Origin of the sequence: Nocardioides sp. (genome assembly GCF_041393715.1) — a bacterium.
In the GTDB taxonomy this organism is placed as follows: Bacteria; Actinomycetota; Actinomycetes; order Propionibacteriales; family Nocardioidaceae; genus Nocardioides.
Map to the genome: position 1 here is coordinate 1 of NZ_JAWKJQ010000015.1, position 45,029 is coordinate 45,029.

41 protein-coding genes, 1 tRNA gene and 2 pseudogenes are annotated in these 45,029 nt (G+C 73.5%); 19 read left to right on the forward strand and 25 right to left on the reverse strand.

All coding sequences use genetic code 11. The features are described 5' to 3' along the window. Positions 1–457, reverse strand: a 457-nt coding sequence (locus tag R2740_RS17765; RefSeq protein ID WP_371304031.1) for a hypothetical protein, incomplete at its 3' end; no start/stop codon positions are given. Between the two features lie 44 nt (positions 458–501). Between R2740_RS17765 and R2740_RS17770 the strand changes: the two genes are divergently transcribed. After that, complete coding sequence (locus R2740_RS17770; protein ID WP_371304032.1) at positions 502–1,971, forward strand: amidohydrolase; 1,470 nt, start codon at positions 502–504, stop codon at positions 1,969–1,971. A gap of 11 nt (positions 1,972–1,982) precedes the next feature. On the opposite strand, the gene R2740_RS17775 is transcribed toward R2740_RS17770, so the two are convergent. Further along, on the reverse strand, positions 1,983–3,176 hold the full coding sequence (locus R2740_RS17775) for a PucR family transcriptional regulator (RefSeq protein ID WP_371304033.1): 1,194 nt from the start codon (positions 3,174–3,176) through the stop codon (positions 1,983–1,985). A gap of 90 nt (positions 3,177–3,266) precedes the next feature. On the opposite strand from R2740_RS17775, the gene R2740_RS17780 reads away from it, so the two are divergent. The 7 genes and pseudogenes from R2740_RS17780 to R2740_RS17810 all read left to right on the forward strand — a co-directional run bounded on the left by R2740_RS17780 (position 3,267) and on the right by R2740_RS17810 (position 11,527). Continuing rightward, positions 3,267–4,391, forward strand: coding sequence for a flavin reductase family protein (locus tag R2740_RS17780; protein WP_371304034.1), 1,125 nt, complete (start codon positions 3,267–3,269; stop codon positions 4,389–4,391). Between the two features lie 60 nt (positions 4,392–4,451). Further along, a complete protein-coding gene (locus R2740_RS17785; protein ID WP_371304035.1) occupies positions 4,452–5,723 on the forward strand; it encodes a fatty acid desaturase in 1,272 nt (423 codons plus the stop codon). A 127-nt stretch (positions 5,724–5,850) separates the two neighbouring features. Continuing rightward, a pseudogene (locus R2740_RS17790) lies at positions 5,851–6,330 on the forward strand (aldehyde dehydrogenase family protein); the annotation flags it as partial. 158 nt (positions 6,331–6,488) lie between these two features. Next, on the forward strand, positions 6,489–7,361 hold the full coding sequence (locus tag R2740_RS17795; RefSeq protein ID WP_371304071.1) for an aldehyde dehydrogenase family protein: 873 nt from the start codon (positions 6,489–6,491) through the stop codon (positions 7,359–7,361). Between the two features lie 13 nt (positions 7,362–7,374). Next, positions 7,375–8,541 carry an NAD(P)/FAD-dependent oxidoreductase gene (locus tag R2740_RS17800; RefSeq protein ID WP_371304036.1) on the forward strand — a complete coding sequence of 389 codons (1,167 nt, stop codon included), beginning with the start codon at positions 7,375–7,377 and terminating at the stop codon, positions 8,539–8,541. 21 nt (positions 8,542–8,562) lie between these two features. Further along, entirely contained in the window at positions 8,563–9,999 is a 1,437-nt protein-coding gene (locus R2740_RS17805; RefSeq protein ID WP_371304037.1) for an aspartate aminotransferase family protein, read from the forward strand. 94 nt (positions 10,000–10,093) lie between these two features. Further along, complete coding sequence (locus R2740_RS17810; protein WP_371304038.1) at positions 10,094–11,527, forward strand: aspartate aminotransferase family protein; 1,434 nt, start codon at positions 10,094–10,096, stop codon at positions 11,525–11,527. Between the two features lie 31 nt (positions 11,528–11,558). Here the strand turns inward: R2740_RS17810 and R2740_RS17815 are convergent, their stop codons facing one another. Beyond that, positions 11,559–12,080 carry a hypothetical protein gene (locus tag R2740_RS17815; RefSeq protein WP_371304039.1) on the reverse strand — a complete coding sequence of 174 codons (522 nt, stop codon included), beginning with the start codon at positions 12,078–12,080 and terminating at the stop codon, positions 11,559–11,561. Here R2740_RS17815 and R2740_RS17820 point away from each other — a divergent pair. From R2740_RS17820 to R2740_RS17830, 3 genes and pseudogenes are all read left to right on the forward strand, one after another. Next, a pseudogene (locus R2740_RS17820) lies at positions 11,977–12,405 on the forward strand (putative T7SS-secreted protein); the annotation flags it as partial. The gene R2740_RS17815 and the pseudogene R2740_RS17820 sit on opposite strands and share 104 nt — an antisense overlap. Before the next feature lie 379 nt (positions 12,406–12,784). Next, positions 12,785–13,288, forward strand: a complete 504-nt coding sequence (locus R2740_RS17825; protein WP_371304040.1) for a hypothetical protein — start codon at positions 12,785–12,787, stop codon at positions 13,286–13,288. Between the two features lie 52 nt (positions 13,289–13,340). Then, a complete protein-coding gene (locus R2740_RS17830; protein ID WP_371304041.1) occupies positions 13,341–13,862 on the forward strand; it encodes a hypothetical protein in 522 nt (173 codons plus the stop codon). A gap of 7 nt (positions 13,863–13,869) precedes the next feature. Here R2740_RS17830 and R2740_RS17835 read toward each other — a convergent pair whose 3' ends face one another. The 3 genes from R2740_RS17835 to pgm all read right to left on the reverse strand — a co-directional run bounded on the left by R2740_RS17835 (position 13,870) and on the right by pgm (position 16,529). Then, positions 13,870–14,403: a hypothetical protein gene (locus tag R2740_RS17835; protein ID WP_371304042.1), complete on the reverse strand. Its 534-nt coding sequence runs from the start codon at positions 14,401–14,403 to the stop codon at positions 13,870–13,872. Then, positions 14,400–14,720 carry a DUF4333 domain-containing protein gene (locus R2740_RS17840; RefSeq protein WP_371304043.1) on the reverse strand — a complete coding sequence of 107 codons (321 nt, stop codon included), beginning with the start codon at positions 14,718–14,720 and terminating at the stop codon, positions 14,400–14,402. The genes R2740_RS17835 and R2740_RS17840 overlap by 4 nt, the downstream gene beginning before the upstream one ends. A 168-nt stretch (positions 14,721–14,888) precedes the next feature. Next, positions 14,889–16,529 carry a phosphoglucomutase (alpha-D-glucose-1,6-bisphosphate-dependent) gene (pgm, locus tag R2740_RS17845; protein ID WP_371304044.1) on the reverse strand — a complete coding sequence of 547 codons (1,641 nt, stop codon included), beginning with the start codon at positions 16,527–16,529 and terminating at the stop codon, positions 14,889–14,891. Between the two features lie 153 nt (positions 16,530–16,682). Here pgm and R2740_RS17850 point away from each other — a divergent pair, with 153 nt between their 5' ends. The 4 genes from R2740_RS17850 (at position 16,683) to R2740_RS17865 (ending at position 22,264) form a co-directional block, all read left to right on the forward strand. Next, complete coding sequence (locus tag R2740_RS17850; RefSeq protein ID WP_371304045.1) at positions 16,683–18,881, forward strand: MMPL family transporter; 2,199 nt, start codon at positions 16,683–16,685, stop codon at positions 18,879–18,881. A gap of 185 nt (positions 18,882–19,066) precedes the next feature. Beyond that, positions 19,067–20,866, forward strand: a complete 1,800-nt coding sequence (locus R2740_RS17855) for a hypothetical protein (protein WP_371304046.1) — start codon at positions 19,067–19,069, stop codon at positions 20,864–20,866. 42 nt (positions 20,867–20,908) lie between these two features. Then, positions 20,909–21,715 (forward strand): crotonase/enoyl-CoA hydratase family protein, encoded by an 807-nt coding sequence (locus tag R2740_RS17860; RefSeq protein ID WP_371304047.1) that lies wholly within the window; start codon positions 20,909–20,911, stop codon positions 21,713–21,715. Positions 21,716–21,757: 42 nt separating this feature from the next. Further along, a complete protein-coding gene (locus tag R2740_RS17865; protein WP_371304048.1) occupies positions 21,758–22,264 on the forward strand; it encodes an NUDIX domain-containing protein in 507 nt (168 codons plus the stop codon). Here the strand turns inward: R2740_RS17865 and R2740_RS17870 are convergent. Together R2740_RS17870 and R2740_RS17875 are read right to left on the reverse strand one after the other, a co-directional pair. Further along, on the reverse strand, positions 22,255–23,211 hold the full coding sequence (locus R2740_RS17870) for an oxidoreductase (protein WP_371304049.1): 957 nt from the start codon (positions 23,209–23,211) through the stop codon (positions 22,255–22,257). The two genes, R2740_RS17865 and R2740_RS17870, sit on opposite strands and share 10 nt — an antisense overlap. After that, entirely contained in the window at positions 23,208–24,050 is an 843-nt protein-coding gene (locus tag R2740_RS17875; RefSeq protein WP_371304050.1) for a maleylpyruvate isomerase family mycothiol-dependent enzyme, read from the reverse strand. The genes R2740_RS17870 and R2740_RS17875 overlap by 4 nt, the downstream gene beginning before the upstream one ends. A gap of 300 nt (positions 24,051–24,350) precedes the next feature. Here R2740_RS17875 and R2740_RS17880 point away from each other — a divergent pair, with 300 nt between their 5' ends. Then, complete coding sequence (locus tag R2740_RS17880; protein ID WP_371304051.1) at positions 24,351–25,820, forward strand: DEAD/DEAH box helicase; 1,470 nt, start codon at positions 24,351–24,353, stop codon at positions 25,818–25,820. A gap of 221 nt (positions 25,821–26,041) precedes the next feature. On the opposite strand, the gene R2740_RS17885 is transcribed toward R2740_RS17880, so the two are convergent. Then, positions 26,042–26,185: a hypothetical protein gene (locus tag R2740_RS17885; RefSeq protein ID WP_371304052.1), complete on the reverse strand. Its 144-nt coding sequence runs from the start codon at positions 26,183–26,185 to the stop codon at positions 26,042–26,044. Positions 26,186–26,377: 192 nt separating this feature from the next. Further along, positions 26,378–28,255, reverse strand: a complete 1,878-nt coding sequence (locus R2740_RS17890) for an acyl-CoA dehydrogenase (protein WP_371304053.1) — start codon at positions 28,253–28,255, stop codon at positions 26,378–26,380. A gap of 230 nt (positions 28,256–28,485) precedes the next feature. Between R2740_RS17890 and R2740_RS17895 the strand changes: the two genes are divergently transcribed. Beyond that, a complete protein-coding gene (locus R2740_RS17895; RefSeq protein WP_371304054.1) occupies positions 28,486–28,944 on the forward strand; it encodes an Rrf2 family transcriptional regulator in 459 nt (152 codons plus the stop codon). A 24-nt stretch (positions 28,945–28,968) separates the two neighbouring features. Here the strand turns inward: R2740_RS17895 and R2740_RS17900 are convergent, their stop codons facing one another. From R2740_RS17900 to R2740_RS17940, 9 genes are all read right to left on the reverse strand, one after another. Beyond that, positions 28,969–29,622, reverse strand: a complete 654-nt coding sequence (locus tag R2740_RS17900) for an N-acetyltransferase family protein (RefSeq protein ID WP_371304055.1) — start codon at positions 29,620–29,622, stop codon at positions 28,969–28,971. Positions 29,623–29,678: 56 nt separating this feature from the next. Continuing rightward, entirely contained in the window at positions 29,679–30,632 is a 954-nt protein-coding gene (locus R2740_RS17905) for a phosphatase PAP2 family protein (protein WP_371304056.1), read from the reverse strand. Between the two features lie 35 nt (positions 30,633–30,667). Continuing rightward, a complete protein-coding gene (locus R2740_RS17910; RefSeq protein WP_371304057.1) occupies positions 30,668–31,312 on the reverse strand; it encodes a DUF2461 domain-containing protein in 645 nt (214 codons plus the stop codon). A gap of 35 nt (positions 31,313–31,347) precedes the next feature. Then, positions 31,348–32,064 carry a methyltransferase domain-containing protein gene (locus R2740_RS17915; protein ID WP_371304058.1) on the reverse strand — a complete coding sequence of 239 codons (717 nt, stop codon included), beginning with the start codon at positions 32,062–32,064 and terminating at the stop codon, positions 31,348–31,350. 40 nt (positions 32,065–32,104) lie between these two features. Beyond that, entirely contained in the window at positions 32,105–33,214 is a 1,110-nt protein-coding gene (locus R2740_RS17920) for a glycoside hydrolase family 5 protein (protein ID WP_371304059.1), read from the reverse strand. A gap of 121 nt (positions 33,215–33,335) precedes the next feature. Continuing rightward, positions 33,336–34,487 carry a hypothetical protein gene (locus tag R2740_RS17925; protein ID WP_371304060.1) on the reverse strand — a complete coding sequence of 384 codons (1,152 nt, stop codon included), beginning with the start codon at positions 34,485–34,487 and terminating at the stop codon, positions 33,336–33,338. Then, on the reverse strand, positions 34,487–35,602 hold the full coding sequence (locus R2740_RS17930; RefSeq protein WP_371304061.1) for a C39 family peptidase: 1,116 nt from the start codon (positions 35,600–35,602) through the stop codon (positions 34,487–34,489). The genes R2740_RS17925 and R2740_RS17930 overlap by 1 nt, the downstream gene beginning before the upstream one ends. Before the next feature lie 540 nt (positions 35,603–36,142). Further along, a tRNA-Gly gene (locus R2740_RS17935) sits at positions 36,143–36,215 on the reverse strand. A 72-nt stretch (positions 36,216–36,287) separates the two neighbouring features. Beyond that, positions 36,288–37,055 carry an SGNH/GDSL hydrolase family protein gene (locus tag R2740_RS17940; RefSeq protein ID WP_371304062.1) on the reverse strand — a complete coding sequence of 256 codons (768 nt, stop codon included), beginning with the start codon at positions 37,053–37,055 and terminating at the stop codon, positions 36,288–36,290. Positions 37,056–37,074: 19 nt separating this feature from the next. On the opposite strand from R2740_RS17940, the gene dcd reads away from it, so the two are divergent. After that, positions 37,075–37,665 carry a dCTP deaminase gene (dcd, locus tag R2740_RS17945; protein WP_371304063.1) on the forward strand — a complete coding sequence of 197 codons (591 nt, stop codon included), beginning with the start codon at positions 37,075–37,077 and terminating at the stop codon, positions 37,663–37,665. A 4-nt stretch (positions 37,666–37,669) separates the two neighbouring features. On the opposite strand, the gene R2740_RS17950 is transcribed toward dcd, so the two are convergent. The 6 genes from R2740_RS17950 to R2740_RS17975 form a co-directional block, all read right to left on the reverse strand. Beyond that, positions 37,670–37,810, reverse strand: coding sequence for a hypothetical protein (locus R2740_RS17950; RefSeq protein ID WP_371304064.1), 141 nt, complete (start codon positions 37,808–37,810; stop codon positions 37,670–37,672). 32 nt (positions 37,811–37,842) lie between these two features. Beyond that, a complete protein-coding gene (locus R2740_RS17955; protein WP_371304065.1) occupies positions 37,843–38,667 on the reverse strand; it encodes a DUF4097 domain-containing protein in 825 nt (274 codons plus the stop codon). 75 nt (positions 38,668–38,742) lie between these two features. Further along, positions 38,743–39,285, reverse strand: a complete 543-nt coding sequence (locus R2740_RS17960; RefSeq protein WP_371304066.1) for a toxin-antitoxin system HicB family antitoxin — start codon at positions 39,283–39,285, stop codon at positions 38,743–38,745. Between the two features lie 83 nt (positions 39,286–39,368). Beyond that, positions 39,369–39,833: a (2Fe-2S)-binding protein gene (locus tag R2740_RS17965; RefSeq protein ID WP_371304067.1), complete on the reverse strand. Its 465-nt coding sequence runs from the start codon at positions 39,831–39,833 to the stop codon at positions 39,369–39,371. Then, on the reverse strand, positions 39,830–40,780 hold the full coding sequence (locus R2740_RS17970; RefSeq protein ID WP_371304068.1) for a xanthine dehydrogenase family protein subunit M: 951 nt from the start codon (positions 40,778–40,780) through the stop codon (positions 39,830–39,832). The genes R2740_RS17965 and R2740_RS17970 overlap by 4 nt, the downstream gene beginning before the upstream one ends. Next, positions 40,777–43,062 (reverse strand): xanthine dehydrogenase family protein molybdopterin-binding subunit, encoded by a 2,286-nt coding sequence (locus R2740_RS17975; protein ID WP_371304069.1) that lies wholly within the window; start codon positions 43,060–43,062, stop codon positions 40,777–40,779. Before R2740_RS17975 ends, R2740_RS17970 begins: the two co-directional genes overlap by 4 nt. A gap of 241 nt (positions 43,063–43,303) precedes the next feature. Here R2740_RS17975 and R2740_RS17980 point away from each other — a divergent pair, with 241 nt between their 5' ends. Continuing rightward, positions 43,304–44,872, forward strand: a complete 1,569-nt coding sequence (locus R2740_RS17980) for a sulfatase (protein ID WP_371304070.1) — start codon at positions 43,304–43,306, stop codon at positions 44,870–44,872. Positions 44,873–45,029 lie beyond the last annotated feature (157 nt).

The window sequence follows — 45,029 nt, forward strand, 5'->3', positions numbered from 1 at the left end:
TCTGGTCGACCACCCGGAAGTCGCTGATGCCGGTCGCGGACTGCAGGTCGCTGATCCGCAGTGAGATCTGCTGCTCGGGGGTCCGGGTCTGGCTGCCCACCAGCTCCACCCGCACCGAGTAGGTGTCGGGTGGGTTGCCGGGGAGCGTCCAGCGCGCCTCGCCCGGGTTGGTGTTGGTGCGCACCCAGCCGACCGGCACCGGGAAGGTGACCGCGAACGGCCCCCCGCCCAGGGTGTCCTTGTGGGTGTCGAATGGCGCCCGCAGCGGGCCCGGCTCCTCCGGGTCGTCGAGCACCTCGATCGGCGGGGTGTAGGGGTACGCCGGCCCGCTGGCCACCATCGGCTTGGGCGTCCCGGCCGCGGCGGGAGGCCGGTCGAGCAGGGTCCCCAGACCGAAGCCGGCTCCCGCGCCGACGACGATGAGCAGGAGCATCGCCCCGAGTCCCCGCCAGGTCACCAGGGCAGGATAGTCGCGCCGATGCCGGGGACTACCGTGTGCCCATGTCGAGCTTCCTGCTGCGCCGCGCGCGGGTGGTGGAGATCGACCCCGGGACCCGTCACGGCCCCGACCCGGTCGACGTGCGCGTCCAGGACGAGCGGATCATCGAGGTCGACCACGACCTGGACCGGCCGGCCGGCGTCCCGGAGTTCGACGCCGACGGGCGCTGGCTGATCCCGGGGCTCTGGGACCAGCACGTCCATCTGGCCCAGTGGGCCGCCACCGCCGAGCGGCTCGACCTCGGCGAGGCGTCCTCGGTCAGCGACGCGCTCGCCACCGTCGCGGCCGCGCTGCGCGGGGGCGCGCCTCGGTGGGTGGTCGGCTGGGGGCATCGCTCGGTCCCGTGGGAGCCGCAGCCGACCGTGGCCGTGCTGGATGCGGTCGCCGGTCCCCGGCCGGTCGTGCTGATCTCCGGCGACGGTCATCACGCCTGGCTCAGCACCGCCGCCCTCGACGCCCTCGGGCTCCCGCGGCGCGACGGCATGGTCGCCGAGAACGAGTGGTTCGACGCCTATCAGCGGCTCTCCGCCGTGGCCGCCCCCGAGCCGGACGGCCTGGTCCGCGCGCAGCGGGCGGCGGCGGCCCGCGGCGTGGTCGGCCTGGTCGACCTGGAGTTCGGGATGACGCCGGAGGACTGGGCGGCCCGGCTCCCCGGTCCGCTGCGGCTGCGCGCGTCGACGTACCCCGAGACGCTGGAGCAGTACGCCGGCCTGCGCACCGGCGACCCCATCCCGGGCGCGCCGGCGCGGATGACGATGGGTCCGCCCAAGATCATCTCCGACGGGTCGCTCAACACCAGGACCGCGTGGTGCTGCGACACCTACCTCGACGCACCGGTCCTCGGAGCGCCCAACTACGACCTCGCCGACCTTCGCTCGCTGATGACCCGAGCCGCCGAGCAGGGCCTCGAGGTGGCCACCCACGCCATCGGCGACCGCGCCGTCGCCGAGGTGCTGGCCGCCTATGCCGAGACCGGCGCGCAGGGCTCGATCGAGCACGCGCAGCTGGCGCGTCGCGAGGACCTGCCCGTGCTCGCCCGGCTCGGGCTGCGCGCCAGCGTGCAGCCCGCCCACCTCGTCGACGACCGCGACGTGACCGACCGCTGCTGGGGTGACCGGGCCGACCGGGCCTACATGTTCCGCTCCATGCTCGACGCGGGGATCGAGCTCGCGCTGGGCTCCGACGCCCCGGTCGCCCGCCTCGACCCGTGGCTGGCGATCGCAGTCGCGGTCCACCGCAGCGTCGACGACCGCGCCGCCTGGCAGCCCCAGGAGTCGATCGAGGTGCGTGAGGCGCTGGCCGCCTCCGTCGACGGCCGCGGGACGGTGCGCGCCGGCGAGCCGGCCGACCTGGCGCTGCTCGACGCCGACCCGCTGGCGCCCGGCGACTCGGTGGACCAGGCCGCCGCGTTGCGAGCCATGCGGGTGGCCGCGACCTGGGTGGCCGGTGAGCTGGTGCACGCGGCGTTCTGAGTCGCTCGGCCTCAGCCGCTCGTCGCGCCGAGCGCCACGGTGAGGTCGAGCACCGTCGCCGGGTCGTCGAGCCGGTCGCCGTAGAGCTCGCGCAGCTGGCCCATCCGGTAGCGCACCGTCTGCGGGTGCACGAACAGCTCCGCGGCGACCTCCTCCCGCCGGCCGTGGTGCAGCAGCCAGGAGCGCAGCGTGGCCTCGAGCTTCTCCCGGGCCGCGGGCTTGAGGTCGGCCAGCGGCGCGAGCGCCCGCTCGCGCAGGTCGGCGAGCGCCTCCGGGTCGGCGGTGAGCACCAGGACGGCGAGGTGACGGTCGGTGTCGACGGCCTCGGCGCCGCCGCCGAGGGACACCGCCCGCAGCGCTCGGCGATAGGACCGGTGCACCTCCAGCCACGGCGTGGCCGGACCGACGACGGCGTGCCGACCCGCGAGCTCGCGCACCAGCTTGGTACGCCGGCCGCCCGCCGCGTCCGGCACCAGCAGCACCGCCGTCCCGGAGTCGACCAGGTCGGGCGCCTCGCCCACGACCAGGGCGGAGGGCGTGGCCACGGCCAGCGCGGAGCGCACCTGGGCCTCGGGCAGCAGCACGACGGTCAGGCTGCGCGGGGGCGACCACTCCGCAGCCTCCGCCGCCACGGCGAGCGCCTCGGGGCCGTCGCCGCGCAGCAGCGCCAGCGCCAGCAGCTCCCGGGACCGCTCGCGCCGGCGTCCGGTCGACTCGACCTGGTCGGCGTGGCCGGCGACGCTGGCCGCGGACAGCTCGTCGATGTAGGCGAAGACCAGCTCGGCGAACGCGGCGACGGTGGCCGCCGGCACCCGGTGGGCCACCAGCGCGGCCGACAGCTCGCGCCACGAGACCCGGGCGCCGACCCGGTAGGCCGCGAGCAGCGCGTCGGCGCTGCGCCCCTGCCGGGCCTCGCCGCGGCCGAGCGCATAGGCGCCCTCGAGCGCGGGCGTGAGCGGCGTGCCGCCACGCCCCATCCGGCCGCTGGAGGCGAGCTTGAGGAAGCCGGCGAGGGCCACCTGCACCGCCTGGGCGATGGTCTTGCCCATCGGGCCGCCGAACGGGCCGGCGTAGGCGGGCACCTCCTCCATGATCGCCGCGATGGTGTGCGTCGCGACGTCGGGGAGCCGGGTCTGCAGGTCGGCGATCGCGGCGGCGTCGAGCGTGAGGGACGGTGCGGTGTCGGAAATCGCCACAGTTCCCATCTTCTTTGTTCGCTGCGAACAAATCAAGGGGGTCAGATTCACATGGAGCGGTCATGTCTTCACCCCCTTCAGCCAGGGACCATAGAGACCATGAGCGCCCCCGCCGCGACCGCCCCCCCGTCGCGACCCGAGCGCGCCTGGAGCCGCCGCGCGGTCAGGCTCGCCGAGGCAGCCACCACCCCCCTGCTGCCCGCCGACTACCTCGACCTCTTCGCCCCGCTCCGACCCGGCGCCGCCCTCCGCGGCCGCATCGTCGAGGTGATCCCCGAGACGGCCGATGCGGCGACCCTGGTCATCAAGCCGGGCAGCGACTGGGCCGGTCACCTGCCGGGACAGTACGTCCGCGTCGGCGTCGACGTCGACGGCGTGCGTCAGTGGCGGGCCTACTCCCTGACCCACGGGCCCCGCCGCGACGGCTTCCTCTCGATCACGGTCAAGGCCGTGCCCGACGGGGTGGTCAGCGGCTACCTCGTGCGCGAGGCCAAGCCGGGCACGCTGGTCCACCTCGAGCAGGCGGCCGGCGAGTTCGTGCTGCCCCCCGAGTGCGGCTCGTTCCTGATGGTGACCGCGGGCTCCGGCATCACCCCCGTGATCGGGATGCTCCGCAACCTCTTCCCCTCCACGGACCAGGGCGTGCTGCGGCCGGCCCGCTCCGCGGCCTTCGACATCGTCGTCCTCCACGTCGCGCCCAGCGAGCCCGACTCGATCTTCCTGCGCGACCTGCGGGCGCTCGACGCCGCCGGGGCGATCCGCCTGGTCGCGAGGTACGACGACGTGCACGGCGTGCTCGACGTCGACGCGCTGGCCGAGCTGGTGCCCGACCTGGCCGAGCGGACGACGTACGCCTGCGGGCCGGGCGGGCTCCTCGAGGCGCTCGAGGCCCACCACGACGCCGCCGGCCTGACCCTCCAGACCGAGCAGTTCCGGGTCTCCCGGGTCGCCGTCGGCGAGGGTGGCAGCGTCACCTTCGCGCAGGCCGGCACCACCGTGGAGGCCGACGGCGCCACCCCGATCCTCGACGCCGCCGAGGCTGCCGGCGTCCTGATGCCGAGCGGCTGCCGGATGGGCGTCTGCTTCGGCTGCGTCCTGCCGCTGACCGAGGGCGCGGTCCGCGACCTCCGCAACGGCGAGATCACCACCGCCGCTCCCGGCGACGACGTCACCGTCCAGACCTGCATCAACGCGGCCGCCGGGCCGTGCGAGTTCGACCACTAGCCCGACCCCGACGCGTCCCACCACAGACCTGACCACCCCGCCGCCAGCGAGGAGCCCCCCATGACCGTGATCCAGAAGAAGGCCGACAACCCGATCGCCCACCTCACCAAGGAGGACATCGAAGAGCTCGGCCGGGAGCTGGACGCCATCCGGCAGTCCGTGCTCGACACCCGCGGTGCCGACGACGCGGCCTACATCCGCAAGGTCATCGCCACCCAGCGCTACCTCGAGCTGGGCTCCCGCGCGGTGCTGCTGTTCTCGATCTTCCCGCCCGCCTGGATCGTGGGCACCGCCGGCCTCGGCATCGCCAAGATCCTCGAGAACATGGAGATCGGCCACAACGTCCTGCACGGCCAGTGGGACTGGATGCGCGACCCGAAGATCCACTCCACCACCTGGGAGTGGGACAACGCCACGCCGGCCGAGCAGTGGAAGCACAGCCACAACGAGCTGCACCACACCTACACCAACGTCATCGGCAAGGACAACGACCTCGGCTACGGCATCATGCGCGTCGACGAGGACCAGCCGTGGTCGCCGGCCAGCCTGGGTCAGCCGTTCTACAACTTCGTCAACATGATGTTCTTCGAGTACGGCATCGCGGCCTACGACCTCGAGCTGCGCGGCGCGATCAAGTCCGGCCGCACCAAGGACCCGGTGTTCAAGCGCAACGCGTCCAACGTGCTCAAGAAGATCCGCCGCCAGGCCACCAAGGACTACGTCGTCCACCCGCTGCTGTCGCTGCCGACCGGGTCGTTCTTCACCACCCTGGCCGCCAACGCCGTCGCCAACGTCATCCGCAACGTCTGGTCCCACTCGGTGATCATGTGCGGCCACTTCCCCGAGGGCGTCGAGACCTTCGAGAGGCGCTCGATCGAGGGCGAGACCAAGGCCGAGTGGTACGTCCGCCAGATGCTCGGCTCGGCCAACATCTCCGGCTCCAAGCTGATGCACATCATGACCGGCAACCTGTCGCACCAGATCGAGCACCACCTGTTCCCCGACCTGCCGTCCAACCGCTACGCCGAGGTGGCGCCGCAGGTCCAGGCGCTCTTCGAGAAGTACGGCCTCACCTACTGCGCCCGCCCGCTGGTGCCGCAGGTCTACTCCGCGTGGCACAAGGTCTTCCGGCTCTCGCTGCCCAACGGCTGGCTGGAGACCACCACGGTCAAGAACATCCCGTCGCAGATGAAGCTGCTCTACGGCATGGTCAAGGGCGGCCCCCGGGTCCGCCGCGCCGCCCAGGCCCGGATGGTCCAGCAGGCCCGCAAGGCGCGCCAGGCCAAGGCCGCTGCCGAGGCTCCCGTGGCCGAGGAGCGCGCCGCCGCCTGAGCGCGGGTTCTGCGCCTCCGAGGAGCAGAAACGCTGTTTTCCGCGCCGAAAACTGCACGTTCGCTCCTCGGAGGAGAAAACCCCACCCGGGTGGTGAGCCGGGGGCCCCAGCGTCGAGACTGACGCCATGGCTCTCCACGACACCCTCCTCTCCCGTGCCCGCGCCGCGCTGACCGCCTGTGGGGCGCGGGTCCCCGACGGTGACGGCTGGTCGGCGCGCTCGCCGATCGACGGGCTGCCGCTCTTCGACGTCGGAGCCGGCAAGCCCGCCGACGTCGACGCCGCGATCGAGGCCGCCCACACGGCGTACCTCTCCTGGCGGACCACCCCCGCGCCGCAGCGCGGGGCGCTGGTCAAGCGGTTCGGCCGGCTCTTGGAGGAGCACCACGAGCACCTCGCCGACCTGGTGACCATCGAGGTCGGCAAGATCCGCTCCGAGGCGTGGGGCGAGGTCCAGGAGATGGTCGACATCTGCGAGTTCGCCGTCGGCCTGTCCCGCCAGCTCGAGGGCCGGACGATGCCCAGCGAGCGGCCGGGCCACCGGCTGATGGAGACCTGGCACCCGGCCGGCGTCGTCGCGGTGATCTCGGCGTTCAACTTCCCGGCGGCCGTCTGGTCGTGGAACACCGCGCTCGCGCTGGTCTGCGGCGACAGCGTGATCTGGAAGCTCCTCGGAGCTGACGCCGCTCACCTCGCTGGCGTACGGCGCTGCTCGGGCGCGCCATCAAGGAGACCGGCGCCCCGGCCGGGCTGCACCAGCTGCTGCTGGTCGACCGCGAGGCGGCGGGTGCCCTGCTCGACGACCGCCGGGTGGCCGTGGTGTCGGCGACCGGCTCGGAGCGGATGGGCGCCGAGGTCGCGCCGCGGGTGGCGGCGCGCTTCGGACGCAGCATCCTGGAGCTGGGCGGCAACAACGCCGCCGTGGTGGCGCCGTCGGCCGATCTCGACCTGGCCCTGCGCGGCATCGTCTTCGCCGCCGCCGGCACCGCCGGCCAGCGCTGCACCTCGATGCGCCGGGTGATCGCGCACCGCAGCGTCGCCGACGAGCTCGTCGAGCGGATCGCCGCGGCCTACGCCGGCCTGCCGGTGGGCGACCCGTTCGACGCCGCCACGCTGGTCGGTCCGCTGGTCAACGAGGCCGCCTTCGAGCGGATGCAGGCCGCGATCGCCGAGGCCCAGGAGGCGGGCGGCGAGCTCGTCGCGGGCGGCGACCGGGTGGAGGTGGCCGGGCCCGAGTCCTTCTACGTCCGACCGGCGGTGATGCGGATGCCGGCGCAGGCCGAGATCGTCCGCCAGGAGACCTTCGCGCCGCTGCTCTACGTGCTGACCTACGACTACCTCGACGAGGCGCTGATGCTGCACAACGACGTGCCCCAGGGGCTGTCCTCGTCGATCTTCACCCTCGACCAGCGCGAGGCCGAGACGTTCATGTCGGCGGCCGGCTCCGACTGCGGCATCGTCAACGTCAACATCGGCACCTCCGGCGCCGAGATCGGCGGCGCCTTCGGCGGGGAGAAGAACACCGGCGGCGGCCGGGAGTCCGGCTCCGACGCCTGGCGGGGCTACATGCGGCGCGCCACCAACACCGTGAACTACTCCGACGAGCTGCCGCTCGCCCAGGGCGTGAACTTCGGATGAGCCGGACGCCTCGATGAGCTTGCCCGCCCAGGCCGAGGTGGTGGTCGTCGGGGGCGGCGTGATGGGCGCGTCGATCGCGTTCCACCTCGCCGAGGCCGGCGTACCCGACGTGCTGTTGGTCGAGCGCGACACCCTCGCGAGCGGCTCCACCTCCCGCTCGGCCGGCGGGGTGCGGGCGCAGTTCACCGACGCGGTCAACATCCGGCTGGGCGCACGGAGCCTGACGGCCTTCGAGGGGTACGCCGACCGGCCGGGCGGCGAGATCGACCTGCACCAGGTCGGCTACCTGTTCCTGCACACCGACGCCGCCTCCTGGGAGGCCGCGCAGGTGGCGGTCGAGCTGCAGCGGTCGCTGGGCGTGCCGACGCGGGCGCTGACCGCCGGTGAGGCGGCCGCGCTGCACCCGGGCGTCGTGGTCGACGACGTCGTGGGCGCGACCTTCCACCCGCGCGACGGCTACTGCAGCCCCGAGAACGTCGTGCACGGCTATGCCCGCGCCGCCCGCGCTCACGGCGCCACCGTGGTGACCGGCGTCGAGGTGACCGGGGTCGAGGTGGCCGACGGCGAGATCGGTGCGGTCGTCACGACGCAGGGCGTGGTCCGCACCGGCACGGTGGTCTGCGCGGCCGGCCCCTGGTCGGCCGCGCTCGGGGAGTGGGCGGGAGTCTCGCTGCCCGTCGAGCCGCTGCGCCGGCAGATCCTGGTGACCGAACCGCTGCCGGCGTCGCTGGTCGAGCGGTTCCCGGCGACCAGCCCGATGACGATCGACGCGGCCACGACGTTCTACCTGCACCGCGAGGGGCCGGGCCTGCTCGTCGGGATGTCCTATGCCGCCGAGACGCCCGGCTTCCACCCCGGCGTCAGCGACGCCTGGCTGCCCGACCTGATGACCGCGATGGAGCGGCGGGCGCCCGCGCTGCTCGACGTCGGCCTCGCGCACCGGTGGGCCGGCTACTACGAGGTCACCCCCGACCACAACGCGCTGATCGGGGAGGCGCCGGAGGCGTCCCGGTTCCTCTACGCCACCGGCTTCTCCGGCCACGGGTTCCTGCAGGGGCCGGCGGTCGGCGAGGTGGTGCGCGACCTCTACCTGCGCCGCGAGCCACCCGTCGACGTCTCGTCGCTGTCGGCCGACCGGTTCGCCCGCGGCGCCGTCGTCCACGAGCACCACCTCGTCTGATCCGTTGGAGGGAGTCCGGCCATGACCGACGTACGACCGGGGCTGGACGTGCCGCCCGACCTGCTCGACCTCGACCCCGAGGAGCTGCGCCGGCTCGGCCACTGGGTGGTCGACCGGACCGTCGAGCACCTGGCCACCCTGCGCGAGCGGCCGGCGGATCACCGAGCGGTCGTACGCCGACCTGTCGGCGCTGCTGGGCGGCCCGCCGCCGCGCGGACCGGCCGACCCGGAGGAGGGCTGCGGCTGCTCGCCGACGTGGCCCTGGAGGCCCAGCAGCACGGCGACCACCCGCGCTACTTCGCCCGGGTGCCCGGCCCGTCGTCGCCGGTCGCGATCCTGGGGGAGTGGCTGGCCGTCGGCATGCAGGCGATCGCCTCGTCGTGGGGCGGCGGCTCGGGCACCGCCACCCTGGAGCTGGTGGTGCTCGACTGGCTGCGCGACGCGCTCGGCCTGGCGCCCTCGGCCGAGGGGATCCTGCTCACCGGCGGCTCGCTGGCCAACACGACGGCGCTGCTGGTGGCGCGCGCCGAGTCGCCGCCCGGGGTGCTCTATCTCTCCGACCAGACGCACTCCTCGATCCGCCGCGGCGCGGTGGTGACGGGGTGGCCGGCGGCCGACGTACGCGTGCTGCCGACCGACGCGTCGTGCCGGCTCGCGCCGTCGGTGCTGGCCGCTGCCGTCGCGGAGGATGTCGCGGCCGGCCGTCGCCCTGCGTGCGTCGTCGCGACCGTCGGCACCACCAACACCGGCGCGGTCGACGACGTGGTCGGCCTGGCCTCGGTGGCGCGGGAGCACGGGCTGTGGCTGCACGTCGACGGCGCGTACGGCGGCCCGGCGGCGCTGACCGCCGACCGGGGCGGGCTGCGGGGGCTCGAGCTCGCCGACTCGTTCGTGCTCGACCCGCACAAGTGGCTCTTTCAGCCCTACGACCTGGCCTGCCTGTGGGTGGCCCGGCCGGGGGCGCTGCACCGCACCTTCGCGATGCACCCGGAGTACCTCGCCGACGCGCAGAAGGGCGGCCCGTCGGGGGCGGGGGCGGACGCGGACGCGGGGGCGGGGGCGCGCGAGGTCGACCTGCACAACCGGGGGCTGGAGCTCACCCGGCACAGCCGGGCCGCGAAGCTGTGGCTGACGCTGCGGACCTATGGCCTGGACGCGCTGGCCGCCGCGGTGTCCCGGGGGGTCTCGCTGGCCGAGGCGGCGGAGGGGTTGGTGCGTGAGGCCGGGTTGGAGGTGGTGACGCCGGCGAGCCTCGGCGTGCTGACCTTCGCCGTGTCGGGGCTCGACGACGGCGGCCACCGGGCGCTGGCGGCGCGGGTCACCGCCGACGGGTACGCCGCCCTCAGCAGCACCGTCGTCGCCGGCCGCCCCGTGCTCCGGCTCTGCACGATCAACCCGCGCACCACCGTCGAGGACCTCGCGGGCACCGTGGCGGCGGTGCGCCGGGTGGCGGTGTGATGTGCTCCTCCGAGGAGCGAATTCGCTGATTTCGGGGCGAAATCAGCGATCTCGCTCCTCGGAGGCGCAAACCCCCGCCCCCTAGGGTGACCGCATGACCCCCGAGGAGTTCCGGCAGGCGGCGCACGAGCTGGTCGACTGGATCGCCGACTACCGCGCGAGCGTCGCCGACCGGCCGGTGCTGGCGCAGGTGGCGCCGGGCCAGGTGGCGGCCGGCATCGCGCCGCACGCGCCGGAGTCGCCCGAGCCCTGGAGCGAGGTGCTCGCCGACCTCGACCGGGTCGTCGTACCCGGAGTCACGCAGGTGCAGCACCCCGGCTTCTTCGGCTGGTTCCCGTCCAACGCCTCCCTCGCGTCGGTGCTCGGCGATCTGGCCTCCTCGGGGATCGGCGCGCTCGGCATCACCTGGCAGTCCGCGCCGGCGCTGACCGAGGTCGAGCAGGTCGTCACCGAGTGGCTGCGCGAGCTCACCGGCCTCTCCGACGCGTGGATCGGCGCCATCCACGACACCGCGTCGACGGCCTGCCTGGTCGCGATGCTGGCGGCCCGCGAGCGCGCCACGTCGTACGCCGAGGCGCGCGGCGGCCTGCAGGCGGAGGCGCAGCCGCTGGTCGTCTACACCACGGCCCACGCCCACTCCTCGGTGCCCAAGGCGGTGCTGCTGGCCGGCTTCGGCGGCGACAACCTGCGCTACATCGACGTCGACGGGACCTACGCGATGCGCCCCGACGCGCTCGCCGCCGCGATGGCCGAGGACGTCGCCGCCGGCCGGCGCCCGGCCGCCGTGGTCGCCGCCGTCGGCACCACCGGCACCACCGCCGTCGACCCGGTGCGCGAGATCGTCTCCGTCGCCCAGCAGCACGGCGCCTGGGTGCACGTCGACGCCGCGATGGCGGGCTCGGCGCTGCTGCTGCCCGAGTGCCGGTGGATGGTCGACGGCGTCGAGGGCGCCGACTCCCTCGGCTGGAACCCGCACAAGTGGCTTGGCACCATCCTCGACTGCTCGCTGCTCTATGTCCGCGACGTCGAGCACCTGGTGCGGGTGATGTCGACCAACCCGTCGTACCTCCGCTCGAGCGTCGACGACGACGTCGTGCAGTACAAGGATCTCGGCATCCCGCTCGGCCGCCGGTTCCGGGCGCTCAAGCTGTGGTTCCACCTGCGGCTCGACGGCGTGGAGGCGATCCGGGCCCGGCTGCGCCGCGACCTGGCCAACGCCCAGTGGCTGGCCGCCGAGGTCGAGGCCGCCCCCGACTGGCGGGTGCTCGCGCCGGTCACGCTGCAGACCGTGTGCGTGCGTCACGAGCCCATCGGCGACGACGGCGCACCCCTCGACGGCGAAGCCCTCGACCGGCACACGCTGGCCTGGGTGGAGCGGGTCAACGCCTCCGGCCGCGCCTTCGTCACCCCCTCGGTCCTCGACGGCCGCTGGATGGTGCGGGTCTCCATCGGCGCCGAGCCCACCGAGCGCGCCGACGTGGCGGCCCTCTGGGAGCTGATGCGGGCGTCGGCCGCGGGCGGGGGCTGATGAAGCAACCACGCCAGCACCCCACCGGTACTCACGTGGTTGAGATGCCGCGCAGGTGGGTAGAACGCTGGCCATGAGCTTCGAGGTCGTCATCGAGAACCTGCGCGCCGCGGCGGACACGCTGCGCACCACGACCGATCCGATGGCCGACTACGAGCTCGGCGTGACCAAGCTCGACGCCGACACGATGGGCCACATCGAGCTGGCGGCGTGGCTGGAGGCCGTGGTCGAGCAGTGCGACAACGCCGGTCAGGCACTCCGCGACGGTGCGGTCACGCTGGCCGAGACGCTGGAGGCGACCGCGGCCGACTTCGAGCGGACCGACGAGCAGCAGGCCCAGCAGTACACCTTCCCGTCGCTGCTGCCTGCCCGGGCAGCACGCCGACCCCGCCCGTCTACGGCCCGCCGGCGCCCTCGACCACCCCGACGCCCACCACCGGAGGCACCCCGTGACCCTGCCCGCGGCGAAGGAGCTCGGCCAGACGAAGGTCGCCAGCGAGCTCATCCACGGCAAGCCGGCGTCCATCGACGCCGCGGCCGAGGTGATGAGCAAGGAGGCGACCGTGATCGAGGATCGCCACCAGACGCTGAAGGACCTGCGCATCGACGGCTGGACCGGCTATGCCGCCGATTCCTACGAGACCTCGATGGACTCCGAGCTGAAGAAGTGGGTGGTCTACGCCGACCTGCTCACCACCGCCAACGGCGCGCTCACGACGTACGCCGGCGCGTTGCGGACCGCCCAGCAGCGGGCCGCCGACGCGATCGCGAAGTGGGACGAGGGTGAGGCCGAGACCACGCGCGCCCACGACCAGTGGCAGCGGGCGGTGCAGGCCTACGAGCAGGACCAGCAGATGTGCTACGCGCCGTCCACGACGCCGGTGATCCGCCCGGGCGACCCCGGGCCATTCGTCGACACCGGCGCCGCTGCGCCAGGAGGCCCAGGAGATCCTGCGCGACGCACGCGAGACACTCGACTCCGCCGGCGCCGATGCGGTCCGCACGCTGGGCGGGCTGCCCGGCAGCAAGACCGAGGGCTCCAGCGGCTGGTGGGGGGCCGAGGGGTCGGCGAGCGGCCCGGAGTTCAGCTGGAAGTTCTGGAGCGACACCTTCGGCAAGAACCCCGCCGAGGGCTCCGACGGCAAGTACTCCGACGAGCACGAGGACGACTTCCACATCACCCTCGGCAAGGTCGAGGGCTCCGCCTGGGGCTACAAGGCCGACGGCAGCTGGGAGGACTACTGGGGCCCGGTCAAGATGAACGCCGACGGCAGCTTCACCTTCCTCGGCGCCGACGGGTCCGCCGAGGCGACCCTCGACAAGGAGGGCCTGCGGATCAACGCCGACGGCAGCCTGGTGGTGGTGGGCGTCGACGGCGAGGTCAAGGGCGAGTGGGGCTACCTCGAGGGCTCGCTGGCCGGCAACGCGATGGTCGGCGCCGACGGCAGTGGCCACGTCGTCGTCGGCACCGAGGGGGTGCACGCGGGGGGCGAGCTGTTCGCGGGGGCGAAGGCAGAAGCCACCGCCGCGGCCGACTTCTCCGGCGTCGGCGGTCAGGTGACGGGGGAGGTCTGGGCCGGCGCCGGCATCGCCGGCGATCTCGACCTCGGCTACGACGACGGCAAGATCACCATCGGTGGCTCGGGCGGCATCGCCTGGGGCGTGGGTGGCAAGATCGGTGGGTCGGTGACGATCGACGTCCCCGAGGTGATCGACGGCCTCGGTGACGCGGTGAGCGCCATCGGCGGGTGGTTCCACTAGTGAGCCGACCGCCGACCATGCCGACCCGCCAGCCGACCTCCGAGGAGTGCCGATGACGACCACCCTGCCCGTGCCGATCGAGATGCGGCTGCCCGGACCCCAGTGGCGGCCGGCAGCGCCCGAGCAGCTGGGGGTGACCAACGCCGCGTTCCTCGCCGTCCGGTCCATCGACGACGACTCCGGCTACCACCCGACGATCGTGGTGAGCGGCGGCCTGCGTGACGACGACGCCGACCTGGCCACCATCGGTGACGAGTCGCTGGCCCTGCTGCGCGCCCAGGGCGCGGAGGAGGTCGAGCTGCTGCAGCGGACCCCGGGCGGCGAGGCGGCGCCGAGTCTGAGCCAGCTGATCGGCGCCGTGGCCTCCGTCGAGGGACGGCGCTACGACCTTCGGCAGATCCAGGTGGTCCAGGTGATGCCCGACGTGGACGACCCGGCCAAGCGCGCCGTGGTGCTGTTCACGTTCAGCTGCACCTTCGGGCAGTTCGACACCATCGGGCCGGAGTTCCAGCGGTTCATGGCCTCGGTGCGGCCTGCGGGGGAGGCCGGCGTCGACGAGCCTGCCGAGTCCTGACGCGCCCTCAGGAGAACTTGCCGAGCGCGAACGCCACCAGCAGCACCACCGCCACCACCAGCGCGCCGACGCCGCCCACCAGCGCGAAGGCCAGGCCGGTGCGCTCGGCCGCCCCGCGGCGCTGCCGCAGGTCGAGCCCCTCGGCCGCGGTGGTGATCAGCTCGCGGCCCTCCTCGGAGTCGAAGGCCAGGTCGGCCTGCCGGGTGAGGTGGCCGGCGTCGTCGAGTCCCCACACGCGCTGCCGGCCGAGGGTGATCACCCGGCCCTGCATCCGCTCCGCGCCCAGCGCCAGCGTGGGGACGCCGGCGCTCCACCGGACCTCGCGGCTGTCGTCGGTCACCGAGAACGTGCCGTTGCCCTCGTCGACGTGCACGTGGTGGATGAACGTGCGTGACACGCCGGCCTTGCCGAGCAGCGCGAACCACCGCTGGTCGCCCCAGTCGACGGCCAGGTCGAAGCCGTCGTCGGTCGCCGTCAGGGTGTACGGCGTCCCGTCGACCGCCGCCTCGACCCGGCGGCGCAGCTCGTCGACCGCGGTCACGAGCCGCCTTGGGCGCTGTCGTCGACCTGGATGTCGAACTTCACCGTCTTGCCCTCCACCGAGGTGACCTTCACGGTGAGCCCGAGCGTGTCGCCGCCGGCCTCGAGGGTGCAGCGCATCTCGGTACCGACCTTGCCCTCGAGGTCGCCCGGGCAGGTGATCTTGTCGGGGGCCTGCCCGACCTGCGCCTCGAGCTGGTCGGAGACGGTCTTCTCGACATCCTCCTGAGCCACCGTGGGCGTGCCGATCGAGCACCCCGCGAGCACCAGGGCCGCCAGCGCCGCCCCCATCGTCGTACCGACCGTCCGCCTGCCCATCGCCTTCGCCTCCTGCTTCGGCGCCCGCACCTCGGGCGACCCGTCCCAGCATGGCCTACCCGATGCTGCGCCCTCCGAAACGGGTCCATCGTTTGCTGCGGAAGGCCCGGCGCCACGCCGACCGGAGGGGCCCTTTGCAGCAAACGATCGGGGAGGGGCGTCCGGAGGTCAGCCCAGGGCGGCGGAGACCACGTCACGGGCCTCGGCCTGCACCTGGGCCAGGTGCTCGGGGCCGAGGAACGACTCGGCGTAGATCTTGTAGACGTCCTCGGTGCCGGAGGGGCGGGCGGCGAACCAGGCGTTCTCGGTGGTCACCTTGAGCCCGCCGATCCGGGCGCCGTTGCCGGGCGCCTCGGTGAGCTTGCCGGTGATCGGCTCGCCGGCCAGCTCGGTGGCGGCCACGTCGCTCGGCGAGAGCGCGGCCAGCTTGGCCTTCTGCTCGCGGTCGGCGGGCGCGTCGACCCGGGCGTACGACGGGGCGCCGTAGCGGCCGGCGAGGTAGTCGTAGTGCTGGCTGGGCGTCCGGCCGGTGGCGGCCAGGATCTCCGAGGCGAGCAGCGCCAGCAGGATGCCGTCCTTGTCGGTCGTCCAGACCCGCCCGTCTCGGCGCAGGAACGACGCCCCGGCCGACTCCTCGCCACCGAAGCCGAACGACCCGTCGAGCAGCCCCGGCACGAACCACTTGAAGCCCACCGGCACCTCGACCATCGGCTTGGCGATGCCGCCGGCGACCCGGTCGATCATCGACGACGACACCAGCGTCTTGCCGATCTTCGCCGTCTCGGGCCAGTCGGGGCGCGCCCCGCCGAACAGGTAGGAGATCGCGACCGCGAGGTAGTGGTTGGGGTTCATCAGCCCGCCGTCGGGAGTGACGATGCCGTGCCGGTCGGCGTCGGCGTCGTTGCCGGTCGCGAGGGCGTACTCGTCCTTGCGGCGGATCAGCGAGGCCATCGCCGACGGCGAGGAGCAGTCCATCCGGATCTTCTCGTCCCAGTCGAGCGTCATGAACCGCCAGGTCGGGTCGACGAGCGGGTTGACCACGGTCAGGTCGAGCCCGTGCCGGTCGGCGATCTCGCCCCAGTAGGCCACGCTCGCGCCACCCAGCGGGTCGGCCCCGATCCGGACGCCGGCCTCGCGGACCTGGTCGAGGTCGAGGACGGCGGGGAGGTCGTCGACGTAGGCGCCCAGGAAGTCGTACGACGACACGGCGTGGCGGGCCCGCATGAACGGCACCCGGCGCACGTCGCGGAGGGCGCCCGCGATCAGCTCGTTGGCGCGGGCGGCGATGACCGAGGTGGCGTCGGTGTCGGCCGGGCCACCGTGGGGCGGGTTGTACTTGAAGCCGCCGTCGGCGGGCGGGTTGTGCGACGGCGTGACCACGATGCCGTCGGCCAGCCCCGGACCCGACGTGCGGCCGTCGCTGGCCCGCAGGATCGCGTGCGACACCGCGGGCGTCGGCGTGTAGCCGTCGCGGCTGTCGACGAGCACGGCCACGTCGTTGGCCACCAGCACCTCGATCGCCGACGCCCAGGCGGGCTCGGACAGCCCGTGGGTGTCGCGCCCGATGAACAGCGGGCCGTCGTAGCCCTGCGAGCGCCGGTAGTCGCAGATCGCCTGCGTGGTGGCGAGGATGTGCGTCTCGTTGAAGGAGGTGCGCAGGCTGCTTCCTCGATGGCCGCTGGTGCCGAACGCCACCTGCTGGTCGACGTCCTCCGGGTCGGGTACAGCGGTGTAGTAGGCCGTCACCAGATGGGCGACGTCCACCAGGTCGGAGGGCTGCGCGGGGGTGCCTGCTCGCGACTCGCTCATGAGGTCATCATGCCCCGAGGTCGCGCCTCGGCGCTGCCCTCGTCTCGGGAGTGCCCTCCGGGTGACCCCCAGGGGGCACCCGGGAGAATCTCAGGGTGCTGGGGGGTGGTGGCCCGATGTCGCGCCGACCCGGTCGGCGCGAGGTTGGTGGTCATGACGACCACTCTCGACCCCACCCCGACCCGGCCCGCTCCGCCGGCCCCCGAGCACCGGTCCCGGCTCACCCTCTGGAGCATGCGGCACCGGTGGCTGGTCAGCCTCGCCGGACTGATGATCCTCGTCGGCTCCGGCTGGCTGCTCGCCGGCGGCATCACGACCACCCAGCCCGACGAGCAGCTGGTCGGCGACTCCGCCGAGGCGGCCGCCATCGTCGCCGGCGCCGACTTCGGTGAACGTCCGACCGAGCGGGTCGTCGTCACCAGCAAGGCCGGCCCGCTCTCGCCGTCGGCCGCGTCGGACCTGGCGTCCGAGCTCACCGAGGCGTACGCCGGGGTGCCCGGCGTCGCGTCGGTGGGCCGCCCGATGCCCGCTCCCGACGGTCGCAGCCTGGTGCTCGAGCTCGAGCTCGCCACCGGAGGTGGCGACACCGCGGTCCCGGCGGCCGACGTCGTGGCCGACAGCCTCGACGCCACCGAGGCCTTCGCGGCCGACCACCCCGAGCTCGAGGTCGGCCAGGTGGGTGAGGGGTCGATCGACCGGGAGCTCGACGCCACCATCGGCAAGGACTTCGAGCGGGCGGAGATCTACAGCATCCCGATCACCCTGCTCATCCTGCTGGTCGCCTTCGGCGCCGTGGTCGCGGCCGGTGTCCCGCTGCTGCTGGGGCTCTCGAGCGTCCTGGTCGCCCTGGGCCTGACGGCGGCCGCCTCGCGCGGTCTGCTGCCGGTCGACCCGAGCACCCAGAGCCTGGTGCTGCTGATCGGGCTGGCGGTCGGCGTCGACTACTCGCTGTTCATCATGCGCCGGGTGCAGGAGGAGATCGCCGCGGGTCGCTCCCGGGTCGACGCCGTCGCGATCGCCGGCGCCACGGCCGGCCGGGCGGTGGTCATCTCGGGTCTCACCGTCGTGGTGGCGATGGCCGGGATGCTCGTCGCGGGTGGGCTCTTCACCTCGCTCGCGGTCGGCGCCATGCTCGTCGTCGCGGTGGCCGTCGCCGCCTCGGCGGTGCTGCTGCCCGCGATGCTGGCCCTCCTGGGTCGCGGCGTGGACTGGCTGCGCATCCCGTTCCTGCACCGGCTCTCCCGACGCCGCGGCACCGACCGGTCGCTGTGGGGCCGGCTGGCCGGCCGGGTGTCGCGTCACCCGCTCGCGTGGGGTGGCGTCACGGCGGCCCTGCTGCTGGCGCTGGCGCTGCCCGCGCTCGGCATGAAGACCGAGCTGGGGTCGGTCGACGTACTCCCGGCGGACCTGCAGGTGGTGCGGGCCTACCACCAGCTCGAGCGGGCGGTGCCCACCGACGGCGGGCAGACCGTCGACCTGGTGGTCAGGGCCGATCCGGCCGACGCCGACCGGGTGGCCGCCGCGCTGGAGCGGGCGGTCGGCACCACCGAGCGGGTCGCGCACGTGACCCAGGTCGCGCCCGAGCTGACGACCTCGCTGGACGGGTCGGTGACCGTGCAGACCGTCGCCCTGGACGTCGACCCGTCCGCAGGGGAGTTCGGCGACACCGTCGACGAGCTGCGCGCCCAGGTGGTGCCGGAGGTGGAGGCCGCCCTCGCCGGCGTGCCCTCGGCGGAGGTGCACGTGGGCGGCGGCGCCGAGGCCAGCGACCTGGCCCGGTGGATGGACGCGCGGCTGCCGTGGGTCGTGGGGTTCGTGCTGCTGCTGACCCTGGCGGTGATGCTGCTGTCCTTCGGGTCGCCCTGGCTGGCCGTCGCCACGGTCGCGCTCAACCTGCTGTCCGTCGGGGCGGCGTACGGCGTGCTGACGCTGGTGTTCCAGCACACCTGGGCGGAGGGGCTGCTCGACTTCACCTCCATCGGCGCCGTCGAGGCGTGGCTGCCGCTGCTGATGTTCGTGATCCTGTTCGGCCTGTCGATGGACTATCACGTCTTCGTCACCAGCCGGGTCCGCGAGGCGCGCGACGCCGGGCTTCCCCCGGCCGAGGCGGTCCGCCGCGGCGTCGGTCGCTCGGCGGGCGTGGTGACCGCGGCGGCCGCGGTGATGGTCGGCGTCTTCTCGGTGTTCGGGATGCTCTCGACCCTGGAGATGAAGGAGCTCGGGGTCGGCCTCGCCACCGCCATCCTGCTCGACGCGACGTTGGTCCGCGGCGTCCTGCTGCCGGCGGTGCTGACGCTGCTCGGCGACCGGGCCCACACCGGCCCGGCCTGGGTGCCCCGCTGGCACCACTAGCCCCGTCCGAGGGTTCGCGGCACCCCGTCGACCACCGGTCGGCGGGGCGTCCGCCGTCTCTCCCGAGGGGCTGCCATGATGCTGTCCAGACCGCGCGGGGGGAACCACGGGTCCACCTGCGCGGCCGCTTCCCCTCATGACACCCTGACACCTCAGCTGCTCGGGCAGGCGCGGGGGGAGAGCCGATGAAGCACGCCGAGCGGCGGGCCGTGGACGCGGCCGTCCTCGACCGGGTGGCTCAGCATGCCCGCCTGGCCGTCGAGCCCGGCGCCGGCACCGGACTGGTGGCCGCCCTCGCCGCCCTCTACGGCGCGGTGCTCGAGCCGGCCGACCGGGTCATCGTGCATCCCGACGCGCTCTCGGCGGCCCGCGCCGTCCGCGACGGGCTCGGCGTCGCCGGTCACCCGATCGTGGCCTCCGGGGCCCCGGCAGCCACGCTGCTGGCGGCCGCCACCCGCCGCCACGTCGACCAGCACTTCGGCGCGCGGCCCCCCGCGCGCTTCGTCGGGGTGCTCGGCCGGGCCGACCTCGACGACGACTTCTTCACCCTGCTGGGCCGCCATGTCGAGGAGGGCGCCTCACCGGTGCTGCTGGTTCTCGAGGCTCGCGACGGCGTCCGCTCGCGGCTGGAGCAGGCCGGGTGCCGGGTCAGCGAGGTGCGCTTCGGACCGAGGCTGCTGGCCGCCTTCCTGGACTGTCCCGAGCTCGAGATCTGGTTGCGGCTGCTGCCCCCCGACCGGCTCCGCGAGCTGGAGCGGGGGTTGAGCGCCGACGACGGCGAGCTGAGGCTGGCGCTGCTCGACGGGGCGCCGGTGCCGGTGTGGTCCTACGTCGGGCGGCGGAGCGACGCCGAGCTGGCCGACCTGCTGGGCGACCTCGGCGGCGACGACCAGGACACCCTGCTCGAGGCCTACGCCGAGGCCGCCGGCACCCGCGCGTCGGTGAGCGCCGTGCTCGTGCACCCGGCGCCGCAGCGGCCGATCGAGCTGGAGGAGCGGGCGCCGCTGCCGGCCGACCTGTGGCCCACGCTCGCGGACCGCGCCACCGGACTGGGCCGGCTGCCGCTCGGCCCCGACCCGTGGCGGGCGGTGGTGCCCGCCGCCACCGGCGCCAGCGCCAACCACCCGACCTCGACGCGCGCGGCCTTCCTGCGCAGCCTGCGCGCCCTCGAGCGCGAGTCCGGTCTGTCGGGGCACCTGGTGGTCGCCGACGACGCCGTCGGACCCCGGGTGGCCGCCCTCGAGCAGCTCGGCCTGGCCCGGGAGGTCTCCGGGCAGCCGCTGCTGGCGGTGGGGATCGTCGACAGCCTCGCCTCGGTGGCGGAGGCGAGCCTGGCCGCCGCCTCCGGGTCGCGCTTCGTGCTCGCCGGCGAGGAGTCGGCGATCGAGGTCCCGTCGCTGACGCTGCTGGAGCCGGCGTACGCCGTCGCTGTCGACTGGCTGCTGTGCGCCGCGCTCGAGGAGATCGCGACCGAGGGCCGCGGTGCCGTGCACCTCCGGGTGACCCGCCGGCCGATCGACCAGCGGCCGTTCGCCGAGGCCCGGGAGCGGCTCGGCGACGCGGTGCTGCGCCGGCAGGTGCTCAGCGGCGCCTATCGGCTGGTCGACGGCGGCACCGGTGTCGGTCCGGCGGTGCAGCTCGCCGTCACCGGGCCGACGCTGCCCGACGCGGTGGCCGCGGCGAGCGAGCTCGCCGAGGAGGGCGTGCGCGTGCACCTGATCGACGTGGTGTCGCCGGACCTGGTCTATGGCGCGTGGCAGCGCACCCTGCGCTACGGCATCCGCACCGCCACCACGCCGGCGCTGGCCGGGGTGCTGCGGCAGGCCTTCGAGCCGGGGCTCCCCGTGGTGACCGCCCACGACGTGGCGCCGTACTCCCTGGGCTGGCTGGGCTCCGCCCTCGGCGTCCCCGCCGTCGCCGTGCCCGCGAGCGACCTCGACGCCGGGTCGCTCGTCAACGCCGCCCTGGCCGCGTTGTCGGTGTGAGGGGTTGAACCTCCAACCCCCGCCACCGGCTAGATTCGAGACATGACCAGCGACCCGGGGAGAGTGACGTGCACCGTCCACGACGGGATCGCCCAGGTCCGGCTGTCGCGGCCCGACAAGCTCAACGCGCTGACCCTCGACATCCTCGACCAGCTGGTGGCGACCGCCCACGAGCTGCGTGCCGACAAGACGCTGCGTGCCGTCGTCCTCGCCGGTGAGGGCGATGCCTTCTGTGCGGGGCTCGACTTCGGCACCGTGCTGAAGCAGCCGACCCGGGTGGCGCGGGCGTTCGTCCCCCGACCCTGGCGCGGAACCAACACCTTCCAGGAGGCCTGCTGGGCGTGGCGCCGGGTGCCGGTCCCGGTGATCGCCGCGGTGCACGGGCACTGCCTCGGGGGCGGATTGCAGATCGCGCTGGCCGCCGACTTCCGGTTCGCCACCCCCGACTCGACGTGGTCGGTGCTCGAAGGCAAGTGGGGGATCATCCCCGACATGTCGGGCATCCGCAGCCTGGCCGAGCTGACGTCCATCGACACCGCCAAGCGGCTGACGATGACCGCCGAGATGCTGTCGGGCAAGGAGGCCCACGAGGTCGGGCTGGTCACGACGCTGGACGCCGACCCGGTGGTCGGTGCGACGTCGTTCGCCCAGCAGCTGGCCGACCGGTCGCCGGACGCCCTGGCCGCGGCGAAGCGCCTCTTCAACGACACCTGGACCTCCTCGCCGCGTCGTACCTTCGCCCGCGAGCGTGTCGAGCAGGCGCTGCTGCTCGCCGCCCGCAACACCAAGGTCGCGCGCGAGGCGGCCTTCGCCCGGGTGCGGCCCACCTTCGGCCCCCGCGGGCGCTGACGTCGTACGCCGGCGCGCGCGGGCGCTGGCTACCCTGAGCCGATGCCCACCCCGGACTTCATCCTGAGTCTGCGGGCACGCGTCGGCCACGATCCGCTGTGGCTGTGCGGCGTGACGGCGGTCGTGCTGCGCGAGGGTCGAGCGGGACCCGAGGTCCTGCTCGTGCGCCGTTCCGACACGGGCGAGTGGACGGCCGTCGGCGGCATCGTCGACCCGGGCGAGCACCCGGCGGCGACCGCCGAGCGTGAGGTGCTCGAGGAGACCGGGGTCGTCTGCGAGGTCGAGGGTCTCGCCGCGGTGAGCGTCGGGCCGCCGACCATCTATCCGAACGGCGACCAGGTGCAGTTCCTCACCCACACCCTCCGCTGTCGCCACCTCACGGGTGCGGCACGGGTCGGCGACGACGAGTCGGTCGACGTCGGCTGGTTCCCCGTCGACGGGCTCCCCGAGATGCGGCCGTTCTTCGTCGAGCGGATCAGGCATGCCGTCGAGTTCGACGGCCGCACCCGGCTGCCGCGTGAGGTCGACGTCGACCCGCCTCAGGGGTAGGCGAGCCCGACCGTCTGCTCGCTGAGCTCCCAGAGCCGCCGCTGCGCCTCGGGGTCGTGGGCGGTCGCGGAGGCCTCGACGACGACCGGCGCACCGCTCATCTCACCAGGGCCCGAGGGACCGCAGTAGGTGCCGCCGGGCAGGTCGGCCGTGGCAGCCATCAGCGTGGGCAGCGCCCCGTCGTCGACTGACTGCGACACGGCGCGCACGGCGGCGTCGAGGATGGACGCGACCGGACCGGAGGCTCGGCCGAGCTGGCCGTTGGCCACCAGGTGGCTGCCGGCGAAGCCGGGGTGGGCTGCCAGCGCCCGGACCGGCAGCCCGCCCTCGCGCAGCCGCCGGTCGAGCTCGAAGGTGAACAGCAGGTTGGCCAGCTTGGACTGGCCGTACTCCGGCCAGCGCTGGTAGCGGCCCGCCTGGGTGTGCGGGTCGCCCAGTGGCGCCGAGCGCGCCATCCGGTGCATCTGCGAGGCCACGGTCACCACGCGGGCCTCGCCGCTGGCGGCCAGCTGGGGCAACAGCAGGCCGGTGAGCAGGAACGGTCCGAAGTGGTTGGTCGCCAGCTGCAGCTCGAGGCCGTCGGCCGTGCGGTGGTAGGCCGGCGCCATCACCCCCGCGTTGTTGACCAGCAGGTGCAGCGGCCCCAATCGGGCCGCCTCGGCGGCCGCCTGCCGCACCGACGTGAGGTCGGACAGGTCGACCAGCAGCGGGACCGGCTCGGCGTCGGGCACCTGGTCGACCAGTGCGGCCGCGGCTGCCTCGAGCTTGGTCGCCGACCGTCCGGCGAGCACGACCCGCGCGCGGTGCCGGGCCAGCTCGATGGCGGCGGCCAGGCCGATCCCGCCCACGCTCGGGCCGGTGACCACGGCGGTCCGACCCGACAGGTCCGGGATGTCCGAGACGGACCAGGTGGCCTCGGTCGAGCGGCCCAGCAGACCGAACGTCACGGGGTCACCGCCAGCGCCTCCAGCAGCCGGGCACCCAGGTCGGCGTCGCCGGTCAGCCGGATCGCCTCCGGCGGGGGAGTACGCCGGCCGCCCGCGAGCAGCACGAAGGTCTCCCGGTCGGTCTCGACGGTCACGGTGGGCTCGGCCGGCGCGTCGGCCGCCAACGCGCCACGACCGTCGTCGTTGACGACCGCGACCACCGGCTCGCTCCCGTCGACGCGGAACACCGCCGAGGTCCCGGGAGCCGCGCCGAGGCGCTTGGCCAGGACATAGGGCATCGACTCCAGCAGGTAGTCGGCGGTGTGCCGCGCGGCCGCACTGTCGAGGTTGCCCGGGCGGCCGGTGGCCCGGCGTACGTCCTGCTCGTGCATCCAGACGTCGAGCGGCCGGTTGCGCAGCAGGGTGCGCCACGTCCAGCCGATGCCGCCGAAGATCAGCTCGGGCTTCGCGGCGCCGTCGGTCGGCGGGTCGTCGAGCAGCGCGGTCCGCCGGGTGGTGGCGCTCTCGCGGATCTCGTTGATCAGCTCGTCGGGGGTGCGGTGCCGCCGGGCCACGACGCCCTGCTCGGTGTAGGCCTGCATCAGGCTCGTCACGTGGTCGGGCTGCTCGATCTCGACCGTCTCCTCCGGATGTCCGGCCAGGATCGCCTCCAGGTGGGCGGTGTGCGCCGCCACCGCGTGCACGTCCCAGCCGGGGAGGTCGGTGGCGGTGCCCCAGTCGGCCTCGTCGAGGGCCTCGAGCAGGTGGGTGAAGTCGTCGATCGCGCGCCACCAGATGTCGACGTAGCCGGCGAGCTCCTCGCGGTCGTCGGTGGCCGGGTGGTCCGCAGCGTCGCTCATGCTCGTGAGCCTAGGACACGCCCGCGAACGCCCCGCGCGCGTGACCGGGCTCTCAGCGTCGGCGATTGGGTCGGGCCCGTCGTGACGCCGTACCCTGGTGGGAGCCGGCGGCGCCTCGCAGCGCCGCTCTTCTTATCAAGCCGGTGTGGCGCGCACGCACGATCGCGCGGCCGAGACCGGTGGCCCCCGCCGCTGCGAGGGCAGAGACCGTGTCTGGCAAGGCTCACCGGACCCGCGCCGCGGGTCCGCGCGCAGATGCACCCGACCGCCTTCCGGCACCCACAGCAAGGACTGCGACGCATGAGCGCGCCCACGATCGAGCCCACCCACGAGACCCCCTCGGCCAGCGAGGACACCGAGGTCTCCGTCTTCGACTCCCTCCCCGCCGCCCTCCGCACGGCCCTGGCCGAGCAGGGCATCACCGACCCGACGCCGGTCCAGTCGGCCGTCATCCCCGACGCCGCCGCCGGCCACGACGTGCTCGGCCGGGCGCAGACCGGCTCGGGCAAGACGCTCGCGTTCGGGCTGCCGGTGCTCGCGCGGCTGGCGCAGGGCAGCACCCGCCCGTGCCACCCGCGCGCCGTGGTGATCGTCCCGACCCGTGAGCTGGCCACCCAGGTCGACCGCTCGCTGCGTCCGCTCGCCAACGCGATCGGGCTGTCCACGGTCACCGTCTACGGCGGCACGCCGTACGACGCCCAGACCCGCCGCCTTCGTCGTCGCGCCGACATCGTGGTGGCCACCCCTGGTCGGCTCGACGACCTGTTCGAGCAGGGCTACGTCTTCTTCGACGACGTCGAGGTCACCGTGCTCGACGAGGCCGACCACCTGTGCGACCTGGGCTTCTACCCCGCCGTGGACCGGCTGGTCGGGCTCACCCCGGCCGGCAGCCAGCGGCTGCTGCTGTCGGCCACCCTCGACGGTGACGTCGACGCCCTGGTGCGCACCCACCTGCGCGACCCGAGGCGGCACGAGGTCGACCCCAACGCCGGTGCCGTGACGACCATGTCCCACCACACGCTGGTGGTCGGCGGCTACCGCGAGAAGCTCGACGCGGCGGCCGACCTGGTCCGCGCCAACGGGCGGACCATCGTCTTCACGCGCACCCGCGACGCGGCCGTCAACCTGGCCGCCGAGCTGGGCGAGCGCGGCGTCACCGCCGTCGACCTGCATGGCGACCTGAGCCAGCGGGTCCGCGAGCGCAACCTCGCGAAGTTCACCAGCGGAGACGCCTCCGCCGTGGTCGCCACCGATGTCGCCGCCCGGGGGATCCACGTCGACCACGTCGACCTGGTCGTGCACTTCGACGCGGCCAACGACCCCAAGACCTACCTGCACCGCTCCGGCCGCACCGCCCGCGCCGGGCGCGACGGCACCGTCGTCACGCTGACGACCGTGCGGCACTCCGGCGCGGTGTCCCGGCTCCACCAGGGCGCCGGCGTCGAGGTCCTCCACCACGACGTCCGCTCCGCTCCGCGGCCGATGACCGCGGAGGCGCTGGTCGCCACCGGCTCGTCGACCCCGCCCCGTGCCCCCCGCTCCGAGGGCGCCCCCCACCGGGGCCAGGGCCCGCGGCGTGGTGGCCGGCCGGCTGAGCGTCGGTCCGGCGGCCCGGGGCGTGGCCAGCAGGCGCGCGGCGGCAAGCCCGGCACGTCGTACGGCACGTCGTACGGCAAGGGGGCCGGCAAGGCCTACGGCAAGGGAGCCGGCAAGCCCTACGGCAAGCAGGGTGGCCGCAAGCCCAGCGCCGGCGCGGGCTCCCGCGGCTGAGCCATCGGACGTCATCCGGATCGGTCGCGCGGGCGCTCGGTGGGGATGACGTCCTCCGACCGCGCCCGGAAGAGACGTCTACTGGTGCGTACGAAGCGCCAGCTGCGTCGTACGCACCAGTAGACATCCACCCGCGGCGCCACCCACGGCATCGACGGCGCCACCACGGCGCGGGTGGGGAGGCGAGCGGTCAGGGCGTCAGCGGCGGGCGTGGTGACCCATCATCGAGCCGACGACGAGCAGCAGTCCGCTTCCGGCCAGGATCCACGCCACCGGCCCTCGTCGAGGAAGCTGGTGCCGACATTGACGACGTCGAGGCCGAAGAGCAGACCGAGCATCAGCAGGACGATTCCTGTGGTGCGCATGTGCACACTGTGCACCATCGACATGAGGAGCGGCTGAGAGCGCCGGTCCGGCGCGCTCCGCGGTGGCCGGGTGCGGGCGTGCCGTGAGATGACTACTGGTGCGTACAACGCGCGAGACGCGTCGTACGCACCAGTAGTCGGTCCCAGCCGTCCCCGTGGGCCGGCCGGGCGTTTCTCAGGCCGGGCCGGGGCTCAGAACGATGCCTCGTCGAGGTCCATCAGCGACAGGTCGGTGGCCTCGGCGATCGCCCGCTCGGACGAGATCCTCGGCAGGTTGTGGTGCGCGAAGAACTGCGCGGCCGCGATCTTGCCCTCGTAGAACGCCTGGTCGGCGGGCGAGACGTCGCCGCCCAGCTTGTCGAGCGCGACCTCGGCCTGGCGCAGCAGGAGCCACGAGCAGACGAGGTCGCCGAGCACCATCAGCACGCGCGTGGTGTTGAGGCCGACCTTGTAGACGTTGCGCAGGTCGCCGCCCTCGGCCGACGGGTCCGCCGACATCAGGTCGTTGATCATGTGGCCGACGATCGCGTTGGTGTCCTCGAGCGCCTGGGCGAGCAGCCCGCGCTCCACCTTGAGCCGGCCGTTGCCGGCCTCGGAGGCCAGGAACCCCTTGATCTCGCCGGCGAGGTGCCCCAGCGCCTGACCCTGGTCCTTCACGATCTTGCGGAAGAACAGGTCCATGCCCTGGATCGCGGTGGTGCCTTCGTAGAGCGTGTCGATCTTCGCGTCGCGGACGTACTGCTCGATCGGGTAGTCCTGGAGGAAGCCCGAGCCGCCGAGCGTCTGCAGCGACTCGGTGCCGAGCAGCACCCACGAGCGCTCCGAGCCGTAGCCCTTCACGATCGGCAGCAGCAGGTCGTTGACCTTCTCGGCCAGCTCGTCGGGCTCGCCGGCGTGGTTGGCCAGCAGCACCCGGTCCTGCCACGACGCGGTGTAGAGCACCAGCGCCCGCATCGCCTCGGCGAAGGACTTCTGGGTCATCAGCGACCGGCGTACGTCGGGGTGGTGGGTGATCGTCACCCGCGGCGCGGTCTTGTCGGCGGCCCGGGTGAGGTCGGCGCCCTGGACGCGGCTCTTGGCGTAGTCGAGCGCGTTGAGGTAGCCGGTCGACAGCGTCGCGATGGCCTTGGTGCCGACCATCATCCGGGCGTTCTCGATCACCTGGAACATCTGAGCGATGCCGTCGTGGACCTCGCCCAGGAGCCAGCCCCGGGCGGGCTCGCCGCCACCGACGGAGGAGTCGCCGAAGGTGAGCTCGCAGGTGTTGGACACCTTGATGCCCATCTTGTGCTCCACCCCGGTGACGTAGGCGCCGTTGCGCTCACCGGTGAGCTCGCCGGTCTCGTGGTCGAAGTGGAGCTTCGGCACGATGAACAGGCTCAGCCCCTTGGTGCCGGGGCCGCCCACGCCCTCGACGCCGACCGGCCGGGCCAGCACGAGGTGGATGATGTTCTCCTCCATCTGGTGCTCACCGGAGGTGATGAACCGCTTGACGCCCTCGATGTTCCACGAGCCGTCGTCGTTGGGGGTCGCCTTGGCGCGGCCGGCGCCCACGTCGGAGCCGGCGTCGGGCTCGGTGAGCACCATCGTGGCGCCCCAGCTGCGCTCCACCATGATCTCGGCGATCCGCTTGTCGCGGTCGTTGCCGTTGCGGTGGACGACGCCGGCGAAGGCGGGCCCACAGGCGTACATCCAGATCGGCGCGTTGGCGCCGAGGACCATCTCGCCGATCGCCCAGTTGAGCGTCGACGGCGCGGGGGTGCCGCCGAGCTCCTCGACGATGCCGAGCCGCCAGTACTCCGCGTCCATCCAGGCGCGGTAGCTCTTCGCGAACGCGTCCGGCACGGGTGCCGTGTGGGTCGCGGGGTCGAAGACCGGCGGTGTGCGGTCGGCCTCGACGTAGGAGTCGGCGAGGTCCTCGCGGCACAGCCGGTCGACCTCGGCCAGGATCTCCCGCGCGGTGTCGGCGTCGACGTCGGCGAAGGGGCCCTGACCCAGGACCTGGTCGCGCCCGAGCACCTCGAAGAGGTTGAACTCGATGTCGCGGAGGTTGCTCTTGTAGTGGCTCACGGGACCCGCCCTCTGATCTCGGTTGCTTGGTCGGCGCGCGCCTCGAGTGGGCGCTGCACGTTGGCTACTCGCCAGTAACATCCATGATGCCTCGCTCTGGAGGAGCACGCAAGGCGTTCCGACGGACCCGTCCCGCCCGGGCGGGTGTGACCTGGCCCACGCTCGTGGTCGGTCCGGGAGTACGCCGGGCCAGGTCCACCGCGCCCGTGGGGTGCTGCGACAATGCGCGCATGCGCGTCTCCGCCAAGGCCGACTACGCCCTCCGGGCGTTGATCGAGATGGCGGGCAGCGACGGGTCGGCGCCGGTGAGCGCCGAGGAGCTCGGACGACGCCAGGACATCCCGCACGGCTTCCTGCAGGCGATCCTCGCCGACCTGCGCAAGTCGGGCATCGTGGTCTCCCAGCGCGGCCAGTCGGGCGGCTGGCGGCTGGCGCGCGACGGTGGTGAGGTGTCGGTGGCCGACGTGATCCGGGCCGTCGACGGGCCGCTGGTGTCGGTCTACGGGTTGCGCCCGGAAGCCGTGGAGTACAACCCGTCGGCGGAGGTGCTCCAGCACGTCTGGATCGCGGCCCGACACTCGCTGCGCGACGTCTTCGAGGTGGTCACCATCGCCGACCTGGCGGCCGGTGTCCTCCCCGACGCGGTGGCCGCGCGGACGGCCGACGACGACGCCTGGCAGCCGCACTGACCGACGGGAGAGGCCGCCGGCACCTCAGTCGGCCGGGCCGTCGAGGTCCTCGGAGGGTCCCGGGCGCAGCCAGGGACAGACCAGGTCGCGGCTGCGGAACCGGCGCCGCTCCGGCCGGTGCACCACCTCGTGGGTGGTCTCGTCGAGAGGGGTCAGCTGCACCCCGGTGGGCACCAGGTCGACCTCCACGTCGAGGATGCCCATGGCGGTGTCGTAGGTGCGCACCGGACCGAGCCGTCGCAGCATCGCCAGCGACGCCGGGTTGTCGGCCATCACCTCGGTCAGCAGATGGGTCACCCCGGCGGGACGGTGTCGCATCAGCACGTCGAGCAGCGCCGTCGCGACACCGCGGCCCTGCCAGTCGTCCTTGACGGTGACGGCGATGTCGGCGGCGTCCGGGTGCTCGGGGTAGCGCACGCAGCGGGCGACCCCCGCCGGCACCAGGTCGTCGCCGACCTCCGCCATCAGCACCAGCGCGACGTGGTCGACCCCGTCGACCTCGTCGACGAGGTGGGTCAGCATCGCGTCGGAGAGGTGCAGCACCGGCTGCAGGAACCGCCGCCGCCGCGACTCGGGCGACAGCGTCTCGAACTCCCGGACCAAGGTCTCCCGGTCGGTGGGCAGCAACGGCCACACCCAACCGGGAGTGCCGTCGCGCAGGCTGACCTGGTCGGCCATGGGGCCGTCGTCAGCCCGCGCTCGAGGGAGTCGCGACCGCGGGCATGCCGCTCAGCCTACGGCGAGGCCCGGCGTACGACGTCCTCGGCATCGTCCGCGGCGGCCACCGCGACCGCGGCCGCGCCCTCACCCCGCCGCTCGTCGGGGGTGGTGTCGGGCTCGGCGGCCATCGGCGCCGACAGGTGGGCGAACACGCTCACCGCGACCGCGGCCGCGCTGCCGACCGCGGCGATCACCAGTCCGGCGTCGAGGAGCCTGGTCCAGCCGCCGCCGGGGCGGACGCCGACCACGACCAGCGCGGTCACCGCCACGACGAACCCGATCATCGAGAAGATCCGGTGCTGCTCCGGCGGTGGATGCGCGACGCCGCCGTGCACCAGTGTCCAGAGCGCGGTCAGGGCCGAGCCCCAGGCGAGGCTAACCAGCACCGCGCCGAGGATGTCCGAGGGGCGGTGCCAGCTCGCGACCAGGGTGGCGGCCGCGGTCACCGTGATCGCCCCGGTGGCGAGCGCCGAGACCACGCCGCGCACGGCGGTCGGCGTCACCACCAGGGCGGCGAGAGCGACGGAGACCGTGACGGTCGCGTGGCCGCTCGGGAAGCTCGACACGGTGAGCATCCCGAAGTCCTGCCGGTCCACGGCGCGCTTGAGCACCTGGGTGGTCACGTTGGCCCCGGCCACCAGGACGACGGCGGCGGCAGCCGCCTCGTAGCGCCGGCGCGACACCGCGACCAGCACCAGGCCGGCCACGGCCAGCGCGATGGTGCCGACCGAGACCACTCCGAGCCAGCCCAGCAGCCGGCGGGTCGCCTCGGCGTCGCCGACCACGAGGTCCATCCCTGCCTGGTCGACCGTCTGGCCCAGCTCGGTCTGCTGGCTGCGCTGCGCCAGCCAGGCCAGGCCCAGCCCGCTGGCGACGAGGACGGCCAGCGACTCGGCCGTGGTCTGCCACCGCGACCACCGGGCAGGCGGCTCGGGGGCGGCGTTGGTCACCGACGGCCGAGAGCGCATGCCGGCCATCGTGGCACGGCCGCGGTCGTCGACCCTCAGCCCTCCACGCGGGGGTCGACCTCCGCGGACACCCAGGCCAGCAGCGGTCGCACCGCCAACCAGTCGGCCCGGACCCGGTCGAGCAGCCCGGCCTCGTGGATCACCGGCTCGAAGCCGTAGCCGGTCGACACGGTCAGCGACTTGTGGCGGAGCAGCTCGATGCGCGGGTGGTCGGTGTCGTAGCCGCGCGGTGCGGTCTTGAGGGTCTCGCCGCCGACCTCCCAGCCCTTCGTGGTCAGCGCGGTGAGGACCCGGCGCAGCCTGGGGCCGGCCTTGTCGTCGGCGACGGCCTCGCGGAACGCGGCGAGGCGGCGGCTGTCGGCGTCGTAGAAGCCGCCGCCGACCATCACGCCGCGAGCGGACAGCTGGACGTAGTAGCCGGTGGCGGGGCCGGTCGGCACGTAGGCGCCCTGGTGGGTCTTGTAGGGCGTCTTGTCCTTGCTGAACCGGACGTCGCGGTAGGGGCGGAAGATCTTGGCCTCCCCGAACTCCGGGGCGAGCGCGGCACACAGCGCGAGCATCGGCGCCTTCACGTCCTGCTCGTAGGTCGATCGGTGCCTCTCCCAGTACGACTTGGTGTTGTCGACCTCCAGGTCGTCGTAGAAGTCGAGCGCCGCCACGGGGAAGCCGGTGAAGTCCACGCGGCGAGCCTACGGCGTACGCCGGTCGGAGCGGCTCAGCGCAGGAACGTGAACAGCTGCCGCCCCGGCCGCAGCGGCTCGGGGTCGGCGACCAGCCGCTCGACGCCCAGGCGCATCGGAGTGCCCTCGATGTCGTCGTGGAGCCGGACCGACACGAAGCCCGCCTCGTCGAACCACGCCCGGATCTGGGGCCCCAGGTCGGGCTCCATCCGACCCCGGGTCCACAGCACGGTGGCGCCGGGCGCCGCCATCTCGCGGGTGGCCCGTACGAGGCGGTGGATGTCGTCGGCGCTGATGTTGCCCATCACGCCCGACACGACGACCAGGTCGGCGGGGACGGCGCCCACGTAGGCGTCGCTGCGACCCGCGTCCGCCTCGCGGACCTCGATGGCCGCATCGAGCCCCAGCTCGGCCACCCGGGCGCGTGCCCGCTCGACCAGCGACGGCAGGATCTCCACCAGGGCGCCCGTCACCCGGGCGCGGTCGGGTCGCTCGGCCAGCACGCCGAGGACGTCGCGGCCATCGCCGGCGCACAGGCTCAGCACCCGCACCGGGCGGGGCGCGGTGTCGTCGAGGAAGCGGTCGATCTCGGATCGGACCCGTCGCAGCCGCTTGGGCAGGCTGGACCGCGGGTCGTCGTAGGCGTCGTGCCAGGCGAGGTAGTCGCGCAGCCCGCCGCCGGCCGCCGCTCCCGCGTCGGTGACGGGTGCGGGGATGCCGACGGACCTCAGGTCCTCCGGTGGCTCGGCCATCCGCCCAGCCTGCCAGTCGACCGTGCCCGACTCCGGTCGGTCAGGACAGCTGGCCCAGGTAGGTGCGGAGCGCCGAGACCACGGGCTTGGGCTTCATGTCGAGGGTGTAGAAGCCGTAGTGGGCGTTGCTCGCCGCCTCGGCGTCCTCGTCCTGCGCCATGTAGGGCGACATCTTCTGGACGTAGGGCAGCCGCTTGTCGGTGACCTTGAACATCTGCACGGTGTACTTGGCCTGCTGCTGCGGCGTGACGCCGTTGGCCATCGAGCCGGTGTGCCAGCCGAACTCGGTGAACCACACCGGCGTGCCGAGGTCCTTGTGCTTGCGCATGATGGCGCGCATCTCCTTGGTCTTGCGCAGCCACCCCGGCGTCTTGCCGGCCGGCCAGGTCGGACCGTGGTCGCCGTAGTAGGGGTGGATGGCCAGGACGTCGAAGCAGGGCTTGGCGCCCGCGTCGTAGAGGTCGCCGACCCAGGCGACGGCGTCGCGCCCGGTGCCGGCGGACAGCACCTTCGCGCGGGGGGAGCCCTTGCGTACGGCGGCGTGTGCCGCGCACAGGACCTTCTTGTAGTCCTGGATGGTCGCGCCCTTGAGGCGGATGCCGCCGCTGACCTCGTTGTAGATCTCGAACGAGGTGACCTTGCCGCGGTAGCGCTTGGCCATCTTGCGGATCGCCCGGGCGTAGTCGGCCGGGTTGTTGGGGAGGTACTTGGGGCCCTTGCCGCCGTTGGCCCAGCCGGGGGTTCCGAGGAAGGTGAGGGACACCGAGATGTTGCGCTTGTGGGCCATCCGGACGACCTTGTCGACCCGGTCGAGTCCCCAAGCGCTCCAACCCTTGTCCGTCGCCGTGGGCTTGCGCGGCTGGACCAGCGCCCAGGGCAGGCCGATCCGGACCCAGCGGATGTGCATCCGCTTGAGCTTGTCGAACATCTGGCGCCGCTCGGCGTTGGTGTGGGTGCCCCACAGCGCGTGGTAGACGATGCCCGCCCGTGGGTGGTCGAAGGTGCGCGCCGTCGCGGTCGCCTGGCGGTTCGCGGCGGACACCGAGCGCTCGGGCGCCGGCGCGGCGACGGCGGGGATCGTGGTGGCGGTGAGGCCGGCGAGCAGCAGCGCAGCCACAAGCAGGCGCAGGGGTCGACGGTCGAGGTTCATGGTGGGGGGCCCATCTCGATCGGAGGCACGGCGGGGGGACCGGCGTCGGAATCCGCAGGACGCTAGCAACTTCTGCGCCAAACGACCAATCGGCGCCGTGACCATCCTGTGATCTTGGGGGTCACCGCAGGCCGGCGGTGACCTGTTCGTCACCGGCCGGAGTGAGTGCGGTCAGGGTAAGCCGGGTGCCGCCGCAGCGCAGTGGGGCGACGACGAAGCCGTCCTTGGCGCTGGGTGCGCGGTAGACCACCCGGAGCCCCTCGTCGGCGCTCCAGCGCAGCACCTGGGCCGGCTCACCGCCCCCGGCGTCGCGGGTGAAGTACGCCGCGTCCCCACACGCCAGCAGACTGCCCGAGGTGGCCGCGCCGAGATCCTGCAGCTCGCCGGCGGTCGTGGCGGCGTAGGCGTGGGCCTGCTCGATGTGCCGCTCGTCGGGGACCTCGGTCCACACCCGGTCGCTGCCGAGGGTGACCCCCTCCCAGGCCGCGCAGGCGGTCGGGCCGGCGTACGGCGTCGGGTCGGGGCCGTCGAGGGTGACCCCGGCCATCGTGACCAGGGTGCGACACGACGGGCGCGCGTCGTCGAAGGTCATCAGGCTGAGGGTGCCGTCGCTGCCGACCCGGGCGTTGGTGAAGCCCTGTCGCTTCGCGGCGCACCACAGCGGGCCGCCGTCGCCGGTGCCGAGGTCGGCCGCGGCCAGACAGTAGGCGCGAGCCTGTCCGGGGGCGCCGACGGTGGCATAGAAGGCCTGGTCCGGCCCGAGCGCCCAGGTGCCGCCGGACGTGGTCGGGGCCGGGCTGTCGCCGTCGAGGGTGGTCCGCTCGCCGCTCGCCAGGTCGACCACGGTCGCGACGGAGGGGCGGGTCTCGCGCCGGTCCTGGGCCACCACGAGCGCGTGGCCGTCGTCGAGGAACGCCTCGGCGATCCGGCGACCCGCTCCGGCCGGGAGGGTGACCGGCCGTGGGCCGTCGAGGACCGCCCGCGTGCCCCGGGGGTCGACCGCGAGGGTCCACTCGCCGGCCTCAGTCACCGCCGCGTCGGTGGAGCCGGGCACCGGGAGCCAGTCCAGCAGCGCGTCGGCCGCCTCGGGGGTCGACGTCACTCCCGGCGACGGCGAGCCCGAGGAGCCGGGGCCGACCGTGCTCGTCGTGGTCGAGGCCGGGCTGGTGCCGGAGGCCGGGGGCGGCTGGTCGCCGGCGCAGGCGGTGAGCCCGACTGCGAGCGTGGCCGCGAGCAGGGCGGAGCCGGCGTACGCCGCGTTCGGCCGCGGCATCAGACCCCGATGTTGTGGTAGGGGTGCGCGAGGTTGGCGCGATAGCTGCGGTAGGCCCGCTGCCACTGCACCCGCTTGATGAACGGCTCCGAGGGGTCGAAGCGCTGCTGGTTCCAGGGCTCGAAGTAGCTGATCATCCGGACGCCGTCCTTGCGGGTGAAGTACCCGCGGCCGACCTGGTAGTGGCCGGACGCGTCGTCGTCGAGGTAGGGGTAGTACTTCTTCAGCAGGATCGGGTGCAGCACCAGGGGCGCTCGGTAGTCGTGGACGTGGCGGGCGAGCAGGAGGTACCACTTGCCATAGCTCCAGCCCTTCACGTCGAGGGTGATGTAGGGGCCCGCGTGCGCCTTGTTGTCCCAGCCGGTGCGCCTGTTGACGACGCGGACGATGCTCGAGATCGCGGTGCCCGACGTGGTGGTGCCCAGCTCGTTGGCCCAGTGCTTCTGGGTGCGCTTCTTGCCGGTCCAGCCCCACACGATCATCTGTGTCGACGTCGGGCCGCACCAGTAGGACCGCACCTGCTCGCGGACCTGATGGGGGTCCAGCACGGTGTCCTTCTTGGGGTAGTCGGCGATCGACTTCTTCTTCGGCTTCGCCTTCGGGGTGGCGGTCGCGGTCGGCGACGCCGAGGCGGAGCCGCTGCGGGCGGCGTACGACGTGGTGCCGGCGCCGGTGCCGGTGCCGGTCGGACGTGCTTCCGGGTGGCGGCGCCAGAAGCCGCGTGGGTAGGGCTCGCCGAGGATGTCGTGGCGGATGGACCAGACCTTGGCGACGGCGCGTGCGGCGTCGGTCAGCTCGGCGCGGTCGGCCGCGGCACGGGCGCGCGGCGCCATCCGTGCGCTCGCGGTCAGGTCGGCCAGCGGGTCCAGATCGCCCGTGTTCACCGTCGCCGTCGCGGTCGGTGCCGAGCGGGCCTCCGCGGCCGCTGCGGCGGTGATCCGGGCCCGCACCTCGGTCGGCGAGGAGTCGGTCCAGCCGACGTGGAGGCAGTAGGTCAGCTGCTCGAACGTCGCACAGCGGACCTGGGTGGCGGCCAGGGTGCTCGGGCTCGGCCGGCCGCGCAGGGCCGGCTGCGCGGCCCCTTGGGCCACCACGCGGTCGATCTCACGCTGCATCGCCGGGGTGAGGCGGGTGCGACCCGGCGCCGGGTCGGCGGCCCTGGTCGGGGCCGGGCCCGCCGCGGTGCGCTCGGCGACCCCGGAGTCGCCGCGGTCCTCGCGGGGACGAACGGGGCGGCGGCGAGGAGCAGCGCGAGCAGGGCGATGCCGATCGTGCGAGGGCGAGGTAGCCGGTGGGCGGGTCGGCCGGCGGGGCGTGGCGACGTGGCACGCGCGGCGTCGGACGGGCGAGGGCGAGGCATGGGGAAGACCTTCAATCGCGGCGAGTGAGCGGTCAGACCGGAGTCACGCCAGTCACGATAACCTCTTGAGTCTCGTGAGTCACATGGGCGGTGGGTGGCTGGATGACGACGTTTGGCCCACAACGACGCAAATGTCGGCCCGGAGGTCGCCGTTTGTGCCCAAACGTCGACAATGCGCGACCACGGCCTGCATCTTTCGCACAATCGGTGGCACCCGCGGCCGGCTGCGGACCGAGGCGGCCCCAGAAAAGCCAGAACGGCCGGCACCCGAGGGCGCCGACCGTCTGCTCAACCGAGCGGATGACGAGGCTCGAACTCGCGACATCGACCTTGGGAAGGTCGCGCTCTACCAACTGAGCTACATCCGCATGCCGCTCCGCGAAGCGGCGGGTGCGATGCTACCAACGACCTCGCCGCGGGGCGAAGCCGGTTGCGAGGGGCTAGTCGACGGGGCCGAGCGTCGGCCGCTTGGCCGTCACCCGGTCGCCGGAGGAGCGGCCCGTCACCCGGCGGTGCACCCAGGGGCCGGCGTGCTCGCGGGCCCACTGGAGGTTCTCGCGACGCGACTCCGCCCGGGTGAGCTCGCGGCGGGCCGGGAGCGGTGGCTCGTCGAGGTCGTGGGGGATGCCCAGCCGCTCTAGCACGGCGATCGCGATGTGGGTGTGGCCGAAGGAGTTCAGGTGCATCCGGTCGGTGTCCCAGATGGCCCACGCCGGCACGTCACGCATCCGCCACATGTCGACGATCAGGGCGTCGTGCTTCTCGGCGATCTCGCGCACCCACTCGTTGTAGGTCGCCATCCGCCCGCGCACCGGCCGGAAGAGCGCCGAGATGCCCGGGTCGTACGCCGTGAACATGGCGACGGTCGCACCCGTCTTGGCCAGCCGGCCGATCGCCTCGTCGTACGACGACGCGAGGGCGTCGATCGAGACGCGGGGGCGCAGGATGTCGTTGGCGCCGGCGTAGATCGTGACCAGGTCGGGCTCGAGTGCGATCGCCGGCTCGACCTGCTCGGCCAGGATCGCGGCCATCTTGCGGCCGCGGATCCCGAGGTTGGCGTAGCCGAAGTCGTCGGCGCCCTGCTGGCGCGCGAGCACCTCGGCGACCCGGTCGGCCCAGCCGCGCAGGCCGTTGGGACGGGAGGGGTCGGGATCTCCGACGCCCTCGGTGAAGGAGTCGCCGAGCGCGACGTACCGATGGAAGACCATGGCCGGTAGGTTACGACCCGTGCTTCTCTCCGATCGCGACATCCTCGCCGAGATCGCCGACGAGCGGGTCGCGCTCAACCCCTGGGACCCGGCGATGCTGCAGCCGTCGAGCATCGACGTGCGCCTCGACCGGTTCTTCCGGGTCTTCGAGAACCACCGCTATCCACACATCGACCCGGCCGAGGACCAGTCCGAGCTGACCCGCGAGGTCGTGGTCGACGGCGACGACGAGCCGTTCATCCTGCACCCCGGCGAGTTCGCCCTCGGGTCCACCTACGAGGTGGTCTCGCTGCCCGACGACATCGCGGCCCGCGTCGAGGGCAAGTCGTCGCTGGGTCGGCTCGGGCTGCTCACCCACGCGACCGCCGGGTTCATCGACCCCGGCTTCACCGGGCACGTCACGCTGGAGCTGGCCAACGTCGCGACGCTGCCGATCAAGCTGTGGCCGGGGATGAAGATCGGCCAGCTGTGCTTCTTCCGGCTCAGCTCACCGGCCGAGCATCCCTACGGATCGGAGAAGTACGGCTCGCGCTACCAGGGTCAGCGTGGGCCGACCCCGTCGCGCTCGTTCCAGAACTTCCACCGCACCCCGATCCGGGACGTGCCGTAGCCGCTCAGCCGGGGGGCTGGACCGCCCGCAGGCGGCGGGTACGCCGGCCGCGGACGTCCGTCGGCCCGGGGCGGGTGGAACGCGTCCGGCGGGACACCTCCTGCTGGGACTGACGGGCCAGGGCGGCATGGATCTCGATGTGCATGACGGGTCTCCTTCCGGGGTGGATGTGTCGGGTCAGACGGCGCGCAGGGAGATGTCGCCGCTGACGGTCTTGGCGCGGAGCTCGAGGTAGTCGGCGCCGTCGGCGGGCTCGCCCGTCGACGGGAGGGTGGAGCTGATGTCGCCGGTGACCGTGGTGATGTCGGTCCACACGGGCAGTCCGGTGGGGACGCCCACCTGGACGTCTCCCGACGCGCTGCGCATCGTCACCTTGCCGCGGAGCGCCGACCGGACGACCAGGTCGCCCGAGGCGGTCGCGAGGGACACGTCGTCGCTGGCCCGGTCGACGGTGAGGTCGCCCGACCCGGTCTTCACCGCGGTGGGGCCGTGGGCGGAGGCGACGCGGACGTCGCCGGAGCCGGTGGACACCGAGATGCTGGCCTCGGCGTGACCGATCTCCACGTCGCCCGATCCGGACTTCACCCTCAGCTCGGCGGCCGCCAGCTCGACGGCCACCTCGCCGGAGCCGGTCTCGATCTGGCTGGGGGCGGTGAGCGTCTCGACGGTGATGGTGCCGGAGCCGGAGCGGAGCACGCAGCCGGCGTACGTCCCGGTCAGCGCCAGGTCGGCTGAGCCGGACTTGACCATGGCGTCGGAGCCTGCGGGGAGGGCGACGACGAGGTCGACCTCGGCCTCGCCACCGAAGAACCCGGTGCGTTGCCGGGGCGCCACGATGGTGATCTCGTCGCCCTCGTAGGTCACGCTGACCTGGTCCGCCACCCGGCCCGTCACCTGCACGCGGCTGACGTCGGTGTCGACGGCGGACACTCGGACGCTGCCGCGGCCGAGCTCGCAGTAGAGCCGCACCGGGCGGGGGGTGTCGAAGCGGTAGTCGGTCATGGCTTTCTCCTCGTCGAGGGTGTGCGGGGCCACGGGGCCGGCACAGGGCGCCGGTCCCGGAGGGAGGGGGGCGGGTCAGATCCAGCCGGTCATCCGGCGCTGGCCGGGGCGGCCCTGGTGGGTGAAGGGGTCGACGCCGCCCGCGAAGGGCAGGCTCGAGAGATCGATGTCGATGTCGATCGCATGGTCGCTGGTGGCCGCGCGCACCGCGCTGACGAGCCAGGTGTTGAGGCTCTGGCCCGCCTGGCTCGCCTTCTCCTCGGCCTTGGCCTTGACCGACTCGGGGATGCGCAGGGTGATCCGGGACAGCCCACCCTCGTCGGCCTCGTCGGGCGCCAGCGGTGGGGGCGGCGGCGGAGGCGTGGGCGGCAACGGGGCGGCTGCGTGGACCACGAACTGGAGCTCGCGGCCGCTGAGCCTGACGTCGACGCCCCCGGCGGGCATCTCGGCGGTGATCTCCGCGGTCGCCTGGGAGACCGCCTCCATGAGGGCGAGCCGGGCGGCAGGGTCGAGCGCCATGGCGAGCCGCTCGGCGGCCTGCTTGATGTCGTCGCCGCCGGCCTCGGACGCGGCGACCAGGTCGCGGCGGAGGTTGTCGACGTACGGCGTGATGTCCATGCGCACCACTATGACATCACGATGACGTCATGTCAATGCCGGCGTGGTGTCGCGCTGATGTCGCGCCTGCCTCGTCGCCGGAGTCAGCCCTGCTCCGCGGCCGCGGCGACCGCGGCCACGATGCCGTCGTAGCCGGTGCAGCGACACAGGTTGCCGGACAGCGCGATCCGGATCTCGTCGTCGCTGGGAGCGGGGTTGTCCCGGAGCAGTGCCGTCGCCGAGACCAGCATCCCGGGGGTGCAGAATCCGCACTGCACGCCGCCCTTCTCGAGGAAGGTCCGCTGCAACGTGGACAGCTCGGGACCCTCGGCCAGCCCCTCGACCGTGGTGATCTCGGCGCCGTCCGCCTGGACCGCGAGGTAGGAGCAGGAGTTCACCGGGCGCCCGTCGATCAGCATCATGCAGGCGCCGCACTCGGAGTCGTCGCAGCCCTCCTTGGAGCCGGTCAGGCCGACCTGGCTGCGCACCGTCTGCAGCAGCGAGGCGTGGGCGTCGACGCTCAGTGGGTAGCTCTCGCCGTTGACGGTGAGGGTGATGTCGGTGCTCAACGCTGGCTCCAGTCGCTCGCGGGGACGGCGACGGTGCCGCCGGTGGCTCGGGTGAGCGCGGCCGCGATCGCGCGGCGGGTGATCACGGCGGCCATCGCCGTGCGGTAGGACGCCGAGGCTCGCACGTCGGAGATCGGCGTGGCCGCCTCGGCTGCTGCCTGGCCGGCGGCCTGGAGGGCGTCCGCCATGGGTGACGTTTGTGCCGAAACGGCATCACTTCGTGACGAAATGCTGCCGTTTGTGCCCAAACGTCGCCCCATCAGCGCCTCCTCGGCGGCGGGCACCCGGCAGATGACGGGGGTCAACGCGGAGATCGCGACCCGGGCGACGGTGACCACGCCGGAGTCGTCGAGCTCGACGTAGGCGCCGGCGCCGACCACGGCGATCTCCATCTGGCGGCGGTACTGCAGCCGGACGTACGCCGACCCGGCGCCGGCCGGCGGCACGGGGAGCTCGACGGCCTCCATCAGCTCGTCGGCCGACGCCGACGTCCGGCCGGGGCCGGTCCACAGGTCGGCCAGCCCGACCCGGCGGGTCCCGCCCGGACCGGTCAGCACGGCGACCGCGTCGTGACACAGCAACGGGGCGCCGGTGTCCATGGCGGGGGAGGCGTTCATGACGTTGCCGCCGAGGGTGCCGTTGGCGCGGGTGGCGTGCGACCCGACGATCGCCGAGGCGTCGAGCAGGCCCGGGGTCGCGGCGGCCAGCTCGGCGGAGGCGAGGATCGCGGCGTGCGAGGTGAGCGCGCCGATCCGGACCACGCCGTCGGTCACCGCGATCTCGGAGAGGCCCGGGATCCGGTGGATGCCGACGATCGACTCGGGGAGCGGGGCCTTGCCGTGCCGGGCGCCGACGACCAGGTCGGTGCCGCCGGCGACCGGTCGCGCCCCGTCGGCCATGGCGGCCACGGCGGCGGCGACGTCGCGCGCCTCGACGTACGTGCTCACTGCTCGTCCTCCTGTCCCTGCAGGGTCGTCCAGACCCGTTCGGCGGTCATCGGCAGCTGCGTGACGTGCCGTCCGACCACCTTCGCGATCGCGTTGCCGATGGCCCCCGACGTCGGCACGCTCGGCGGCTCGCCGACGCCCTTGGAGCCCTTCGGCCCGGCGTTGGGGGTGTCCACCTCGATCCAGCGCACGTCGATCCGCGGGCCGTCGCTGGCGGTCTGCAGCTTGTAGTCGAGCAGGCCGGGGTTGCGCTGCCGCCCCTCCTCGTCGAAGTACGTCGCCTCCGACAGGGCCTGCCCGATCCCCATCATCACGCCGCCGTAGACCTGGCCGTCGGCGCCGATCTTGTTGACGATCACGCCGGAGTCATGGGCGGCGGCGAACGCCAGCACCCGCACCACGCCGGTCTCCCGGTCGACCTTGACCCGCGCCGCGTGGGTGATCAGCTGCGGCGCCAGGAACGAGTCGAGGCCGAGCCGGCCGACGCACGCGGAGGGGATGTCGGTAGGCGGGTTCTCCGGCAGGTCGCCCGATCCCTTGCCCAGCAGCGGGGTGCCGGTCCCGGCGAGGTCGGCGATCGTCACCGACGTGGACGGTGCCCCGACGGCCCGCACCGACCCGTCGACGAGCTCGAGGTCGGCCGGGTCGATCTCGAGCTTCTCCGCGGCCAGCTGCAGCAGCTGGGCGCGCACCTCCTGGGCGGCGGCCACCACGGCTCGCCCGTTGTTGAAGGTCGTCTGCGAGCCCGAGGCGCCCATGTCCCAGGGGCCTGCGTCGGTGTCCTGGTAGAGGATCGAGAAGTCGTCGGGCCGCATGCCGAGCTGCTCGGCGGCGAGGATGGGCAACGCCATCACCGCGCCGGTGCCGCACTCCTGCGCTCCGGTGACGATGGTGCCCGTGCCGTCGCCGTTGAGCTTGACGTAGGCGCCCGACGGCGAGGCCATCGACGGCCACCAGCCGCAGGCGACCCCGATCGCCTCGTCGTCGGGGAGCTCCTGGCCGTAGCCGATCATCTCGGCCGCCGCCTCGAGGGTGTCGAGCATCCCGATCTCGTCGAAGACCTGACCGGTCGGACCGTGCGAGCCCTGGCGGATCAACGTCCGGCGGCGCAGCTCGACCGGGTCCATGTCGAGCGCACCGGCCACCTGGTCCATGTGCTGCTCGAGGGCCCAGCAGGCCTGCGGCGCCGTGGGCGCGCGGATCGAGGAGGAGGGCTGGTTGGTGGAGTAGGTCAGCATCGCCCGGACGGCGACGTTGTCGAGCTCGTAGGGCCCGCAGGCGTGCATCGCGGCCATCTGGGCGAAGAAGCCGCCCTCGCCGGTGTAGGCGCCCTTGTCGAGGTGGAGGGTGGCGCGGCGCGCCACCAGGTGACCGTCCTTGGTCGCGCCGGTCTCGAACTCCAGCACCATCCCCTCGCGGCGGTGGTCGGGGGCGAGGAACTCCTCGCGGCGGCTGAAGACCAGCTTGACCGGTCGGCCGGCCGCCTGGGCCAGCGACGCGACGTGCGCCTCGAAGTGGAAGTCGCACTTGGAGCCGAACCCGCCGCCGAGCAGCGGCACGATCACCCGGACGTGGCTCTGCGGGATGCCGAGGGTGTGCGCCACCCCGTCGCGCGCGGCGAACGGCACCTGGGTCGAGGTCCAGACCGTCACCCGGTCGCCGTTCCACTGGGCGAGGATCGCGCGCGGCTCGATGGGTGCGCCCTGGGATGCGTCGGCCACGAACCGGCTGGTCACCACGACGTCGGCCGTCGCCATCGCCGCGTCGGCGTCGCCCTTGACGATGGTGGAGTGGCCCACGACGTTGCCCTCGCGGCCCATGTCCTCGTCGCCGTCGTACGACGACCAGTCGGGGTGGACCAGCGGCGCGCCGGGCTCGGCGTTGGCGACGAAGTCGGGGAGCGCCGGCAGCACGTCGTACTCCACCTCGATCGCGGCCGCGGCCTCGCGGGCGATCGCCTGGGTGCGGGCCGCGACGCCCGCCACGACGTCGCCCTCCCAGCGGACCGTGTCCTTCGCGAAGAGCAGCCGGTCCTGGATCATGCCGCCGTAGAGGTTCTCGGGGACGTCCTCGTGGGTGACGACGGCGTAGACCCCGGGGATGGCTCGGGCGGCACGGGTGTCGATCCGGGTGATCCGCGCGTGCGGGTGGTCGGCGAAGCGGAAGGCGGCGTGGGCCTGGCCGGTGAGGTCGATGTCGGCGGTGTAGCGCCCCAGCCCGGTGACCTTCTCCTTGCCGTCGGGACGGATGAAGGTCCCCGGTCGGTCCTCGGTCACGGTCATGCGTGCCACCTCGTCTCGCGTCGTTGCGTCCCGTGGGCCGGGGTCGGCCTCGTGGCGCCGGCCCTCGCTGCCGATCGTAGGGGTCGGGGTCGGGCGCGGTCTCCCCTGGTCGGTCCTCTCCTGGTGCCTACGACGCGGCCCGTGCGTCGTACGCACCAGTAGACATCCCCACGGCGGTCGCGCCCTGGCTGTCGCCCGACCGGTGTGCTGCAATGGCAGCGCCACGTCTGGGGGGTGGAAAATGTCTCGACCGGGCCACGTTCGACGAGCGTGGGGCGCTGCGGCCCGCGGGCAGCGCGTCCGGCGGGGGCTGGGGGCGGTCGCGCTCGCCGTCGCCCTGGTGGCCGGGCTCTCACCGTCGAGCCCGGCGGCGCCCCCGGCCGAGTCGCCCGCCGCGTCCCCGGCGCCGCGGCCGTCTCCCGGGCCGACGGCCACGGCCCTCGGCGGACCGGTCGCCGCCGTCACCGCCCGCGCGCAGCAACGTCGCCCCAACATCGTCCTGGTCGTGCTCGACGACGCCCGCCTCGACGACATGTCGATCCTGCGTCATGTCCGCCGGCGGGTGGGCAACCAGGGCGTCACCGTGACCCGCCACTACGCGCCGTACCCGCTGTGCTGCCCGGCCCGGGCGACGCTGCTGACCGGCAAGTACGCCCACAACCACCAGGTGCTCTCCAACACCGCCCCGGGCGGCGGGTTCACCGCCTTCGACGACCGCTCGACGCTGGCCACCTGGCTGGACCCGACCTACCGCACCGGGCTGGTCGGGAAGTACCTCAACCAGTACACCCGGCCCTACGTCCCGCCCGGTTGGGACGAGTGGATGGTCCCGCACCGGATGTACGACTACTCCTACGACGGGTGGATGGTGACGCGCGACGGGGTCACCACGGACCTCAGCCTCCCGGAGTACCAGACCGACGCCCTCGGCGAGCTGGCCGTGGACTTCATCCGGCGCAACGCGCCGCGCGCGCAGCCGTTCTTCCTGTTCACCAGCATCGTCGGACCGCACGCCGGCAACCCGGCGGAGCCCGACGACCCCTCGCTGCCGACGCCCGCGGTCTCGGCGACCTATCGGGACCGGTTCGCCGGCCGGCCGCTGACCGACCCGTCCTTCGACGAGGCCGACATCAGCGACAAGCCGGCCCAGCTGGCGCCGCTGACCCCGGCGGAGGTCACCGCCCTCACCGAGGTCAACGCGCAGCGTCGGGAGGCCGAGCTCTCCGACCAGGACGTCATCGACGAGATCCTCGACGCCCTGCGCGACAGCGGCGAGCTCGACCGGACCTTCGTCATCGTGACCAGCGACAACGGCTACCTCCTCGGCGAGCACCGGATCCGGGGCGGCAAGGTGTCGCCGTACGAGGTGGCCAACCACATGCCGCTGCTGATCCGGGGTCCGGGCATCCCGAGACGGTCCACGTTCCACGGGCTGAACGCCCAGGTCGACCTCGCCCCCACCATCGCCCGGATGGCCGGCCTGCGGATCGCGCCGTCGTGGCGCGTGGACGGCCAGTCGATGCTCTACCGCCTCAGGCACCCGCAGGCCCGCTGGCCGCAGCGCCCGGGCATCCTGCTCGAGGCCGCGACCCCCGGCGACACGTCCACGTGGCTCTACCAGGGTCTGGTGCGAGGTCCGTGGAAGTACGTCGAGCGCAGCAACGGGTTCGTCGAGCTCTACAACCTCCGGCGCGATCCCTACGAGCTGCGCAGCCGCGGAGCCGAGCCGGCCTACGCCGAGGTCGTGGCCCGGCTGGGTGGCGTGCTCGACGACCTCCGGGCCTGCGCGGCGGCCACCTGTCGCGGCTGAGCGGGCGCCTCTCAGGGAGTGCCGAGGAGCAGGTTCACGGCTGAGATCTTGTCGCCGGCATCGACCCACAGCTGCACCTGTACGGCGTCCAGGCAGCTCTGGCCGTCACCCGACCCTGCGGTGAGGACCTGCGCCCAGGCGCCGCCCGTGTCGGTGG

Bases quoted from the DNA above. Each gene is read 5' to 3' on its own strand.
- R2740_RS17770 (WP_371304032.1), top strand. From the start codon at position 502: ATGTCGAGCTTCCTGCTGCGCCGCGCGCGGGTGGTGGAGATCGACCCC.
- R2740_RS17775 (WP_371304033.1), bottom strand. From the start codon at position 3,176: ATGGGAACTGTGGCGATTTCCGACACCGCACCGTCCCTCACGCTCGAC.
- R2740_RS17780 (WP_371304034.1), top strand. From the start codon at position 3,267: ATGAGCGCCCCCGCCGCGACCGCCCCCCCGTCGCGACCCGAGCGCGCC.
- R2740_RS17785 (WP_371304035.1), top strand. From the start codon at position 4,452: ATGACCGTGATCCAGAAGAAGGCCGACAACCCGATCGCCCACCTCACC.
- R2740_RS17800 (WP_371304036.1), top strand. From the start codon at position 7,375: ATGAGCTTGCCCGCCCAGGCCGAGGTGGTGGTCGTCGGGGGCGGCGTG.
- R2740_RS17805 (WP_371304037.1), top strand. From the start codon at position 8,563: ATGACCGACGTACGACCGGGGCTGGACGTGCCGCCCGACCTGCTCGAC.
- R2740_RS17810 (WP_371304038.1), top strand. From the start codon at position 10,094: ATGACCCCCGAGGAGTTCCGGCAGGCGGCGCACGAGCTGGTCGACTGG.
- R2740_RS17825 (WP_371304040.1), top strand. From the start codon at position 12,785: ATGAACGCCGACGGCAGCTTCACCTTCCTCGGCGCCGACGGGTCCGCC.
- R2740_RS17830 (WP_371304041.1), top strand. From the start codon at position 13,341: ATGACGACCACCCTGCCCGTGCCGATCGAGATGCGGCTGCCCGGACCC.
- R2740_RS17840 (WP_371304043.1), bottom strand. From the start codon at position 14,720: ATGGGCAGGCGGACGGTCGGTACGACGATGGGGGCGGCGCTGGCGGCC.
- pgm (WP_371304044.1), bottom strand. From the start codon at position 16,529: ATGAGCGAGTCGCGAGCAGGCACCCCCGCGCAGCCCTCCGACCTGGTG.
- R2740_RS17850 (WP_371304045.1), top strand. From the start codon at position 16,683: ATGACGACCACTCTCGACCCCACCCCGACCCGGCCCGCTCCGCCGGCC.
- R2740_RS17855 (WP_371304046.1), top strand. From the start codon at position 19,067: ATGAAGCACGCCGAGCGGCGGGCCGTGGACGCGGCCGTCCTCGACCGG.
- R2740_RS17860 (WP_371304047.1), top strand. From the start codon at position 20,909: ATGACCAGCGACCCGGGGAGAGTGACGTGCACCGTCCACGACGGGATC.
- R2740_RS17865 (WP_371304048.1), top strand. From the start codon at position 21,758: ATGCCCACCCCGGACTTCATCCTGAGTCTGCGGGCACGCGTCGGCCAC.
- R2740_RS17875 (WP_371304050.1), bottom strand. From the start codon at position 24,050: ATGAGCGACGCTGCGGACCACCCGGCCACCGACGACCGCGAGGAGCTC.
- R2740_RS17880 (WP_371304051.1), top strand. From the start codon at position 24,351: ATGAGCGCGCCCACGATCGAGCCCACCCACGAGACCCCCTCGGCCAGC.
- R2740_RS17885 (WP_371304052.1), bottom strand. From the start codon at position 26,185: ATGCGCACCACAGGAATCGTCCTGCTGATGCTCGGTCTGCTCTTCGGC.
- R2740_RS17895 (WP_371304054.1), top strand. From the start codon at position 28,486: ATGCGCGTCTCCGCCAAGGCCGACTACGCCCTCCGGGCGTTGATCGAG.
- R2740_RS17900 (WP_371304055.1), bottom strand. From the start codon at position 29,622: ATGGCCGACCAGGTCAGCCTGCGCGACGGCACTCCCGGTTGGGTGTGG.
- R2740_RS17905 (WP_371304056.1), bottom strand. From the start codon at position 30,632: ATGCGCTCTCGGCCGTCGGTGACCAACGCCGCCCCCGAGCCGCCTGCC.
- R2740_RS17915 (WP_371304058.1), bottom strand. From the start codon at position 32,064: ATGGCCGAGCCACCGGAGGACCTGAGGTCCGTCGGCATCCCCGCACCC.
- R2740_RS17920 (WP_371304059.1), bottom strand. From the start codon at position 33,214: ATGAACCTCGACCGTCGACCCCTGCGCCTGCTTGTGGCTGCGCTGCTG.
- R2740_RS17925 (WP_371304060.1), bottom strand. From the start codon at position 34,487: ATGCCGCGGCCGAACGCGGCGTACGCCGGCTCCGCCCTGCTCGCGGCC.
- R2740_RS17930 (WP_371304061.1), bottom strand. From the start codon at position 35,602: ATGCAGCGTGAGATCGACCGCGTGGTGGCCCAAGGGGCCGCGCAGCCG.
- R2740_RS17940 (WP_371304062.1), bottom strand. From the start codon at position 37,055: ATGGTCTTCCATCGGTACGTCGCGCTCGGCGACTCCTTCACCGAGGGC.
- R2740_RS17950 (WP_371304064.1), bottom strand. From the start codon at position 37,810: ATGCACATCGAGATCCATGCCGCCCTGGCCCGTCAGTCCCAGCAGGAG.
- R2740_RS17955 (WP_371304065.1), bottom strand. From the start codon at position 38,667: ATGACCGACTACCGCTTCGACACCCCCCGCCCGGTGCGGCTCTACTGC.
- R2740_RS17960 (WP_371304066.1), bottom strand. From the start codon at position 39,285: ATGGACATCACGCCGTACGTCGACAACCTCCGCCGCGACCTGGTCGCC.
- R2740_RS17975 (WP_371304069.1), bottom strand. From the start codon at position 43,062: ATGACCGTGACCGAGGACCGACCGGGGACCTTCATCCGTCCCGACGGC.
- R2740_RS17980 (WP_371304070.1), top strand. From the start codon at position 43,304: ATGTCTCGACCGGGCCACGTTCGACGAGCGTGGGGCGCTGCGGCCCGC.